Origin of the sequence: Arthrobacter sp. STN4 (assembly GCF_024539665.1) — a bacterium.
Lineage (GTDB): Bacteria > Actinomycetota > Actinomycetes > Actinomycetales > Micrococcaceae > Specibacter.
Genome location: NZ_JAKZGX010000008.1, coordinates 114,308 through 160,915, shown reverse-complemented (window position 1 = coordinate 160,915; position 46,608 = coordinate 114,308). Strand labels below are relative to the sequence as shown.

At 69.5% G+C, this 46,608-nt stretch carries 35 protein-coding genes and 1 pseudogene (1 of these 36 running past the window's edge); 19 read left to right on the top strand and 17 right to left on the bottom strand.

Annotation, left to right across the window (positions count from 1 at the left end; translation table 11 throughout):
• Positions 1 to 125, bottom strand: a pseudogene (locus MMF96_RS08650) (lipoyl synthase); the annotation flags it as partial.
• Positions 122 to 847, bottom strand: a complete 726-nt coding sequence (gene lipB / locus MMF96_RS08645) for a lipoyl(octanoyl) transferase LipB (protein WP_256883254.1) — start codon at positions 845 to 847, stop codon at positions 122 to 124. The gene lipB and the pseudogene MMF96_RS08650, both read right to left, overlap by 4 nt.
• Before the next feature lie 110 nt (positions 848 to 957).
• On the opposite strand from lipB, the gene MMF96_RS08640 reads away from it, so the two are divergent.
• Positions 958 to 2,742, top strand: coding sequence for a protein kinase (locus tag MMF96_RS08640; protein WP_256883253.1), 1,785 nt, complete (start codon positions 958 to 960; stop codon positions 2,740 to 2,742).
• A 9-nt stretch (positions 2,743 to 2,751) separates the two neighbouring features.
• Positions 2,752 to 6,339: a S41 family peptidase gene (locus MMF96_RS08635; RefSeq protein ID WP_256883252.1), complete on the top strand. Its 3,588-nt coding sequence runs from the start codon at positions 2,752 to 2,754 to the stop codon at positions 6,337 to 6,339.
• Positions 6,340 to 6,412: 73 nt separating this feature from the next.
• On the opposite strand, the gene MMF96_RS08630 is transcribed toward MMF96_RS08635, so the two are convergent.
• From MMF96_RS08630 to MMF96_RS08610, 5 genes are all read right to left on the bottom strand, one after another.
• Positions 6,413 to 6,841 carry an OsmC family peroxiredoxin gene (locus MMF96_RS08630; protein ID WP_256883251.1) on the bottom strand — a complete coding sequence of 143 codons (429 nt, stop codon included), beginning with the start codon at positions 6,839 to 6,841 and terminating at the stop codon, positions 6,413 to 6,415.
• Between the two features lie 184 nt (positions 6,842 to 7,025).
• On the bottom strand, positions 7,026 to 7,385 hold the full coding sequence (locus MMF96_RS08625; protein ID WP_176618241.1) for a hypothetical protein: 360 nt from the start codon (positions 7,383 to 7,385) through the stop codon (positions 7,026 to 7,028).
• A gap of 91 nt (positions 7,386 to 7,476) precedes the next feature.
• A complete protein-coding gene (sucB, locus tag MMF96_RS08620) occupies positions 7,477 to 9,267 on the bottom strand; it encodes a 2-oxoglutarate dehydrogenase, E2 component, dihydrolipoamide succinyltransferase (RefSeq protein ID WP_256883250.1) in 1,791 nt (596 codons plus the stop codon).
• A 129-nt stretch (positions 9,268 to 9,396) separates the two neighbouring features.
• On the bottom strand, positions 9,397 to 10,779 hold the full coding sequence (gene lpdA, locus MMF96_RS08615; RefSeq protein WP_176618239.1) for a dihydrolipoyl dehydrogenase: 1,383 nt from the start codon (positions 10,777 to 10,779) through the stop codon (positions 9,397 to 9,399).
• A 268-nt stretch (positions 10,780 to 11,047) separates the two neighbouring features.
• Positions 11,048 to 12,571, bottom strand: a complete 1,524-nt coding sequence (locus tag MMF96_RS08610; RefSeq protein ID WP_256883249.1) for a leucyl aminopeptidase — start codon at positions 12,569 to 12,571, stop codon at positions 11,048 to 11,050.
• 166 nt (positions 12,572 to 12,737) lie between these two features.
• Here MMF96_RS08610 and MMF96_RS08605 point away from each other — a divergent pair, with 166 nt between their 5' ends.
• The 4 genes from MMF96_RS08605 to MMF96_RS08590 all read left to right on the top strand — a co-directional run bounded on the left by MMF96_RS08605 (position 12,738) and on the right by MMF96_RS08590 (position 18,052).
• The gene (locus tag MMF96_RS08605) at positions 12,738 to 13,706 is read left to right on the top strand and encodes a proteasome assembly chaperone family protein (protein ID WP_176618237.1); all 969 of its coding nucleotides are present in this window, start codon (positions 12,738 to 12,740) and stop codon (positions 13,704 to 13,706) included.
• A 56-nt stretch (positions 13,707 to 13,762) separates the two neighbouring features.
• Positions 13,763 to 15,193: an MFS transporter gene (locus MMF96_RS08600; protein ID WP_256883248.1), complete on the top strand. Its 1,431-nt coding sequence runs from the start codon at positions 13,763 to 13,765 to the stop codon at positions 15,191 to 15,193.
• An 89-nt stretch (positions 15,194 to 15,282) separates the two neighbouring features.
• A complete protein-coding gene (locus MMF96_RS08595; RefSeq protein WP_256883247.1) occupies positions 15,283 to 16,542 on the top strand; it encodes a DUF4192 family protein in 1,260 nt (419 codons plus the stop codon).
• A gap of 259 nt (positions 16,543 to 16,801) precedes the next feature.
• Positions 16,802 to 18,052, top strand: a complete 1,251-nt coding sequence (locus MMF96_RS08590) for an RNA polymerase sigma factor (protein ID WP_375141414.1) — start codon at positions 16,802 to 16,804, stop codon at positions 18,050 to 18,052.
• Between the two features lie 64 nt (positions 18,053 to 18,116).
• Here MMF96_RS08590 and MMF96_RS19630 read toward each other — a convergent pair whose 3' ends face one another.
• The 3 genes from MMF96_RS19630 to MMF96_RS08570 all read right to left on the bottom strand — a co-directional run bounded on the left by MMF96_RS19630 (position 18,117) and on the right by MMF96_RS08570 (position 21,706).
• Positions 18,117 to 21,062: an AAA family ATPase gene (locus MMF96_RS19630; protein ID WP_309145224.1), complete on the bottom strand. Its 2,946-nt coding sequence runs from the start codon at positions 21,060 to 21,062 to the stop codon at positions 18,117 to 18,119.
• Complete coding sequence (locus MMF96_RS08575) at positions 21,059 to 21,274, bottom strand: hypothetical protein (protein ID WP_256883246.1); 216 nt, start codon at positions 21,272 to 21,274, stop codon at positions 21,059 to 21,061. Before MMF96_RS08575 ends, MMF96_RS19630 begins: the two co-directional genes overlap by 4 nt.
• A 207-nt stretch (positions 21,275 to 21,481) precedes the next feature.
• Positions 21,482 to 21,706: a hypothetical protein gene (locus tag MMF96_RS08570; protein ID WP_176618247.1), complete on the bottom strand. Its 225-nt coding sequence runs from the start codon at positions 21,704 to 21,706 to the stop codon at positions 21,482 to 21,484.
• Positions 21,707 to 21,946: 240 nt separating this feature from the next.
• Here MMF96_RS08570 and MMF96_RS08565 point away from each other — a divergent pair, with 240 nt between their 5' ends.
• On the top strand, positions 21,947 to 24,049 hold the full coding sequence (locus tag MMF96_RS08565; protein WP_176618246.1) for a type IIA DNA topoisomerase subunit B: 2,103 nt from the start codon (positions 21,947 to 21,949) through the stop codon (positions 24,047 to 24,049).
• Positions 24,050 to 24,257: 208 nt separating this feature from the next.
• Here the strand turns inward: MMF96_RS08565 and MMF96_RS08560 are convergent, their stop codons facing one another.
• Both MMF96_RS08560 and MMF96_RS08555 read right to left on the bottom strand, forming a co-directional pair.
• Positions 24,258 to 25,208, bottom strand: a complete 951-nt coding sequence (locus tag MMF96_RS08560; protein WP_256883245.1) for a M56 family metallopeptidase — start codon at positions 25,206 to 25,208, stop codon at positions 24,258 to 24,260.
• Positions 25,209 to 25,247: 39 nt separating this feature from the next.
• Positions 25,248 to 25,616 (bottom strand): BlaI/MecI/CopY family transcriptional regulator, encoded by a 369-nt coding sequence (locus MMF96_RS08555; protein WP_176618230.1) that lies wholly within the window; start codon positions 25,614 to 25,616, stop codon positions 25,248 to 25,250.
• A 156-nt stretch (positions 25,617 to 25,772) separates the two neighbouring features.
• Here MMF96_RS08555 and MMF96_RS08550 point away from each other — a divergent pair, with 156 nt between their 5' ends.
• From MMF96_RS08550 to MMF96_RS08535, 4 genes are all read left to right on the top strand, one after another.
• The gene (locus tag MMF96_RS08550; RefSeq protein ID WP_256883244.1) at positions 25,773 to 27,377 is read left to right on the top strand and encodes a cytochrome ubiquinol oxidase subunit I; all 1,605 of its coding nucleotides are present in this window, start codon (positions 25,773 to 25,775) and stop codon (positions 27,375 to 27,377) included.
• Between the two features lie 76 nt (positions 27,378 to 27,453).
• Positions 27,454 to 28,515 (top strand): cytochrome d ubiquinol oxidase subunit II, encoded by a 1,062-nt coding sequence (cydB, locus tag MMF96_RS08545; RefSeq protein WP_256883243.1) that lies wholly within the window; start codon positions 27,454 to 27,456, stop codon positions 28,513 to 28,515.
• Position 28,516: 1 nt separating this feature from the next.
• A complete protein-coding gene (gene cydC / locus MMF96_RS08540) occupies positions 28,517 to 31,915 on the top strand; it encodes a thiol reductant ABC exporter subunit CydC (protein ID WP_256883242.1) in 3,399 nt (1,132 codons plus the stop codon).
• 9 nt (positions 31,916 to 31,924) lie between these two features.
• Complete coding sequence (locus MMF96_RS08535; protein WP_256883241.1) at positions 31,925 to 32,923, top strand: N-acetyltransferase; 999 nt, start codon at positions 31,925 to 31,927, stop codon at positions 32,921 to 32,923.
• A gap of 45 nt (positions 32,924 to 32,968) precedes the next feature.
• Here MMF96_RS08535 and MMF96_RS08530 read toward each other — a convergent pair whose 3' ends face one another.
• Both MMF96_RS08530 and MMF96_RS08525 read right to left on the bottom strand, forming a co-directional pair.
• The gene (locus MMF96_RS08530; protein WP_176615837.1) at positions 32,969 to 33,487 is read right to left on the bottom strand and encodes a DinB family protein; all 519 of its coding nucleotides are present in this window, start codon (positions 33,485 to 33,487) and stop codon (positions 32,969 to 32,971) included.
• Positions 33,488 to 33,510: 23 nt separating this feature from the next.
• Entirely contained in the window at positions 33,511 to 36,159 is a 2,649-nt protein-coding gene (locus MMF96_RS08525; RefSeq protein WP_256883240.1) for a DNA topoisomerase (ATP-hydrolyzing) subunit A, read from the bottom strand.
• Between the two features lie 83 nt (positions 36,160 to 36,242).
• On the opposite strand from MMF96_RS08525, the gene MMF96_RS08520 reads away from it, so the two are divergent.
• Genes MMF96_RS08520 through MMF96_RS08510 form a run of 3 tightly spaced genes read left to right on the top strand, consistent with a single transcriptional unit; the run spans position 36,243 to position 40,884 of the window.
• A complete protein-coding gene (locus MMF96_RS08520) occupies positions 36,243 to 38,918 on the top strand; it encodes a GNAT family N-acetyltransferase (RefSeq protein ID WP_256883239.1) in 2,676 nt (891 codons plus the stop codon).
• A gap of 41 nt (positions 38,919 to 38,959) precedes the next feature.
• Positions 38,960 to 39,640, top strand: a complete 681-nt coding sequence (locus MMF96_RS08515; RefSeq protein WP_176615834.1) for a DUF5998 family protein — start codon at positions 38,960 to 38,962, stop codon at positions 39,638 to 39,640.
• Positions 39,641 to 39,645: 5 nt separating this feature from the next.
• Complete coding sequence (locus tag MMF96_RS08510; RefSeq protein ID WP_256883238.1) at positions 39,646 to 40,884, top strand: alkaline phosphatase family protein; 1,239 nt, start codon at positions 39,646 to 39,648, stop codon at positions 40,882 to 40,884.
• A 145-nt stretch (positions 40,885 to 41,029) separates the two neighbouring features.
• On the opposite strand, the gene sepH is transcribed toward MMF96_RS08510, so the two are convergent.
• Positions 41,030 to 42,493, bottom strand: a complete 1,464-nt coding sequence (gene sepH, locus MMF96_RS08505; protein WP_256883237.1) for a septation protein SepH — start codon at positions 42,491 to 42,493, stop codon at positions 41,030 to 41,032.
• Positions 42,494 to 42,799: 306 nt separating this feature from the next.
• Here sepH and MMF96_RS08500 point away from each other — a divergent pair, with 306 nt between their 5' ends.
• Positions 42,800 to 43,099: a DUF4193 domain-containing protein gene (locus MMF96_RS08500; RefSeq protein ID WP_176615832.1), complete on the top strand. Its 300-nt coding sequence runs from the start codon at positions 42,800 to 42,802 to the stop codon at positions 43,097 to 43,099.
• Between the two features lie 86 nt (positions 43,100 to 43,185).
• Here MMF96_RS08500 and MMF96_RS08495 read toward each other — a convergent pair whose 3' ends face one another.
• On the bottom strand, positions 43,186 to 43,671 hold the full coding sequence (locus MMF96_RS08495; RefSeq protein ID WP_176615831.1) for a DUF3093 domain-containing protein: 486 nt from the start codon (positions 43,669 to 43,671) through the stop codon (positions 43,186 to 43,188).
• A 106-nt stretch (positions 43,672 to 43,777) separates the two neighbouring features.
• Here MMF96_RS08495 and dut point away from each other — a divergent pair, with 106 nt between their 5' ends.
• Genes dut through MMF96_RS08475 form a run of 4 tightly spaced genes read left to right on the top strand, consistent with a single transcriptional unit; the run spans position 43,778 to position 46,146 of the window.
• Positions 43,778 to 44,287 carry a dUTP diphosphatase gene (gene dut, locus MMF96_RS08490; RefSeq protein WP_256883236.1) on the top strand — a complete coding sequence of 170 codons (510 nt, stop codon included), beginning with the start codon at positions 43,778 to 43,780 and terminating at the stop codon, positions 44,285 to 44,287.
• A gap of 40 nt (positions 44,288 to 44,327) precedes the next feature.
• On the top strand, positions 44,328 to 45,113 hold the full coding sequence (locus MMF96_RS08485; protein ID WP_176615829.1) for a DUF3710 domain-containing protein: 786 nt from the start codon (positions 44,328 to 44,330) through the stop codon (positions 45,111 to 45,113).
• Positions 45,114 to 45,117: 4 nt separating this feature from the next.
• A complete protein-coding gene (locus MMF96_RS08480) occupies positions 45,118 to 45,453 on the top strand; it encodes a hypothetical protein (RefSeq protein ID WP_256883235.1) in 336 nt (111 codons plus the stop codon).
• On the top strand, positions 45,454 to 46,146 hold the full coding sequence (locus MMF96_RS08475; RefSeq protein WP_256883234.1) for a DUF3159 domain-containing protein: 693 nt from the start codon (positions 45,454 to 45,456) through the stop codon (positions 46,144 to 46,146). It begins immediately after the preceding gene.
• Here MMF96_RS08475 and MMF96_RS08470 read toward each other — a convergent pair.
• On the bottom strand, positions 46,143 to 46,608 hold the 3' portion of the coding sequence (locus tag MMF96_RS08470; RefSeq protein WP_176615828.1) for a TrkA family potassium uptake protein. Its footprint extends 230 nt past the window's final position; only the last 466 of its 696 coding nucleotides appear in the window; its start codon lies beyond the right edge, outside the window; the stop codon is at positions 46,143 to 46,145. The two genes, MMF96_RS08475 and MMF96_RS08470, sit on opposite strands and share 4 nt — an antisense overlap.

The following is a 46,608-nucleotide window of genomic DNA, read 5'->3' as shown; positions in this document are numbered from 1 at the left end:
ATCGCAATGAACTCCGGCCCCATCTCCACCTTGGCCTTCATCCAGTCCGGCTTGCGCTCCACCGGCACCGCCGCATTGCGCTGCTCAATACGCAGCATCTTCCGTCCCTCAGGGGCCAGGCTCATGACAGTGCTCCTTCCACCGGCTTGGGCTCGGGGGAGCCGCCGGTAGCAGCCGGGGTGGGGCGGGCGGCGGCCGCGTCCACAACAAGGGGTGCCAAGTGGCGGGCCGCGGCTTCCCTCAGGACGGGAAGCAGTTCCGTGGGGCTGACATCGACGCCGGTTTCCGCGGCAATGGTGGTGGTGCCGGCGTCGGTAATGCCGCAGGCAATGATCTGGGCGTAGGGGGCGAGGTCGTTGTTGGCGTTGATGGCGATCCCGTGCATGGTCACGCCGTCGTGGACGCGGATGCCGATGGCGGCTATCTTGCGGTCGGGGCCTTTGTCGTCGGCCAGCAGCCAAATGCCGGCCCTGCCGTGGACGCGCACGCCGGCCACGCCGAAGGCGGCCAGCGTCTCGATGATGATCTCTTCGAGCGTGGTCACGTATTCGCGGATCCCGTGGGCGTCCTTGAGCCTGACGATCGGATAGGCGACCAGCTGGCCGGGGCCGTGCCAGGTAAGCTTTCCGCCGCGGTCCACGTTGATGACGGGGGTGCCGTCAAAGGGCCGTTCGTGATCTTCGGTGCGTTTTCCAGCCGTGTAGACAGCGGAATGTTCGAGCAGCAGTACCGTGTTTCCCGCAGTGCCGGCGACGACGGCGTCGTGCACTGTGCGTTGATGGTCCCAGGCACCGCTGTAGTCGACAAAATCCGGGGCAAAACCGACCTCTGTGAACTCAACAGTCATGCTGCCACTTTAGAGGACGAAGCAATTTCGCCTAAATCCGAAAAGGCCGCGGCCCGCCCGCCTGTGGATAACTTTCGGCGCGAACGGCGAAAAGGGGCTATCACTGACATATGGAAGAAAACAGGGTGGCCGGGCGGCCGGGCGGGGTTCCCGTCCTGGCCGGATTCGACGCCGTGCGCCGCCTCGGCGGCGGTGCGCAGGCGGAGGTGTGGCTGGTCCGCCCGCACGACGGCGGCACTGCGCTGGCCGCCAAGTGCTTCCCGGCAGCTGCCCGTGCCGACGGCGCGGCTGCCGGGGCGGTTCCGGGACCGCCGCGTCACAATGCAACCGAGATCACACAGGAATGGCGGATCCTGGCCCAATATGACCATGAGCACCTGCTCCGCCTGCACGGGCTGGTGGAGCTGGGCGGGGCATGGCAGGGCGGCTGCGCGCTCCTCATGGACCATGCGGCCGGGGGTTCCGTCCAGGACCTGGTGGGGGCCCGCGGGCCGCTGTCCGTGGGGGAGTGCGTCACCATCCTCACGCCGCTGGGCCAGGTGCTGTCCCACCTGCATGGCCGCGGTGCCGTCCACGGCGACGTGTCGCCTGGCAATGTGCTGCTGACGGTGCAGGGCAAGCCGGTCCTGGGCGATCCCGGCCTTGGCCGGCTGACAGGCCAGGCCGGCGGCCGCACCGCCGGCACCCCGGGCTTCTTCTGCCTGCAGGACGAGGGGGTGTGCCCGGAATCCGATGTTTACGGCATGGCGGCCGTGGGCTGGTTCGCGTTGACGGGGCATGTCCCGCCGGCCACCCGTGACAGGATGCCGCTGGGGGTGTATGCCCGCAACGTCCCCGACGAGCTTGCCGCGGCCCTGGAGGCGGGGTTGTCCGGGGAAGCGGCGCAACGCCCGACGGCGGCCGCGTTTGCCCAGGCGGTCTTCCGCAGCGCCCCGGCCGAACCCGTGGCACTGGCCCAATCCGTCCACGCCAGTGTGCTGCCGGACCTGGTCACACGGCGTGAAACACGCCGGCGTGCCCCCAAATTTCTCCGGCCGGTCCTGCGAGGGCTGCGGAACGGCCGCCCGCTTGGTGGGGGACGGGGTGAGCGGGGCCTTGGCCGACGGGTCCGGACGGACGGGCAGGGCTGGCACGCCCCTGCGCCGTTCCGCCGCACCCGCGGCCGCCGGTTGCTGACCACGGCCGCCCCGGCCCTCATCCTGGTCCTCATCCTGGCAGGCGCGGGATTCACCAGTTGGGGCCTGCTGGCCGCAATGAAAACCACGGAACCGGTCCCGGCGACAGCCGCCACGCCGGCCAACACCGCCGGGAAAACAGGGGCGGACCGGCCGCCCCGCACTCCGCCCGGCACTTCACCTGTCACGGCCACGGGCGCTGCGGCTGGCAGCCGGCCGGGGGGAGCCCCCCGGGAGGCGGCGGTCCGGGCCGCCCTCGGGCAGCAGGCTGCGAAGCTGCCGGCGCCGGTCCGGGACGGCCTGCTCGCCGCGGCACCGGAGAAGGCCCTTGCCGCCCTGGCGTGGGTGCGTTCCTACGCGCTCTCCACCGCTGACGTGGAGCTGTTGGAAACTGTCAATGCGCCAGGCTCCCCGGCCATGGCCGCCGATGCCGGGATCATCCGGGCCCTCGCCAGGGCGGGGCACTCCTACAACGGCCTGGAAACCAATGTGGCGGGGGCCGCCGTCACCAGGCAGCAGCTGGTGACGGGCGGCTCCGACGCGCCGTACGCCACCGCCACGGTGCTGGCAACGGTGACCACCAGTGCCTACGCCGAGCAGGACGCACACGGCGCTGTGGTGTTCACTTCGCCGCAGGAGCAGAAGCAGCGGCTGGCCATCGTCCTGGTCCAGGTCCGTTCGCGGTGGGTGGTCCAGCAGATCCTCCCGGGCGGTGGCTAAGATACGTAAATGACCTCCTCCAGTTATCTCCGCTACCCGCACCTGCACCAGGACCTGATCACCTTCACAGCCCAGGACGATGTATGGGTGGCCCCGGTGGCCGGGGGGCGGGCCTGGCGCGTCTCCGCCGAACAGTCCCCACCACGTAACCCCCGGTTCACCCCGGACGGCAGCACCCTGGTGTGGACCGTCACGCGCGGGGAGGCACCCGAGGTGGTTGCCGCGCCGGCCGGCGGCGGGGACGTCACCCAGCTGAGCTACTGGGGGCATGCGGGCACCAAGGTCAAGGGCTTCACCGCGGATGGCAGGGTGCTGGCGACCAGCGCCTTTGAACAGGCGGACTCGCGGCTGACGTGGGCCTACGCCGTCGACCTGGCGACGGGCCGCACCGAACGGCTCAACTACGGGCCCGTGGACAGCGTGGCCTACGGCGCCGAGGTGGGTGATGAACGCCCCGTGGTGGTCTCCTCCGTGCTCTCCCGCGAACCCGCGGCTTGGAAGCGCTACCGTGGCGGAACAGCCGGAAAGCTGTGGATCGACGCCGACGGCTCCGGTGAGTTCACCCGGCTCGTGCCGGAACTGGACGGCAACCTGTGCGATCCCATGTGGGTGTCCGGGCGCATCGCCTTCCTGTCCGACCACGAAGGCCACGGCAATCTGTACTCCGTGCTCCCGGACGGCTCCGGGCTGCGCCGCCACACCGACTTTGAAGGCTTCTATGTCCGCCACGCCAGCAGCGACGGCACCCGGATTGCCTTTGAATCCGCCGGAAACCTGTTCGTGCTGGCGGACCTGGACGCCAAGGCCGTGCAACTGGACATCACCCTCGGTGCCGTCAACGGTGCCCGCAGCCCGCGGCTCCTGCAGGCCGCCAAGCACCTGAACGACGTGGTGCCCACCATTGACGGCAGGGCCAGCGTGGTGGAGGCGCACGGCACCGTGCACCTGCTGACCCACAGGGGCGGGCCGGCGCGGGTCATTGCCGCCGATCCAGGCGTGCGGGCACGGCTGGGCCGGCCGCTGGGCACGGGCCACGTGCTGTACGTTGCGGACCAGGGAGGCGAAGAGGCGCTTTACATCCAGGTGCTGGCCGGTAATTCCCCGCAACGTCCCGGCGGCAGCGCTGCCGCTGCGGCCGAAACGGCCTCCGCGGAGGCAGCCGCGGCGGAGGGTCCGGACGACGCGGACCCAGGTGACGGCGCCGCGGACACCGTGCAGCTGCCCAAGCCCGTCTCGGCCCAGGCCGTCAATGTGGACACTTTCCATGTCGACGTCCCCCAGGGCGGCGCGGGCAAGCCCGCCGGCACTCATGGCGCGAACGCCGGCGCGAACGCCGGCGCAGACGGCAGCGCCGCTGACTCCGCCGCCGCGGACGGCCAGGCGGCCGTCCCGCCCACAACCGGGTCCGGCGCGGACGCCAATGGCACCGCCGCCCTGCGCCGCATCGACTACCCGTCGCGGACGCGTGCCGCGCAGGCCGTGGGCAGCCCCGACGGCGCCACCATCGCCGTCGGCACCGAATACGGCGAGGTCCTGCTGGTGGACGTTGCCACGGGCACCGTTGAGCAGCTCGCCCAGACGCCCGCCGGTGCCGTGGGCGAACTTGCCTTCAGCCCCGACTCTGCCTGGCTGCTGTGGAACGAACCGGTGGACACGGGGGAGAACCGCTCCAGGCTCCGCCTGGCAGCTGTGGCGCCCATGGCCGGCCGGGACCGGATCATTGAGCTCACCGACGGCCGCTTCCTGGACTTCAGCGCGGACTTCACGCGCGACGGGAAATACATTGCGTTCCTGTCGCGGCGCAGCTTCGACCCCGTCTATGACACGCACTCCTTCGACCTCAGCTTCCCCGCCGCCACGAAGCCGTTCCTGCTGGCCCTGGCCGCGGACACGCCCTCGCCCTTCGGGCCCGACGCGGACGGCATGCCACAGCCGGGAACCACTGAACCGGGGACCACCGCCACGGACACCCCTGCGGCCACCCGCGTGGATGTGGCCGGCCTGGCCGCGCGCATCATCGCCGTGCCCGCCATGCAGGACCGCTACACGGCGCTGAAGCCGGTCAACGGCGGCCTGCTGTGGCAGCTTGACCGCAGCGGCGGCACCACCGGCGAGGGCCTGGCCAGCACCACCGACAAGCCGGCCGCCGCCGTGCTGGAGCGGCTGGACCTGGCCACCCGCAAGGTGACCCGGGTGGTGGAGGAGCTGGACAGCTTCCGGGTCAGCGGCGACGGGCGCTGGGTGGCTGCCGTCCACGGCGAAAAGGTCACCGTGCTGTCCGCCACGGCGAAGGCGGGGGACGACGACGCCGAAGCCACCGAAGTGGACCTGGACCGGATCGTGCTGCGCCTGGACCCCGTCCAGGTGTGGGGCCAGGCCTTCGACGAAGCCTGGCGCCTGCAGCGCGACTTCTACTACACCCCGGACATGGCCGGAACCGACTGGGAGGCCGTCCATGCCCGGTACCGGCCCATCGTGGACCGGCTGGGCAGCCACGACGACCTCGTTGACCTGCTGTGGGAGCTGCACGGCGAACTGGGCACCTCCCACGCCTATGTGACGCCCTCGCCCGACGTCGAGGAGGGCGCCGGTGCCCAGGGCCACCTCGGTGCCGTGTTTGCGGCCACGGCCGACGGCTGTGCCATCGTCTCGATCATCGCCGGCGAGTCCTCGGACCCCGGCGCGTTTTCGCCCCTGGAGGCGCCGGGCGTCGCTGCCCGCCCCGGGGACATCCTGGAGGCAGTCAACGGCACCCCCGTGCCCGCCGGCGGGCCGGGTGCACTGCTGGCCGGGACCGCAGGGAAGATTGTCGAGCTCACCCTGCGCAGCGCCCGTGCGGGCGACGGGGAAGGCGGGGGGCCCGCACGCCGCAGGGTCGCCGTCGTGCCCCTGAAGAGCGAGGAACGCCTGCGCTACCAGCAGTGGGTGGCGGATAACCGGGCCATGGTCCGCAAGGCGTCCAACGGCAAGTTCGGCTACCTGCACGTGCCGGACATGATGCCGCGCGGATGGGCCCAGCTGCACCGCGACCTTGACACCGAGACGGCCGCCGATGCCCTGGTGGTGGACGTGCGGCGCAACCGCGGCGGGCACACCTCACCGCTCGTGGCCGAGGCGATCAGCAAGCGCATGGACGCCTGGGCAGTGGCGCGCGGGCACGGGCCGGAAATCTACCCTCCGCAGTCGCCCCGCGGGCCCGTGGTGCTGCTGACGGACGAATTTGCCGGTTCCGACGGCGACATCATCACCGCCGTGGCCAAGCTGCGCGGGATCGGCCCCGTGGTGGGCATGCGCACCTGGGGCGGCGTGGTGGGGATTGACGGGAAGTTCGCCCTGGCCGACGGCACGGGCGTCACCCAGCCCCGTTACGCCTTCTGGTTCCGGGACGGGCAGGGCTTCAACGTGGAAAACCACGGCGTTGAACCGGACATTGAGGTGCCGTTCCCGCCCCACGACCACCTGGCCGGCAACGACCCCCAGCTCGAGGCTGCGATCGGCGTGTTGCTGGAGATGCAGCGGGAGATCCCCACGGTCCGCCCGCCCGCGCTGGCCGGCTACCGCAAGCTGACCGTGGCGCCCCTGCCGCCGCGTCCATAACCGGCTGAGAGCGCAGACAAGGCGGCCCCCGCTCCGGGGAGCCGCCTTGTCTGTGCGCTTGGCGCGCGGGCGCTTAGGCGTCCAGCGTTGCGTCGAGCGTGATGGTGATGCCGGAGAGCGCGGCCGAGACGGGGCAGCCGGCCTTGGCTGCGTTCGCAATGCGGTCAAAGTCCTCCTGGCTGATGCCGGGGATCTTTGCTGCCAGGGTCAGGTGGCTGCCGGTGATGCCGGTGCCGGGCTCAAAGGTGACGGCGGCCGAGGTGTTGACGTAGTCGGCAGCGTGCCCGGCGCCGCTGAGCTCGTGGGAGAAGGCCATGGCGAAGCAGGCCGAGTGGGCGGCGGCAATCAGTTCTTCGGGGCTGGTCTTGCCCTCGGCGGCTTCGGCGCGGGCCTTCCAGGTGATGTCGAAGTTGCCGAGCCTGGAACTGTCGAGGGAGACCTTGCCGGCCCCGGTGGGGAGGTCGCCGACCCAGCCGGCATGTGCGTTGCGAATCGTAGCCATGTTCACTCCTTGTGTAGTGGGTGGTGCACGCAGCCCTGTGAAACAGCTGGACGTACACGGTGAAGCGCCGCCGAGGCAGCGCCTGCTTCCAGCCTATGCCCAAAACGTGAAACGGCGCCTTCGGCCGGCCTGCCGTCGGTCATAAACCGGCAGGTGGGGCGAAGGCGCCGTTGGGGGCGTGCTGCTAGACGGACCAGAGCGTGGCGACGGCAATGTTGATCAGGGCCATGCCGCCGACGGCGTGCGCCAGGCCGGTGGGCACTTCCTGCTTGGCGGCGGCCTTGCGGTAGCCGATGATGGCCGGCACCAGCACCGCGATCGCGATGATGATCTTGACGCCGATCTTGATGTGGAACGCGGCGGACGGGCTGCCGGTGGCTTCCAGGATGCCGACAAGGGCCAGTCCCGTCACCAGCTGGGCAATGGCGCCCCAGAGCTGGATCGGCAGGACGGTGGGCGTCTTGAAACGGGCAAACCAGCCGCCCACGATCGCCGCGGCGCCGAGGACGTGCAGGAAAACCAAAATGCTCGTTAGTACAGTCATGCCCCCAGTTTACCGACAAAGTGTCCGTAAAACGGCACCGGGGTTGCCTTCCTGTGAGGAAGGCAACCCCGGCGGCTGCTCGTGCTGCTGGTTACAGGCCCAGGTCGGCCTCAAACGCGCCGTCTTCCAGGCGGGCCTTGAGGGTCTGCAGGAAACGGCCGGCGTCCGCGCCGTCCACCAGGCGGTGGTCGTACGTCAGGCACAGGTACATCATGTGGCGGATCGCAATGGTGTCGTCGCCCTCGGCGTCGGTCACCACCACTGCGCGCTTGACGATGGCACCCGTGCCCAGGATGGCGACGTTGGGCTGGTTGATGATCGGGGTGTCGAACAGGGCGCCGACGCTGCCGATGTTGGTGATGGAGAACGTGCCGCCGGAGAGCTCGTCCGGACCGATCTTGCCGCTGCGGGTGCGGGCGGCGACATCGGCGATCTTACCGGCCAGGCCTGCGAGGTTGAGGTCGCCGGCGTTGGAGATGACGGGAACCAGCAGGCCCTTGTCCGTGTCGACCGCAATCGCCAGGTGCTCGGCGTTGTGGTAGGTGATCTCCTGGGTTTCCTCGTTGTACTCGCCGTTGACCTTGGGGTGCTGCTTGAGCGCCTCGGTCACCGCCTTGGCAATGAAGGGCAGGAAGGTCAGCTTGGTGCCGTTCACTGCCTGGAACTGGCCCTTGGCCTGGTTGCGCAGCTTCACGATGCGCGTCATGTCCACCTCGTGCACCTGCGTGAGCTGCGTGGAAATGTCCAGCGATTCGCGCATGCGGCGGGCAATGACCTGGCGGATGCGGGGCGCCTTGACCGTGGTGCCGCGCAGTGAGGACGGCACCACGGCGGGGGCGGCCTTGGGCGCGGATGCTGCGGGAGCGCCGGATGCCGGGGCGGCTGCGGCCTGTGCGGCTTCCGCCGCGGCCAGGACGTCCTGCTTGCGGATGCGTCCGCCGACGCCGGAGCCGGTCACCGTGGCGATGTCCACGCCCTGCTGGTTGGCCAGCTTGCGCACCAGCGGGGTCACGTAGCTGGAGTCGGTTGCGGACGCTGCGGGTGCAGTTGCGGGTGCGGGTGCAGCGGGGGCTGCAGGAGCAGCAGGCGCGGCGGCAGGGGCAGGTGCCGCGGGTGCCGGAGCGGCGGCGGCTGGAGCGGCGGCGGCTGGAGCGGCGGGTGCCGGAGCGGCGGCGGCTGGAGCGGCGGGTGCCGGAGCGGCGGCGGCTGGAGCGGCGGGTGCCGGAGCTGCGGCAGCGGGAGTTGCGGCTGCGCCGGAGCCGATCACGGCCAGGACGCCGCCAACTTCAGCGGTCTCGTCTTCGGGAACCCGGATTTCCAGGAGCTTGCCGGCAACAGGGGAGGGGATCTCGGTGTCGACCTTGTCGGTGGAGACTTCCAGCAGCGGCTCGTCAACGTCGACGGAATCGCCAACAGCCTTCAGCCACCGGGTGACGGTGCCTTCGGTGACGGACTCGCCGAGGGCCGGGAGCTTGACCTCGAAGGAGTCGCCGGACGGCGCAGCGGCGGGTGCTTCTGCAGCTTCAGCGGAAGCTTCTGCGGCGGCGGGAGCGGCGGGCTCTTCGGAGGGGGCGGCTTCTTCGGCGGGGGCAGCTTCTTCGGAGGGGGCAGCTTCCGTGGCGGGGGCCTCGGCAGCGGCGCCGTCGCCGGAACCGATCAGGGCCAGCGGTGCGCCCACTTCGGCGGTCTCGTCCTCGGGGACCAGGATCTGCTCCAGGATGCCGGCAAAGGGCGAGGGGATTTCGGTGTCGACCTTGTCGGTGGAGACCTCCAGCAGGGGCTCGTCCACTTCAACTCGTTCGCCGACCTGCTTGAGCCAGCGCGTGACGGTTCCTTCGGTGACGCTTTCGCCCAAGGCGGGCAAGTTCACGGATTCAGACATTTCGTCCCCGTTCTCCTTTTTGTGCGGCGCCCTCAAAGGCACCAAACATAAAATTCTTGAGTAATGATCGTTTGTATTTGAGCTTAGTGCACCCGGCGCGGGCGCCGGGTGCACTAAATAAAGGTCCTGCTAGCCGTGGAGCGGGCGGCCGGCCAAAGCCATGGCTGCCTCGCCGAGCGCCTCGTTTTGGGTGGGGTGGGCGTGGATCAGGCCCGCCACATCCTCGGGGTAGGCCTCCCAGTTCACGATGAGCTGTGCCTCGCCGATCTGCTCGCCGATGCGGGTGCCGATCATGTGCACGCCAACGACGGGGCCGTCCTTTTCACGGACGAACTTGATGATGCCGCCGGTGCCCAGGATGGCGCTCTTGCCGTTGCCGGCCAGGTTGTACTCGGTGGTCTCAACGTTGCCGTCGCCAAACTTGGCCTTGGCCTGCGGTTCGTTCAGGCCCACGGAGGCGATCTCGGGGTCGCAGAAGGTGACCTTGGGGACGTTGATGTCCTCGACCACCACGGGGTTCAGGCCGGCGATTTCCTCGGCCACGAAAATGCCCTGCTGGAAGCCGCGGTGGGCCAGCTGGACGCCCGGGACGATGTCGCCCACGGCGTAGATGTTGCCGACGCCGGTGTGCAGGCGCTCGTTGGTGATGACGAAGCCGCGGTCGATCGTGACGCCGGCCTCCTCATAGCCCAGGCCAGCCGTGGAGGGGCCACGGCCCACTGCGACCAGCATGAGGTCGGCCTCGAACGTCTTGCCGTCCACAAGGGTGGCCTTGACGCCGTCGGCCGTCTGCTCGACGCCCTGGAAGAAGGTGCCGGTGTTGAACTTGATGCCGCGCTTGCGGAAGGTGCGCTCGAGGACCTTGATGATGGCCGGGTCTTCGTTGGGGACCAGCGACGGCAGGCCCTCGATGATGGTGACGTCGACGCCGAAGGACTTCCAGACGGACGCGAATTCGACGCCGATGACGCCGCCGCCGAGGACGATGACACTCTTGGGCACGTAGTCCATGGTGAGTGCCTGGTCGGAGGTGATGACCTTGCCGCCAATTTCCAGGCCGGGGAGACTGCGCGAGTAGGAGCCGGTGGCCAGGACAATGTTCTTGCCCGTGTAGTTGACGCCGTCCACCGTGACGGTGTTGGGGGCGGTCAGCTTGCCTTCGCCGTCGATGACGGTGATGCCCTTGCCCTTGATGAGTCCCTGCAGGCCCTTGTACTTGCCGGCAATGATGCCGTCCTTGTACGCGTTGACGGCGTTCATGTCGATGCTGGTCAGCTCAACGTTCACACCGACCTTGGCGCCGTCGCGGGCGTGGTCGGCAACCTCTGCTGCGTGCAGCAGGGCCTTGGTGGGGATGCAGCCGTTGTGCAGGCAGGTGCCGCCCAGCTTGTTCTTTTCCACCAGTCCAACGGTCAGCCCCAATTGGACGGCGCGCAGGGCCGCGGCATATCCGCCGCTGCCGCCACCGAGAATCAGGATGTCGAATTCTTGCCCAGCTGCCTGTTCGGCCACTTAGACGCTCCCTCGCGTTCGGATGGCGCACGTGTACGCGCCATCTCACTTTTTGTTGGTGCAGGGCTGCGGCCGTGAGTCGGCCGCAGCCCTGCCATGTCCTGGAACTTATCTGGCCAAGGACAAATACATTCAGCAATCACCTTAGCTGCCCAATGTTCCATGCTCCACCTCGGCGGTGTCACAGTAAAGCCGTTTGTGGTCATACTCACTGTGTGGTTTGACACCGCCGGGGCACGGCTGCCGGGCGGCAGCGCCGCAGGCGGCGCTAAACGCTGCGGGCCACCACGTCTTCGACGTATGCCACGAGCGTGCGCACCGCCATGCCGGTGCCCTGCTTGGGGGTGTAGCCGTACGGGGCGCCTTCGTTGAAGGCCGGTCCGGCAATGTCCAGGTGGGCCCACGGGATGGTCTCCCCGGACTTGTCCTTGCCGATGAATTCCTGCAGGAACACAGCAGCCGTCATCATGCCGCCCATCCGTTCGCCAATGTTGGCCAGGTCCGCCACCGGGGAGTCGAGCGTGGGTCGCAGTTCCTCCGGCAGCGGCATCGGCCACACGAGCTCGCCCGCGCGGTCCGCCGCGGCCTTCAAGGCGGCGCTGACGCCGTCGTCGCCCATGACACCGGCCGTGCGGTGGCCCAGGGCCACCACCTGGGCGCCGGTCAGGGTGGCGACGTCGATGATGACGTCGGGGAACTCCTGCGAGGCGGCAACCAGGCCGTCGGCCATGACCAGGCGGCCCTCGGCGTCGGTGTTGAGCACCTCCACGGTCTTGCCGCCAAAGATGGTCAGCACGTCCGAGGGGCGGATCGCGGTGCCTGAGGGCATGTTTTCGGCGATGCACAGCCAGCCGGTGACGTTGACGGGCAGGCCCAGGCCGGCCACGGCCAGCACCGTGTTGAGGACGGCTGCCGCGCCGGCCATGTCGCACTTCATCGTGATCATGCCGGCGCCGGGCTTGATGGAGATGCCGCCGGAATCAAAGGTGATGCCCTTGCCCACCAGGGCGAGGTCGGCCACGGCCTTGTCCGACTTGTATTCCAGCTTGACCATGCGCGGCGGGCGGGAGGAGCCCTGGCCCACGCCCATGATGCCGCCGTAGCCGTCCTTGAGCAGGCGCTTTTCGTCCATGACGGTCACCTTGACCGGCAGGCCCTTGGCGAGGTCCCTGGCGGCCTCTGCGAACGTGGCCGGGAACAGGCGGCTCGGCGGCTCGTTGACCAGCGTGCGGGTCGCGTTGACGGCCTTGGCGACAACGGCGGCCCGGTCCAGTGCGGCCGCGAGGGCCGGGTCCTTCGCCAGGGAGGAGTAGATGGTCACCTTGGCCACCGGCTCCTTCGCGGCGTCCTTGCCCGAATGCAGGCTGGCGTACCGGTAGGCGCCCAGCGCGGCACCCTCGGCGAGGGCCGAAACCTGGGCCACCGCGGTCGTCGGCAGGGCCAGCACCACGTGCTTGAGGCCGGCCAGCTGGCGGACGGCCGAGCCGCCGGCCCGGCGCAGTGATTCCTCGGTGATCTCGGTGCCGGAGAGCTTGCCGACGCCGGCGAGCACCAGCACCTTGGCCCCGGAGTCCGGCAGGCCGGGCAGGCGGACCAGCTGGTCGGCTGCGCCGCTGACGCCCAGGGCGTCCAGGGACGCCTTCAGCGAAGCCACTGCGGAAGCGGAAAGGGGGGAATCCAGGATGACGGGTCCGTCGGCACCCTTGCCGACGCCAATGACAAGGGCATCCGCCGAGACCTTTTTGAGGTCCGAGTTGATGACGTTGAAGCTGATGGTGTGGCTCGCACTCACGTTGTATGTGTCCTCACGGTAGTGGTTGAAGTTTGTGCAGTGTGATACCCAACCGATCGTAGTCTCTTTACACGGGGGGATGGCGGCACCGGTTGCGGGGGTCCGGGATGATTCCGGGCGCCTGCGGCGTTGTGCCATTGATGGAGCTAAGCTGGTGAGGAAGACCATGAACAACATTGCATATACCCCCTTTCAAGATCCCGAGTCCCTGTTTGCCCTCAATGAGGCGCTGCTGGAGGCCGAGGACCTGCGCGGGCTTAACCTGCTGATGTCCTTTACCGGATTTTCCGACGCCGGCCACGTCATCCACCAGATCGCCGGCGAACTGATCGACCACCTGGCCGCGGAGCCGGTGGCGGTCTTCGACGTGGACCAGCTGATTGACTACCGCTCCCGCCGGCCCCGCATGACGTTCACCGAGGACCACATCAGCGACTACCGGGCACCGTCACTGGTGCTGTACCGGATGGTGGACGCGCTGGGCAAGCCGTTCCTGTACCTCAACGGCAGCGAACCGGACCTGCAGTGGGAGCGCTTCACGCTGGCCGTGCTGGGCCTGGTCCGCCGGCTGGACGTGAACCTGGTCGCGTGGGTGCACTCGGTGCCCATGCCGGTGCCGCACACGCGGCCCATCGGCGCCACCGTCCATGGCAACCGCCCCGAGCTCATCGAGGGCATCTCGGCCTGGAAGACCACCTTGGACATTCCCTCCGCCATCGGCCACCTGCTCGAATACCGGCTGGCCGCCGAAGGGCGCAACGTGGTGGGCTACGCCATCCACGTCCCGCACTACCTGGCCGAGGCGGAGTACCCGCCGGCCGCCGTCGCCGGGCTGGAATACCTGGGCGCGGCGGCGTCCCTGATGCTGCCCAGCGAACGGCTGCGCGAGGCGGGCCGCGCCGTGGAACGCCAGATCACCGAACAGGTTGAAGGCTCCGCCGAGGTGCAGGCCGTGGTGCGCAACCTGGAAAAGCAGTACGACGAGCACAGCGACGGCACGGAACGCCGGTCGCTGCTGGCCGGTGACAATGACGAACTGCCCGACGCCGACGAGCTTGGCGCCGCCGTTGAGGCGTACCTGGCCAGCCGGGACGCCGGCCCGTCGTCCGGCGCCGGTGATTCCGGCAACATCTAGGACATTCCGGAAGTCGCTGCCCCGGTCCGGCCCCGTGGCGGGCATAGTCTGTCCCTGTGGACAGTAAACGGGCATGGGCCATCTGGGGGATCGGCGTCTTGGCCTACCTCATCGCAGTGACGCAACGCACCTCCTTTGGCGTGGCGGGGCTCGAAGCGACGGCACGCTTCCACGCCACCGCCTCCGCCCTCTCCGCGTTCACCGTCATCCAGCTGCTGGTTTATGCAGTCCTGCAGGTGCCCGTCGGGGTCCTGGTTGACCGGTTCGGCCCCCGCGTGATGATTGCCGCCGGCGCAGCCCTGATGACCATCGGCCAGCTGCAGCTCGCCGCGGCCGGCTCCGTGCCCGCCGGGGTGGTGGGCCGCGTCTTCGTTGGCGCCGGCGATGCCATGACCTTCATTTCCGTGATCCGGTTGATCCCGGTGTGGTTCCCCTCGCGCCGGGTGCCCTTGCTGACCCAGCTCACCGGGCAGCTGGGCCAGTTCGGCCAGCTGATCTCCATTGCCCCGTTTGCCATTGTGCTCCATGGCTGGGGCTGGAGCCCGGCCTTCCTGGGCCTGGCCGCGCTCGGGCTGCTGGCCTGCGTGCTTTCCGCGGCCATTCTGCGCAACACCCCCGAAACCCCCTCCGGTCCCGTGGTCCAGCCGGGCATCAGGGAGAGCGCTGCGGACCTGGCGAAGGCCTGGAAACAGCCGGGCACGCAGCTGGGCATGTGGAGCCACTTTGCCACGCAGTTTGCCGGCAATGTCTTCGTCATGACCTGGGGCTATCCGTTCCTGGTCTCGGGACAAGGCCTCGACCCGGCCGAGGCCAGTGTCCTGCTGAGCCTGTTTGTGGTGGTCGGGATCATCTGCGGGCCGTTGCTCGGCGGTTGGGTGGGCCGCCACCCGATGCGCCGCTCCACCATGGTCCTGGCCGTGACGTTCACCATCACGGCGGCATGGCTGGCCGTGATCCTGTATCCGGGCGCGGCGCCGCTGTGGCTGCTGGTCCTGCTGGTGCTTGCCCTGGCACTGGGTGGCCCGGCGTCGATGATCGGCTTTGACTTTGCCCGCACCTTCAATCCATCCCACCGCATCGGCACGGCCTCCGGCATCGTGAACGTGGGCGGTTTCTGCGCCGCACTGGTCACCATGTACGTGGTCGGGCTGGTCCTGGACCTGCTGAACACCAACGGCTTTTCCGGCGGGCACCTGTATTCCCTGGACTCCTTCCGGATCGCACTGTCCTTCCAGTTCATCGTGCTGGCCATGGGCGCCCTCGCCGTCATGAGGGTGCGGGCCAAGGTGCGCCGCCGCATGGCCTTGTCCGGGGAACTGGTGCCGCCACTGCGGGAGGCGTTGGCTGACAACCGGCGCCGCCGGGCACAGTACCGGGCCGAGCTGCGGGCCGGGCGGATTTCCGCGGGCACCGGCGAGGGCGAGGGCGAGGGCGAGGGCGCGGATGCGGGCACGGGCACGGGCAAGGGCGGCAGTTCAAGGGAATAAACGGCCACGGGCCGCCTGTTATCCACAGATTCGCGCATTTCCCTGCCCGCCCCTTTTGCCGGGCCCGTTCCTTCGCCAGCCTTGAAGGCATGAGCAAACAAGAGAAAATCAAAGTCAGCGCCGGCGAGGACCTGCTCGCATTCATCCCGCACATTGTCGGGTACTGGCCGGAAAACAGCGTGGTGTGCATCGGCATGGCAGGAAAGGCGCTGCGCGCCACCATGCGCCTGGACCTGCCCAGGGCCGGGACCGTGAACCTGGACGGCTTTGCGGCCATTGCCGCCGGCCAGCTGGCCGGCGACGCACAGGCGGACGGTTCCCTGGTGGCCATCTTTGGCGGGGCCGACTGGACGGACCCCGAGGACCTTGCCGAGCGGGAGGTCTTCGACGCACTGCGCGGGGCCCTGGCCGCGGCAGGCCTGCCGGTGCGTGATGCCTGGTATGTGGGCCCGGACCACTGGCGGAGCATTGAGTGCCTCAATCCAGCCTGTTGTCCCTGGCCGGGACACAGCAACCGCAAGATCACCGGCAGCCTTGTCAGCGCCGAATTGGTGTACCGCGGCAGCAGCGTGGAGCAAAGCCCGCGGGAGCGGGTGCCCGCCCTGGCTGCCGTGCAGGATCCGGGGCACGCCGCCAAGGTGGCGGCCGCAGCGGAACCATTGCGGGACGCCCTCGGCAGGGATGGCGCGGCCGAAAACCAGCTGGTCGTCACACTGGGGGCCTGGGAAACGGCGTTGGCCCGCTGGCCTGAACGTCCGGACACCGGCATGTGCGGCTACCTCACGGCCAGCCTGTCCAACACTGCCGTGCGCGACGCCGTCATGGTTTCCCTGGCCACCACGCCCGAAGCCTCGCTGGCCGGCGTCCTTGGTGTTGGGTACCTCGAGGCGGATGTGCCCGGGCCGGCGGTGCCGCGCAACTGGTACGGCGGCAGCCAGGCGGCCGGCCGTGACGTTTCGATCCTGGACGAGTCCGACGGCGGGATCGTCGCAGCCGGGGAACTGTTTGCCGACATCCTGCTCGGCGGCAGCGCGGGCGGCGGCCGCCCCGTGCGGGGGCCTGACTGGGCCCGGATGGACCAGGCGGAGGAACTTTTGCTGTTCCTGGCCTCGAACGTTGACGGGGAGGGCAAGGCCCCGCTGCTGTGCGTCCTGGGATGGATCCAGTGGTGCCGTGGGAAGGGCACCTGGGCCGGGGCATATTTTGAGGAGTCCCTGAAGTACGTCCCCGGCTACAAGCTTGCCCACCTGCTTGACCGGCTCCTCCAGATGGGCTTTGTTGCGGCCTGGGCCAAGGACCGGCAGACAGCGTGGCCGGGCTACCGGAAGGGTGTGCCTGAGGCGGCCTGAGGCGTGCCTGCCGGTGGGGAAAACATGAGACAATGGATGCCTAGACCCGGCTGGGTCCGTGTTTGCGTTGAACTTTGTGTTGGCGGCTCTTTTCAAATAAACCTTGTGTGTGGCGGCGGGAACAATGCTGCGGCGCCGGGAGTTGTATGTAATGACCCTCCAAGTGCTTCGGTGATGCGTAAAGGCAACACGGACTTGACAGGGTCATAGTGGTGTTGCCCTAAGGTGACTCCACAGACCGCCGCAAGAAAGGTTTTCTGTGTCTGCTACTTCCAAGAGCAAAGACTCCACAACATTTGAGGTGACCGACCCTGCCGGGGCGTCGCTGACCCCGGCACAGAAGCGTGCTGCCACCCTGGCCGCGAAGAAGGCCTCCTCGGGTGCCGGCGGAGCCCCCGCCAAGGCTGCCTCGAAGGGCGCCCACCGCTCCAAGGCTGCCAAGGAGGACGAGGATGTCGCTGACGGCGCCGTTGAAGAGGATGAGGCCGAGGCAGGTGCCGAGAAGCGGGCACTTCCGGCCGCGACCGGCTCCGGCTTTGTCTACTCCGATTCCGATGACGACGACGCCCCTGTCCAGCAGGTCATGTCCGCCGGGGCCACGGCGGACCCGGTCAAGGATTACCTCAAGCAGATCGGCAAGGTTGCACTGCTCAATGCCGAGCAGGAAGTCGACCTGGCCCTGCGCATTGAAGCTGGCCTTTATGCCACCGAAAAGCTGAAGTCGCCCGAGGCTGACAAGATGGACGTCCAGCTCAAGCGCGACTTGCAGCGCATTGTGCACGACGGCAAGCGCGCCAAAAACCACCTGCTGGAAGCCAACCTGCGCCTGGTCGTATCCCTGGCCAAGCGCTACACCGGCCGCGGCATGCTTTTCCTGGACCTTATCCAGGAAGGCAACCTGGGCCTGATCCGCGCAGTCGAAAAGTTCGACTACACCAAGGGCTTCAAGTTCTCCACCTATGCCACCTGGTGGATCCGCCAGGCCATCACCCGCGCCATGGCCGACCAGGCCCGGACCATCCGCATCCCCGTGCACATGGTGGAGGTCATCAACAAGCTGGCCCGTGTCCAGCGCCAGATGCTCCAGGACCTGGGCCGCGAACCCACACCGGAGGAATTGGCCAAGGAACTGGACATGACGCCCGAGAAGGTCGTTGAGGTCCAGAAGTACGGCCGCGAGCCCATCTCGCTGCACACCCCGCTGGGTGAAGACGGCGACTCCGAATTCGGCGACCTCATTGAGGACTCCGAAGCAGTGGTCCCCGCCGACGCGGTGTCCTTCACGCTGCTCCAGGAGCAGTTGCACTCCGTGCTGGACACCCTGTCCGAACGTGAGGCCGGGGTCGTCGCCATGCGCTTTGGGCTCACCGACGGCCAGCCGAAGACTTTAGACGAAATCGGCAAGGTCTACGGCGTCACGCGCGAGCGCATCCGCCAGATAGAGTCCAAGACGATGTCCAAGCTGCGCCACCCCTCGCGTTCACAGGTGCTGCGAGACTACCTGGACTGACGACTCTTCGAAACAGGCCCACCTCGGGTGCCGGAAACCACAGGTTTCCGGCACCCGAGGTGGGTTATTTTTTGCCCGGACCCGGGGCCATGACGCGGGAGGCTGCCTCGGTGCGGCTGGAGGCGCCCAGCTTGCGCATGATCGCCGAGACGTGGACGCTGGCTGTCTTAGTGCTGATGAACAACTGCTCGCCAATTTGGCGGTTCGAAAGTCCATCAGCCACCAGGGCCAGGACCTGGCGTTCACGCCCGGTCAGTTCCCCGCTGTTGGGCCGCCGGCGCGGGCCGTCAAGCGGCAGTCCTGCCTGTGCGGCCAGCTTACGGCCCATGTCGGCGACCAGGCGGGCACCGAGGGCCTGGGCGCCGTCGATGGCGGCGCGGATCGAGGAGGCAGCTGCCGTCCGGCGGCCGGCGGCAAGTTCGGCCTGGCCGGTGCGCAGCGCAATGTAGTGGCGCAGGTGGGCCGGCAGTGCCGCCGCGGCCAAGCCGGCCGCGTGCCAGGCAGCGGGGTCGTCGCCGCTTCCCTGCCGCCCGCCCACTTCAGCGTCAAAGAGTGCCAGCCAGCCCGGGTGGGTCGGCCAGAAGGCGTCGCCGGCGAGCACGGCACGCAGGCGGGCCTCGTCGTCGGACAGCCGCCCGCCGTCCAGGCCAGCACCGGACGCGCCCGCGCCGGCCCGGCGCCTCGCCGCGAGCACCCTGGCTGCCAGCGCCAGCAACGGCAGGTCATAGCCGGGCAGCGGCCGGAACGCGGGGCCGAGGACGAAGGCAACTTCCTGCCAGGCACCGTCCAGGTCGCCGCAGGCCCATGCCAGTTCGGCGCTGAGCGTCGTCAGCTGGAGCCGGGACTGCATTTCCACGGCGGCGAGCCCCCGCAGCTGCGGCTCCCAACGGCGGAACAGCTTCCCGGCCCCCGCCACGTCGCCGCCCCACAGTGTGGACCAGATCTTCGAACGGATGAGGTACGCGTGGAACGAACCGGGCGGGGAAAGTTGCAGGTTGCGCTCAAGCAGCGTTGCCGCAGGAACCCAGTCGCCGCGGGCAAAGAGCGGGTCCACGGCATTGGAGGAGAGGATGGCGCCGGTGGTGCGTTCCACGCCAAGCTGCCGGGCACGCTCGATCCCGGCCTCGGCGACACGGATCGACTCGTCGTACAGGCCCAGCAGGTTCAGCGCGTCCGAATAGTTGACACGGAAGCGCAGCAGCGCCTGCACGTGTCCTTCGGCGAGCCCCTCGGCCGCCTCCAGGTCTGTGCGCCCGCCGGCGATGTCCCCGGCATTGATGCGGGAAACGCCGCGGAGGTTGGCGGCCACGGAGCGTTCCTCGGCATTGCCGGCTGCCGTGGCCAGTTCCAGCGCCTCCGTTGCCATCTCGATGGCATCCCCCTGCTTCCCGGCCAGCATGAGCCGGGCCGCCAGCCAGTTCAGCAGCCGCGCGCGCAGCCTTTCGTCCGAGCCCGCCGGCACCAGCTCCAGGGCTTCGCGGAGCAGGCCCTCGGAGCCCGGCCTGGCATTGAAGCCCAGGTACCGGGCCTGGCTGGCGAGCAGCCGGGCCCGGTCTTGGCCGGTTGCTGCAGGGTCGTCGACCGCCAGCGCGATCACGGCCAGTGACCGTTCGCCGTCGCCGGCGAGGTTGTGGGCCGCCGCGGTGCGCGCCAGGAGCCGGTAGCGCGGCATTCCCGCCACCTTTTCCGGTTCGCCGACGCCGTCCCAGAGCTCCAGGGCACGTTCGCCCATGCGGGCCGAGGTGGTGTAGGCAAAGCGCCGCCAGGCCTCGTCCATGGCGGCAACGGAGGCCTCGAACGTCTTGTCCGCTGCGTTGGCCGTGTCCCAGTGGTAGGCGATGGCGGCGGTGTCGCGGCGGGCCGGCTCTGCCGCTTCCAGGGCCTGCGCGTAGCGGGTGTGGAAGCGGGTGCGTTCCCCGGGCAGCAGGTCCGAATGCACGGCCTCCCGCAGCAGGGCATGCCGGAACGTGTAGCTGTCGCCGTCCACGTCGATCAGCCTTGCCTGCTGCGCCAGCCGGGCCGCGGGTTCGAAGGTGTCCCGGGGCCGGTCATAGGCGTTTTCCGCCAACGGGTGCGGCACGCAAGTCCCACCGGCGGCAATGACGCGCAGGAAATACTGCACAGGCTCAGCCATCCGCTCGTACCGTGCCAGCAGCAGTTGGCGCAGCGACGCCGGGAGCTCCGTGCCGGACGCGCAGCCGTCCAGCCCCACCAGTTCCTCCACAAAGAACGGGATGCCGTCGCTGCGGGAGAGGATGTTTTCGACGAGTTCGTAGTCGGCGGCGGTCCCTGTGATGGACTCCAGCTGCTGGCGGACCTGGTCCCGGTTGAGCCGGGCGAGCTGGATGGTCGTGGCAAAGCGGCCGCGCTCCGCCTCGGCCAGAAACGCCTGCAGCGGGTGGCCGCTGTGCACGTCGTCACTGCGGTACGTCATGACCAGCAGGAACTGACCGCCGTTGAAGGCGCGCAGGATGAACCCCAGGACGGCCAGCGTGGATTTGTCAGCCCAGTGCAGGTCTTCAACCACGACGACGGTCGGGCGTCCCTCCGCAGCCCGCTCGAGTACCGTGCTGACCGCCTCCAGGACCAGGTTGGCCGTGGGAAACCCCGGCCCTGCCGTGCCGGCCTCGGGCAGCAGGAGCGCCAGCGCGTCCCGGCCCGGACCGGCCAGCTCCATGAGTTGCGCCAGCCCGGTTTCACCGGCGAGGCCGCGCAGTATGGAGGTGATCGGGGCGTACGGTGCCGCCAGCGGGCCGAGGTCCACGCATTGGCCGGAGAGGATCCGGGTGGGTTCCGGCAGGCCGTGGAGGAATTCGCGCAGCAGCCGTGTTTTGCCCAGTCCCGCTTCGCCGGCGACGACCACGGCCTGGGGCTTGCTTTGCACGGCGAGCCCGTACGATTCCGCCAGGGAACGCAGTTCCTCCCCGCGCCCGATCAAGTGGCTGCTGGCCTGCGACGACTGCATGTATTCATCCTGCCACGCGCCGCCGCCGGGCAGCAGGGCGCTCACGCGTTGGAGCGGACTGCCCCGCCGCGGGCGGGGGTGTGGGAAACGCGGTGGCTCCCTGCCCGCCGTTGCAGCAGCCGCTGCCACAGGCGCTGCGTGGGGCTGGGATTGTGGTGGAACCGCGGATCCGCGCCGTCCGCGCCGCGCAGCAGCCGGCGTTGTTCCAGTGCGATTGCCAGTTCCCGTTCATTCTGCTGCCGGATCATCAAAGCCATGAAGTCGTTCATTGCCGTCCCCTTGTGTGAAAGATGTTGTGCCGATGGCTCCATCCTTCGCCGATGGAGGTGACGCAACATCGGGCAAATGCCTTATTTGGGGCTGCACCGGGGGACCTTAGGCAGCCTAAGGCGCCTTGGCGGGGCTGCGTCCGGGGGCACAAAAATGGGGCCCCGACAGAGTCGGGACCCCACGCAGCGGGTCGGTCAGTCGACGGACACTGGCGCCTTTTCGTGCAGGCGGGCGGTCTCGTCATGCCACTCTGACGAGAGCGGCTTGAGCGTCTCCTCGACGCCGCGGGCGTGGTGGCCGCAGAAGAGCAGCTCGCCCCCTGAAGATTGCAGGACAACCCGAACGTAGGCCTGTGCGCCACAACGGTCGCATCGGTCCATCGTGTTCAGCTCCCGGCTGGCAATGGCGGTGGTCGTCATCATGGCCTCCTTCTCTAGTTCCTGTACTTCATACAACCATCAAAAGTGCCCCGCCCATGCCAGCCACGGCCCACTTTCGCTTACCGCGTAGCGCGCAGCCGTGCGGCATGCCTGTGCACGACGGCGTCCGCCACGCGTTAACCTTGAGGGGGCGCACGTTCCCTACGGGGCGGCGATGCCCGCACGCACCAACCATCGTCACAAGCCATCGTCACAAGGAGCAAGCCACCCGTGGCACGAATGAATTCCGATTACAGCGCCCGCCACCTCTCCGTGCTGGAGGGGCTGGAAGCCGTTCGGAAGCGCCCCGGCATGTACATCGGTTCCACCGACTCCCGCGGCCTGATGCACTGCCTGTGGGAGATCATTGACAACTCCGTGGACGAGGCCCTGGCCGGCTACGGGCAGGACATCAAGGTGGTCCTGCACAAGGACAACTCCGTTGAGGTGCACGACGACGGCCGCGGCATCCCCGTGGACGTGGAACCCAAGACGGGGCTCACCGGCCTGGAAGTGGTGCTCACCAAGCTGCATGCCGGCGGCAAGTTCGGAGGCACCTCCTATGCCGCCTCCGGCGGGCTGCACGGGGTGGGCGCCAGCGTGGTGAACGCCTTGTCCGCCCGCATGGACGCCCAGGTGGACCGCGGCGGCAAGACCTACCAAATGAGCTTTAGGCGCGGCGAGCCGGGGCACTTCAACGATTCCGGCAAGTCCGTGGGCCCCGACGTCGGCTTCACGCCCTTTACCGACAAGTCCAGCCTGGACGTGGTGGGCACCACCAAGCGCGGGGTCACCGGCACCCGCATCCGGTACTGGGCCGACCGACAGATCTTCACCCCCGACGCCAAGTTCTCTTATGAGGAGCTCGTCTCCCGCGCCCGCCAGACCTCCTTCCTGGTCCCCGGGCTGAAAATCACCGTCCGGGACGAACGCCGCGTCCCCGGTTCGCCCGGCGAATTTGCCACCCACGAGGAGGTATTCCACCACGACGGCGGCATCTCCGAATTTGTTGACTTCCTGTCGGTGGGCGGCTCCGTCACCGACATCTGGCGCCTGCAGGGGCACGGCACGTTCACCGAAACCGTCCCGGTCCTCAATGCCGCCGGGCACCTGGAAAGCACCGCGGTGGAGCGCGACTGCGAGGTGGACATTGCCCTGCGCTGGGGTGTCGGCTACGAAACCACGATGCGCAGCTTTGTGAACATCATTGCCACGCCCAAGGGCGGCCGCCACCAGGAAGGCTTCGAACAGGCGCTCCTGAAGACGTTCCGCAAGGTCGTGGAGGCCAACGCCCGCAAGCTCAAGGCCGGCAACGACAAAATTGAAAAGGACGACGTCATGGCCGGGCTCACCGCCGTGCTGACCGTCCGCCTGGCCGAGCCCCAATTTGAGGGCCAGACCAAGGAAATCCTGGGCACCCCCGCCGTGAAGGCCATTGTGGCCAAGGTCGTGGAAAGGGAGCTGAAGGCAAAGCTGGAATCCACCGCCCGCGGCGAGAAAATCCAGGCCGCCACGCTCCTGGAAAAAGTGGTTTCCGAGATGAAGTCGCGCATCTCCGCCCGCGTGCACAAGGAGACACAGCGCCGCAAAAACGCGCTGGAAACCTCATCGCTGCCCACCAAGCTGGCGGACTGCCGCAGCAACGACGTCAAAAAGAGCGAACTGTTCATCGTGGAGGGCGACAGCGCCCTGGGCACGGCCAAGCTGGCCCGGTCCTCGGACTTCCAGGCGCTGCTGCCCATCCGCGGCAAGATCCTCAACGTCCAAAAGGCATCGGTGGGGGACATGCTGGCCAACGCCGAATGCGCCGCGCTCATCCAGGTGGTGGGGGCCGGGTCCGGGCGCAGCTTTGACCTGGAGTCGGCCCGGTACGGCAAGGTCATCCTCATGACCGATGCCGACGTCGACGGCGCCCACATCCGCACCCTGCTGCTGACCTTGTTCTTCCGCTACATGCGCCCCATGATCGACGCCGGAAACGTCTATGCGGCCGTGCCGCCCCTGCACCGGGTGGAGATCATCCACGCCGGATCCAAGGCCAACGAGATGGTCTACACCTACTCCGAAAAGGAACTGCACGCGCTGCTGGCCAAGCTGGAGAAGTCGGGCAAGGGCTACAAGAAGCCGATCCAGCGGTACAAGGGCCTGGGCGAGATGGATGCGGAGCAGCTGGCCGAGACCACCATGGACCCGCGCCACCGCATGCTGCGCCGGGTCACCAGCGCCGACGCTGACCGGGCCGAACACACCTTTGAACTGCTCATGGGCGCCGAGGTGGCGCCGCGCAAGGAATTCATCGTCGCCGGCAGCGAACACCTGGACGCAGACCGCATCGACGCCTGACACCCGTCAATCCCTCGGTTGCAACCGGGACTGTTTTCCCAGACCCTCCCGCGCAACCGGGGCTGTTTCCTTGGACGCCCGGTTGCAAACGGGCGGGTATCCGCCAACCCTCCCTCATAACAGTGCGGGAGGGTTGGGTGGAAGTGCCCCGGTTGTGCGGGAGGGTTGGGTGGAAACGCCCCGCTTGCAACCGAGGGATGGGGGGCTGTCAGGGGAGGATGCCCGGGACCAGGAGCAGTGCCGTGGGCGCCGCCAGCAGGAGGGCTGCGGCACCAACAACCAGGGCCTGCTGCGCGGCGCCCAGCGGGGGAGCCGGGGCGAGCAGCCTGCCCAGCCGGGCCGACGTCGTCGCCGGCGTGTCAATCTGCTCGGCGCCGCCGCCCACCAGGGACGTTGCGGGGAGCTGTGCCGGGCCGCTGGCCACCAGGGCGATGGCCTTGACCAGGGTGGACTTGTCCACGGCACGCAGGGCAACGTCGTCGGCCATGATTTCAATCAGGGAGGAGACGGCGCGCTGGGCCAGCCGGGATGTGGGCAGCCACGGCAGGGCCGAGCGCCAGGCCGCAAACGCCCACAGCAGCAGGTGGTGGCGCTGGGCCAGGTGCGTCTGCTCGTGCAGGAGCACCGCGTGGAGTTCATCGGGGGAGAGCAGCGTCATGAGCCCGTCGGAGAGCACGGTGACCGAGCGGGAGCCGCCGGGCAGGCAGTAGGCCACGGGCGCCTCATGATTGATGACCAGGGTGTCCGGGCGGTCGTCGGCGGGGGAGCTGAGCAGGTGGAGCAGGTCGCGGTGGCGGCGGCGCTGGCGGTTGATGCGGAAGTAGGTCAGCCACAGCGTGAAGACCAGGTGGGCGGAGAGGAGCGCGGCCGCGCTGAGCGCAAAGGCATGGACCAGGCCCAGCGTGTCCAGGGAGGCCCGGCCGGTGACAATGAGCAGGAGCCCGTGCAGGCCGGCGGCCAGGTTGCCGCCCAGCGGGACCAGGCCGTAGCACAGCATGGCGCCGATCATGGAGAGTCCGCCGGCGAGGGCGATGGACTGCCAGAGCACCATGGCCGCAAACGGCGCCCGGGCCGGCCAGTGCGCGCGCGACAAAAGGACGGGCGCCGGCCACGCGAGGGCGATGGCCAGGCCCGCCAGGAACCACGAGCTCCAGAACATGTCTTAACGCTACCGCCTGCGCGGCGGCGCAAGGTTCAGTCAGTCGCGGCCCAGGAGTTTGCGCAGGGTTTCTGCCTCGCCCTCGCTGACGGTGCCGATGAAGCGCGCCAGGACCGCCTCGCGGTCGGGGGCGGAGCCCAGCACTTCGAGCATGAGTTCGGCGGTGTGGTCCGCGCGGCTCGTCACGGCACGGTAGCGGTGCGGGCGGATGGAGCGCTCGCGCTCCACCAGGCCCTTCTTCTCCAGCCGTGACAGCACCGTCAGCACGGTGGTGACGGCCAGCGGGCGCGCGTCGGCCCCGGACGACCGCTGCGAGAGCAGGTCGCGGAGCGTGTTGGCCGTGATGGCCTCGGGATGCTCCCACAAAAGATCCATTACGGCCCGTTCCAGGTCCCCAAGAGTTGCCATGCATGATCCTTCATGTATTCGGTGTTCAAAGTAGTTCGTCAAGATCCAATGTACAGCTTTTGACAGCAATGTTCTACGCAGGGTAGAACTTGAACTTCTACAAGACGTAGAATTTATGCCGTTGGCACAGTGTGTTTCTTGGATTGAGGGAAGTTGATGGAAGCTCTGGACATTGCCAGGTGGCAGTTCGGGATCGTCACGGTGTACCACTTTTTGATGGTGCCCCTGACCATTGGCCTGGGCCTGCTCGTGGCCGTGCTGCAAACCCTGTGGCACCGGACGGGGCGTGAGGAATACCTGCGGGCCACGAAGTTCTGGGGCAAGCTGTTCCTCATCAACTTCATCATGGGCGTGGCCACCGGCCTCGTCCAGGAGTTCCAGTTCGGCATGGCCTGGAGCGAATACAGCCGCTTTGTGGGTGACGTGTTCGGCGCCCCGCTGGCCATGGAATCACTGCTGGCCTTCTTCGTCGAATCCACCTTCCTGGGGCTGTGGATTTTCGGCTGGAAAAAGCTGCCGGCCAGGATCCACCTGGCGTGCCTGTGGATTGCGGTGTGCGGGTCCATCGTTTCGGCCTATTTCATCCTGGTGGCCAACTCCTGGATGCAGCACCCCGTGGGAGTGAAGATGGTGGACGGCTACCCCCACATGGTGGACGCCTGGGCCGTCTTCACCAACAACACCGCACTCGTGGCGTTCTTCCACACCATCACCGGCGCCCTGGCCGTGGCCGGCGCCTTCCTGTTGGGCATCTCCTGGTACCATCTGTGGCGGCGGCGCCGCGACGGCATCGACACCGTGGACGCCGAGGGCCGCGTGGTGGTCGGCGAATCGGCCACCATCCCCGGCCGCGACCGGCGGGACCACTCCGTGTGGCTCAAGTCCCTGCGCATCGGCGCAGTGGTGGCCATGATCGCCTTTGCGGGTTCCGCCGTGTCCGGCGACTTGTCCGGCAAGCTCATGTTCGAGCAGCAGCCCATGAAGATGGCCGCCGCCGAGGCCGCCTGCCACGACGGCACCAGCTTCTCCATTCTGTCCGTCGGCGACCTCAGCAGCCGTGACTGCTCCAAGGTGGTGGCCGTCATGGAGGTCCCGGGCCTGCTCTCCTTCCTGGCCCACAGCGACTTCTCCACGGACATCAAGGGCGTGAACACGCTGGTGCCGGAGTACCAGGCCAAGTATGGTGCGACGCTGCCGGACAACCCCATCTACGGAAGCCGGGCCGGCCAGCCGATCAACTACGTGCCCGTCATGCCGGTCACGTACTGGGGCTTCCGCATGATGATCGGCTTTGGCGGGCTCGCCGCGCTTGCCTCCGCCGTGGCGCTCTTTGCCACCCGCAAGGGCACCGTCCCGCGGCCCAAATGGATCATGCGCCTGGCACTGCTGGGCATCCTGGCCCCGTTCGGAGCCAACGCCGCCGGCTGGATCTTCACGGAGATGGGCCGCCAGCCGTTCGTGGTGGCACCCAACCCTTCCATGTCCGGCGTCGACCAGGTGTTCATGTTCACGGCAGCCGCGGTGTCCCCGGGCGTCTCGGCGGGGGAGCTGATCTTCTCGCTCGTGGCCCTGGGCACCGTCTACGCCGTGCTGTTGGTGGTTGAGGTGGCGCTGCTGACAAAGTACATCCGCGGCGGCGTGCCCTCCGCCATGCCGGAGCTGGGGCATGCCCCAGGCGGCGGAAACAGCAAGGGGGACGACGACGGCGGCACCCGTCCGGGCGGGGAGGGCGGCGACGATGTGCTGGCCTTTGCCTACTGACCCCCGGGCCGCCACGGCCGCCCCGCCCGCCGGCGTCCGGCCGGAACCCGCCTTGCCTGGATCTAAGGACTGACTGATGGACTTCCTCCCCACCCTGTGGTTTATTCTCATTGCCGTGCTGTGGACCGGTTACCTCTTCCTGGAGGGCTTCGACCTTGGCGTGGGCATGCTCATGAAGGTCTTTGCCCGCGATGAAAAGGAACGGCGACTGCTGCTGAACACCGTGGGCCCGGTCTGGGACGGCAACGAGGTGTGGTTGATCACCGCCGGCGGAGCCACTTTTGCGGCCTTCCCGTTCTGGTACGCCTCGCTGTTTTCCAGCCTGTACATTCCGCTGGTGTTCGTGCTGCTGGCGCTGATCTTCCGGGCCGTGGCCTTTGAATACCGCGGCAAGGTCCACCACGACACGTGGCGCCGGACCTGGGACTGGGCCATCGCGATCGGCTCGTTCGTGGCCGCGTTCGGCATCGGCGCCATGCTGGCCCTGACCACCACGGGGCTGCCGCTGGACGCCAACGGCGACCGCGTGGGCGGGCCCTTTGCCTGGTTCACCGGGTACGCCGTCCTTGGCGGGGTGGCACTCGTGGCCTTCTGCCTGATCCAGGCCGCCGCGTTCCTGGCCCTGAAGACCGACGGCGCCGTCCGCCACCGTGCCCGCCGTCTGGTGGGGCGCTGGCTTCCCCTGGGCCTGGTCCCGCTCGCCGCCTGGGCCGCCGCCGTGTCCGTGATGAACGGCAAGGCGTTCAGCTGGCTGCTGCTGGCGCTGGCCGCGGTTGCCGCCGTCCTGGCCTGGGTGGCCAACCGCAGTGGCCGAGAAGGCCGCAGCTTCCTGGCCTTGGGCGTGTTCCTGCTGCTGGGCAGCGCCACGATCTTCAGCGCCGTGTTCCCCGTGGTGCTCCCGTCCACGCTCAACGCCGCCTGGAACCTGACGGTGGCCAATGCGTCCTCGTCGCCCTATACGCTGGGCCTGATGTCCGTCGTGGCGGCCGTGGGCGTGCCCCTGGTGCTGGCCTACCAGGCCTGGACCTACTGGATCTTCCGCAAGCGCATCAGCACCATCCACCTGCCCGAACCGCACGACTTCGCCCCCGCCGTCGGTGTGCAGGCTGCGGCCCCGGCCGTGTCCGGGACGAACTGACGTGGCACGCCCCTCGCTGCCCCCGGGCAGGCACACGCGCACGGCCCTGGCCGGTCTTGCCGGACTGGCCGCCCTGAAGGCCGTGGCACTGGTGCTGCTCATGTCCGCGCTGGCACACGCCCTGGCTGTCTGGGCGGGTGGCACGCAGCCGCCATTCGGGCGGCTGGCCCTGCAGGGAAGCGGGGGAGCGGTGCTGATGGCCGCAGCCGCGTGGGGCCAGCAGGTGCTTGCCCGGCGTGCCGCCCTGGGCGCCAAGGAGGAGCTGCGTGCCCGGCTGGTGGCCCACCGGCTCGGGGGCGGGCCGGCCGGCGGTGCAGCAAACAACAGTGCAGCCGGTGCCGGCACGGGGGCCGAGGGGATGCTGGCCAGCCGCGGCCTGGACGGCCTGGACGGCTACTTCACCGCCTACCTCCCGGCCCTCGTCTCCTGCGCCGTGCTGCCGGCCGCCGTGGGGCTGCAAATCCTGGTGACCGACTGGGTGAGCGCGCTGGTCGTGGTCCTGACGCTGCCGCTGGTCCCCGTGTTCATGGTCCTGATCGGCTTCCACACCCAGGACCGCGTGGAACGGGCCGCCCGCGGCCTGGACCGGCTGTCCAACCACCTGCTGGAACTGGCCCGCGGCCTGCCCGTGCTGGTGGGACTGCGCCGTGCCGGGGCGCAACGCCGGGCGCTCGCCGACGTGTCCGAGGATTACCGCAAGTCCACCATGGCCACCCTGCGCACGGCATTCCTGTCCTCCATGGCGCTGGAACTGATCAGCACCATCTCCGTGGCCATCGTGGCCGTTTTCATCGGCGTACGCCTGGTGGCCGGCGACATGGGCCTGGAAGCCGGCCTGCTGGCCCTCATGCTGGCCCCCGAATGCTTCCGCCCGCTGCGCGACGTCGGCGCCGCCCACCACGGCAGCGAGGACGGCGTGGAGGCCCTGCGCCGGGTGAACAAGATCCTCAACGCCGGCCAGGGCGCCGGCGGCGGCAGCGGTTCCGGGCTGCGTGGCGCCGCCCGCGACGACGACGGGGACTTTGTGGTGCGTGCCGATGCACTGGCCGTTGCCTACCCCGGGCGGACGGAGCCGGCGCTGTCCGGTTTCACGGCCGACCTTGCGCACGGCGGGGTGCTGGTGCTCGACGGCCCCAGCGGGACGGGCAAGACCACGGCCCTGGCCGTCCTGGCCGGGCCCCTGCCGGGCGCCGAGGTCCGCGGACGGTTGCTGCGTCCGGCTGCGGGCGCGGTGGTGTGGGTCCCGCAGCACCCCCTGTTCACGGAGGACACCGTGGCCGCGGACGTGGCCCTCTACGCCGGCGGGCCCCACGGCGTCCCGGTTCCCGCCGCAGCCGTGGCCGCGGCGCTGGCCCGGGCCAATGCCGGGCACCTGGCCGGGCGGTCACCGCTGGAATGCAGCCCCGGCGAGCTGCGCCGCGTGGCCGTGGCCCGTGCCCTGGCCCGCATCGCAGGCGACCCGGCCGTGGAGCTGGCACTTTTTGACGAGCCGACCGCCCACCTGGACCCGGTGTCGGCCCAGGCCGTGCGGCAGGCGGTTGCCTCCTTGCGGGGGACCGTGGCCCTGGCCGTCGCCACCCATGACCCCCTGCTGGCGGGGCTTTTGCGCGGTGGCGGCGCTGCCCGTACCTGCGCTGCCCGGACCTGCGCTGCCCGGATCGGCGGTGTGGTCCCGTCCGCGGCGCCCGTGGTCGCGGTTGCCGCCCCGGCAGGCGCCCCGGAACCGGCTCCCGCGGGGTTCCGCCGGCAGTGGCTGCGGCAGTTGCCGTGGCGCTCGCCCCGTTTCGTGGCCGGCGTGCTGGTGTCCGCCCTGGCCACGCTGAGCGCGGCCGCGCTGTCCGGCATCTCCGGGTGGCTCATTGTGTGGGCCGCAGCGCGGCCGCCGATCATGTACCTGATGGTGCTGATCGTGGGGGTGCGCGCCTTTGGCGTGGGCCGCTCCGTGCTGCGCTACAGCGAGCGCCTCCTCACCCACGACGCCGTGTTGCGCTGGGCGGCCGGCCTGCGCCTGAAGCTGTGGGACGCACTCGGCTCCAACGTCCGGCACTGGGGCCGGCTGACGCGGTCCGGTGGGGCGCTGGGCACGCTCATTGCCGACGTCGACGAGCTGCGCGACGCCGTTCCCCGCGCCGTGGTGCCGATTCCGGCCGCCGTGGTGTCCTACCTGTCCGTCCTGGCGGCCGTCTGGTGGCTGGTGCCGCAGGCCGCCGCCACCGTGGCCGTGTTGGGCGTGCTGGCGCTTCTGGTGCTGCCCGTGGGGGTCCATGCGGTGCAGCGCAGGGCCGCCGCCGCAGCGGCCGTCCACCGTTCCTGGCTGGCCAGCCGGGCCACCACCTTGTTGGCCGCCGCCGGGGGCTTGCACGCCAACGGCGTAGGCGGACCGGCGGCCCGCGCTTTCGCCGCCCGCGACCTCACCGTTTCCGCACCGCTGCGCCGGCTGGCCTGGGCCGGCGGCCTGGGGCAGGCGGGCGTGGCGCTGCTGACCTCCCTGGCCGCCGTGGCCGTGGCGGCAGCGGCCATCGGCGGCGGCGCCGACCCCCGCGCCGCCGCCGTGGCCGCGCTGCTCATGCTGGCCCTGGCCGAACCGCTGGGGCAGTACCTGGAAGCCGTGGAGCAGCTGCCCGTGCTTGGTGCCATGATGGCGCGCACCCTGCCGTTGCTGGAGGCCGGCCGCGCCACGGTGGTGGCCGGCCCGGCCGCCGGCCGGGATGACACGGCCCAACCGGTCACCTCCCTGCGCCTGGACGATGTCGCGGCACGCTACCCCGAGGCCGCCTTGCCCGTTTTTTCAGGTGTCGGCGGCGGCACCGAAAAGGGCCGCTGGTGGACTGTCAGCGGGCCGTCCGGCTCCGGCAAGTCCACGCTGCTGGCCGTACTGCTGGGCTTCCTCACGCCCGAACGCGGCAGCTACACGCTCAACGGGGAACCGGCCGCCGCGGGAACCCTGCGCCAGGTTGCCTGGTGCCCGCAGGAGGCCTACCTGTTCAACTCCACGCTCCGTTCCAACTTGGCCCTGGCCCGCCCCGCCGGCGCGCCCACGGACGGCGAACTCGAACAGGCCCTGGAAACGGCCGGGCTGGGGCCCTGGTACCGCGGGCTGCCGGACGGCCTGGACACGCGCGTTGGCCCCGGCGGCCACCACCTCTCCGGCGGCCAGCGGACCCGCGTGTCGGTGGCGCGCACGCTCGTGGCCGGGGCCGGCGTCGTGCTTCTTGACGAACCGACCGCGCACCTGGGCGGGGACGAGGCGGGGGAGCTCGTGGCGGGGCTGCGCACGGCGCTCACCGGTGCGGCCGTGGTCATGGTGACGCACGACGGCGAACTTGCCGCCGGCGGCGACACCCACCTGGCGCTGGGGGAGGGCGGGGCGCCCGTGGTGCTGGAGGGCGCCAGCGCCTAGGGTGGGGTCATGGCGATCCCCGGCAGCACACCGTGTCCCGCAGTGCCCCTTCCCGCAGCCGGCGGGCTGTCCTTCCGCCCGCTGGCCGCAACGGACCTCGACGCCTGGCTGGCCCTGACCCTGCGGATCGCCGCGGCCGAGGACGCCCCCTGGCATGACACGCGCTCCGAGCTGGCCACCTGCTTTGAGGACACCGACAACCCCGCCGCAGGGAACACGGCCGGGGGCTTTGACGCCCCGGGCGTGCTGCGGGCCTTTGGCCGGGTCACCAAGCACCCGGGCGGCGCGGCCGGGTACGCGTTTGGCGGGGTCGACCCGCAGTGGCAGCGCCGGGGCATCGGTGCGGCCGTGCTCGCGTGGCAGGAGGACCTCCTGCGGGCCCGCTTTGCCGCGGACGGGCAGCCGCCGGGCACGGTGCGCGTGTACACGCCGGAGGCCAACCCGGCGCACACGTCCCTGCTGTCCGGGGCCGGGTACTCCACCGTCCGGTACTTTTCCGAAATGCTCCGGCCCCTGGCCGGCGCCCCCGCGGTGCCGGTGCCCGCGGGGATCCGCATCGTGGCGTTCGCACCGGGGCTTTCCGAGGCCGTGCGGCTGGCCCACAACGAGACCTTTGCCGACCACTGGGGGTCCGAGTCCCGCAGCATCCAGCGCTGGGGTTTCCTGCTCGCCAACGAGGATTTCCGGCCCGACTGGTCCGCCGTGGCCTTGGATGCGGCAAGCGGCGAGGTGGCCGGCTACCAGCTTTCCATGTATGACCCCGAACGTTTTCCGAAGGAGGGCCGCGAGGAAGGCTACACGGAGGTGTTGGGCGTGCGGCGGCCCTGGCGGCACCGCGGCATTGCCCAGGCATTGCTGTCCGACGCCATGGCACGGTACAAGGCCGCAGGCATGGACCATGCCTGCCTGGACGTCGACACCGAAAATCCCACCGGCGCCCTGGGGCTCTACGAAAAGATGGGCTACCGGCCCCTGCGGCGCACGCTGGCGTGGGACAAGGCCCTCTAGCCCGGGCGGCGCCGGCCCGGGCAATGTGCCGGCGACGCGGCCGGCCTAGGCGTTGACGTCGTGCAGGTGGTGGATGAGGTCGTGCATGAAGTAGCCGGACAGGGTCAGGACCGTGAATTCCGAGCCGTTGCTGCGCAGCCCGCGGCGGTTCCACTGGCCGGGTGCCACCGCCGCAAACGCCGCTGCGGCATCCTCGCCATTTTGGACCAGCTCGCGCGCCACGTCGTCGGGGTCCAGGGACGCGTAGTTCCCGTCCAGCGCCGCCCGGTCCTGGTCCCAGTTGGGAAAGGTGGGGTCGTCGTTGGCGAGCATCAGCTCCAGGCGGCCGGTGAAGACGTCGAACACGTCCCGCACATGGGCGGCGTACTCCAGCACCGACCAGGTGGAATCGTCCGGGCGGACGTCAACCCCGGCGCGCCGCAGGGCCTGCTGCCAGCGGGGCAGCAGGGCCGGAATGGTGGTGGCAGCCGTGGCGGGCGTGACGCTCGCGGCGTTGAATCCGCACTCGGGGCACGGCCGGGACAGCACCCACGTCCAGTCCTTGTCGTCAGGAATGATTGGCATGGGGCCAGTCTATGCCGCCGCCCTCAGTCCGTGGGCAGTTCGAACGCCTCCTGGGTGGACTCCGGGATGGGGGAGGCGTCCCGCGCCGGCACAGGCAAGGACTCCGGCGCCGGACCTCCCGCGGCGGAATCCTGCATCCCGGGCCCGCCCGCCCCTCCGGATCCGCCGCCGGCCACGCCGTGGGTCCCGTCCAGGCTGGGGCCCACCAGCTCGATGGCGGCCGAAAGCGCCACGCCGGAGCCGTCGCGGTGGCCGTGTTCCACCGGCAGCGCACGCACCACGCCGGAGACGGTGGAGGCCTTGGCGGGCCCGTGCCCGGCCCATGAAACCGTCAGCCGGTCCTCGCCCTTGAGGAAGCGGTGTGCACGGACGCCGCCGGTGGCCCGCCCCTTGGCCGGGTATTCGGACAGTGCCGTGACCTTGGCGCTGCCCGACGCGGTGCCCGGCAGTGCGTCCTGCCCGCCCGCCACGGTGACCACCACGGCGTCGGGATCGGCGGGGGAGGCCACGGAGAAGCTGAGCACGGCGTCGCCGGCACCGAGCTTGATGCCCGCCATGCCGCCGGCTGTGCGGCCCTGCGGGCGGACGTTGGCGGCACTGTACCGAAGCAGCTGGGCGCCCTGCGTGATGAAGACGAGGTCGTCGTCGTCCGTGGCCACGGCGGCCCCGACCACGAAGTCCTTGGGCTTGAGCGAGATGTACTCCCACTCGTCCCGGTTCAGGGGGTAGTCGGGGGTGACGCGCTTGACCACGCCCTGGGCGGTCCCCAGGGCGAAGGTGCCGTTGAGCGGCACAAAGCCCACCAGGACCTCACCCTTGGTCAGCGTGATGAACTCCTTGGCGGCCACGCCGCCGGCCAGGTTGGGCAGTGCGTTGGTGGGCGGCAGGACCGGCATGTCCACCACCTGCAGCCGCAGCATCCGGCCCAGCGAGGTCAGCGCGCCGATTTCGGCACGTGCGGTGGTTTTCAGCACGGAGGTGAAGACGTCGTGCCGGCCCCGTGCACCGGTGTCGGCCAGGGGATCGGCGTTGGAGGTGCGTGCAATCTGCCCCGACGCGCTGAGCAGCACCCAGCAGGGGTCGTCGGCAATTTCCAGGGCCAGCGGGGACGGCTTGCCCTTGCCCGCGGCCCCGGCGGCCAGCGCCTTCGCCACCGAGGGGGCCATGGCCTCGGATTCCAACAACACGGTGCGGCGCGGCGTGGCGTACTTGGCCGCCACCTCGCCAAGTTCGTCGGAAACCAGCTGGTGCAGTAGTTCCCTGGACGCCAGGATCGCCTCGAGGGCCTCGATCTCACGGCGGAGCCCGTCGCGCTCGGCTTCCAGCTCCACCACGGAAAACTTGGTCAGGCGGCGCAGCTGCAGGTCCAGGATGTAGTTGGCCTGGATTTCGGAGAGGTCGTAGATGGCCATGAGGCGTTCGCGGGCCGCCGCCACCTCGTCCGAGCTGCGGATGACCTGGATGACCTCGTCGATGTCCACGATGGCCAGCAGCATGCCCTCCACCAGGTGCAGGCGGTCCTGCTTTTTGCCCAGGCGGAACGTGGTGCGCCGGCGCACCACGTCGATGCGGTGGGCCAGGAACACGCGCAGCAGCTCCACCAGGCCCAGGGTCTGCGGCTGCCCCTCCACGAGGCAGACGTTGTTGATGCCGAAGGAGTCCTCCATGGGCGTGTAGCGGTACAGCTGGGCCATGACGGCGGCCGGGTTGAAGCCGTTCTTGATCTCGATGACCAGCCGCAGCCCGTGCTTGCGGTCGGTGAGGTCCACCAGGTCGGAGATGCCCACCAGCTTTTTGGCGTTGATGGCATCCTTGATCTTTTCAATGACCTTTTCCGGACCCACCAGGTATGGCAGTTCCGTGACCACCAGGCCCACCCTGCGCGGGGAGAGCTGTTCGACGGCGATCTTGGCGCGCGTCTTGAAGGAGCCCCTGCCCGTGGCGTAGGCGTCGCGGATGCCGGCCAGGCCCACAATGCGCCCGCCCGAGGGCAGGTCGGGGCCGGGCACGTACGCCATCAGGTCCTCCAGCGTGGCGTCCGGGTTGGCGACCAGGTGCCGGGTGGCGGTGATGACCTCGCCCAGGTTGTGCGGGGCCATGTTGGTGGCCATGCCCACCGCAATCCCGCTGGCCCCGTTGACCAAAAGGTTCGGGAAGGCGGCCGGCAGCACCGAGGGCTGCATCATCTCGTTGTCGTAGCTGGGCACAAAGTCCACCACGTCTTCGCCCAGGTTGCCCGTCAGCTCCAGGGCCGGGGCCGCCATCCGGGCCTCCGTGTAGCGCGGGGCGGCGGGGCCGTCGTCGAGCGAGCCGAAGTTGCCGTGCCCGTCAATGAGCGGCAGGCGCAGGGAGAAGTCCTGGGCCATGCGCACCATGGTGTCGTAGATGGCGGTGTCGCCGTGCGGGTGGAGCTTGCCCATGACCTCGCCCACGACGCGGGCGCTCTTGACATGGCCCTTCTCGGGGCGCAGCCCCATCTCGCTCATCATGTACAGGATGCGCCGCTGCACCGGTTTCAACCCGTCCCGGGCGTCCGGCAGGGCGCGCGAGTAAATCACCGAATAGGCGTACTCCAGGAAGGAGCCTTCCATTTCACTGGAAACGTCTATTTCAACAATGTTCTCGGTGAAGTCAGTGAAGTCATCGGCTGCGGGAGGTTGGCGCTTGGCCATGGCGGCGGGGGTTCCTATCAGTGTGGCGGGTGTTGCAGTCCGGCGGGGCCCTGCGAAGGCAAACGAGTCGGTACAGTGATTCTATGGTGAACCCAGGACAGGCACCCGTTTATCCGGCACATTGGGAGGCCGATGTCGTACTGCGCGACGGGGCCACGGGGCATTTGCGGCCCATGACCGCGGCCGATGCCGACGCCGTCCAGGCCTTCCACATGGCGCAGTCGCAGAACTCCGTCTACCTGCGCTTCTTTACCTACAAGTCCAGGCTGACGCCCAAGGAGCTGCGCCGCTTTACCGAACTGGACTACCGGGACCGTGTGGCGTTCGTCATCACGCACCGGGACCGCATCATCGGCATTGGCCGCTTCGACCGCCTCGACAACCCCGCCGAGGCCGAGGTGGCGTTCAACGTCTCCGACTCCCAGCAGGGCCGGGGCCTGGGGTCGATCCTGTTGGAGCACCTGGCGGCCGCCGCCCGCGAAAACGGGATCGACAAGTTCACGGCGGAGGTCCTGCCGGAAAACCGCAAGATGCTCCAGGTGTTCGCCGACGCCGGCTACGAGGTGCACCGCCACTTTGACGACGGCGTGGTGTCCCTGGCGTTCGACATTGACCCCACCGAGAAGTCCCGCGCCGTCATGGCCGCACGCGAACACCGCGCCGATGCCCGCAGCGTCGCGGGGCTTGTGGCACCGCGCTCCGTGGCCGTCGTCGGGGCCGGCCGGGCGTGGGGGGGCCTGGGGCGGGTGCTGCTGGAAAATATTGTGGAAGGCGGGTACCGCGGCGGGGTCCACGCGGTCAATCCGGAGGCGTTGGAGGTGTCCGGCATGATGCCGTACGCCACGATCGCTGAGGTGCCCGGCCCCGTGGACCTGGCCGTCATTGCCGTGCCCCAGGGGCAGGTCCCCGCCGTCGTGGACCAGTGCGGGGCCGCCGGCGTCAAGGGCCTGGTCATCGCCACCTCGGGATACGCCGACGACGGCGCGGCCGGCCTCGCGCGCCAGCGCGCCCTGGTGCGCCAGGCCCGGGCGAACGGCATGCGGCTGGTGGGCCCGGCCTCGCTGGGCCTGGCCAACACCGACCCGGCCGTTTCACTCAACGCCTCCCTGGCACCGTCCCTGCCCCTGCGCGGGGGGCTGGGCGTCTTCAGCCAGTCCGCCGCCTTGGGGGCGTCCCTGTACGCGTCGCTGAGCCGGCGGGAGGTGGGCCTGTCCACGGTGCTGTCCGCCGGGAACCGGGCGGACATCTCCGGCAACGACCTCATGCAGTTCTGGGAGGACGACCCCCACACCACCGCCTGCGCGCTATACCTGGAATCCATTGGCAACCCCCGCAAGTTTTCCCGCATCTCCCGCCGCCTGGCGCGCACCAAGCCGGTGATTGTGGCCAAGTCGGACACCATGGGGCTGCGCCTGCCCCCGGGCCACGCCGTGCGCACCACGCAGGCGCCCGCGGGCGCGCTGGACGCCATGCTGCGCCAGTCCGGCGTCATCCGTGTCAACACCATCGAGGAACTTGCCGACGTGGCACAAATCGTCACCGGCCAGGCCCTGCCCGCCGGCCCCGGGCTGGCCATCTTCAGCAATTCCCTCGCGATGGGGTCGGTGGTGGCGGATTCCGCGGAGCAGCACGGCCTGACCGTGGCGGAGGTCTCGGCGGACCTGGTGCTGGACACCGGGCAGTCCAGGGCCCTGCCCCTGCTGCGGCGGGCGGTCGGCGAGGCGCTGGCCCGGCCCGGCACGGACTCGGCCATCGTGACGCTGCTGCCGGTGCCGGGGCTGACGGTGGAGCACATTGCCGCCACACTCCAGGAGTGCGCCGAGGCGGCAGGCAAGCCCGTGGTGGCGGCGTTCACCGGGATTGTCGACACCCGCATCCTGGTGGACCGCCAGCTGGCCGGCGGGCTGCCGTGCTACTCCAGCCCCGGCGCCGCGGTGGCCGCCCTGGCCGCCGTGACGCAGTACGCGCAGTGGCTGACCCTCGATGCCCCCGCCTTCGACCCGCCGTCCGGCGTGGACACCGAAGCGGCGGCCGAACTGCTGGAGGAATGGCTCGACGGCGTCACCGGCGACGGCCTGCTGACCCTGGACGCCGCCCGGACACGCCAACTGCTGGCCCATTACGGCATCCGCGTCCTGGAGTCCGCCGCGTTCAGCACCGACGACGACGCCGTGGCGGCCGCCGACCGGCTCGGCTGGCCCGTGGCCATCAAGACCCTGGACCCGGCTCTGCGGCACCGCCTGGACCTGGGCGGGGTGCGGATCAACATTGAAAACGCCGCGTCACTGCGCCGCAACCTGGGCCAAATGCGCAAGCTGCTTGAACCGTACGGGGCAGGCGGCCTGGAGGTGCAGAGCATGGCCGAGGTGGGCCAGTCCTGCACCCTGCGCGCCATCGAGGACCCGCTGCTGGGCCCCGTGGTCTCCTTCGGCCTCTCCGGCGACGCCGTGAACCTGCTGGGCGACTGGGCGCACCGCGTGCCCCCGCTGTCCGCCCGGGACGCGGCGGAACTGGTCAGGTCCCCCCGCGCCGCCGTGAAGCTGTTTGGCTACGCAGGCCTGCCCGCCGGCAACGTGGCCGCGCTGGAGGACCTGGTGGCCCGGGTGGGCCTGATGAAGGATGAACACCCGGAGATCGCCTGGGTGGAATTCAACCCCGTGCTGGTGGGGCCCACCGAGGTGACGGTGCTCGCCGTCGAGCTGCGGATCGGCAACCCGGCCCAGCGCACCGACAGTGCGCGGCGGGCCATGAACTCCTAGCCGGTTCGCGTTCGGCCGCACGCGGGTGCGAAAATGGGTCCATGAACACCTTCGGCGCCGGTGCCCCGGCGAACACCACCGGCCGCGACCTTGAATCCGCACTCCAACGGGCCGGCTTTTACCCGCGCCTGGTCCAGGACGTTGTCAACGACGCGCTGGACGGGCAGGAGAGCCTGTCCCACCTGGTCCACCTGGAAACGCATTTTGACCGCACCGAGGTGCACCGCCACATCACCGTGCTGGTCCTGACGGAGGAGATGCTGGTCATCACCCACGTGGACGACCAGCAGCTGGATGAAGCCGGCGAACAGGTCGTGGCGCAGGTCTCCACCGAGTCCGTGCCCGTGGCGCAGATCCGCTCCGTGGTGCTCAGCTACACCTACGCCCAGCCGCAGGACTACAAGCCCTCCGACCCCGCCCGCGAGCTCACGGTGGCCATCGCCTGGTCCGGCGGGCAGCGCGTGGACCTGGGCCCGGCGTCGTGCGGGGACCCGAACTGCGACGCCGACCACGGCTACACCGGAACCATCGCCCAGGAAGACATCGCCCTGCGCATCAGCGCCGAGGCCGAGGGGCTGCAGGCCGTGGCCGACGCGAAGTCCTTTGCCCGGGCCCTGCGGGCTGTCAGCACCGCGGCAGCCACCCCCGCCCACGCGCCGGCGCAAGGCCCGAAATTCCCGGTGCTGGGCCAGCGCCTGGGCCGCAACCACTACCGGCGCTGACCGGCGTGGAGCAGACCTCGGAGACTGCGGCGCCCCCGGCCCGGCAGGCCCGCCAGGAGCCGCTGCCCGCGGCACCCGCCTACGGCAGCAACACCATTGCCGACGTTCTCACGAGCGCCGCCGCCGCCATGGGCGACGGGCGGTTCACCAACGCGTTGCGGCTGCCGGCTGCCCGCCGGGTCGTGGTGGTGCTGGTGGACGGCCTGGGAAAGGCGCTGCTGAAGCAAAAGTCCGGGCACGCACCCTTCCTGCGCGGCGTCATGGCCACGGATAGCGGGGGAGAGCACCCGCACACCCTCCACGCAGCCTTCCCCAGCACCACGGCGACCTCCCTGTCCAGCCTGGGCACCGGCGTCGTGCCCGGGCAGCACGGCATGCTCGGCTACGACGTCCTGGACCCGGACCAGGACAAGGTGGTGAACCTGCTGGGCAACTGGGACCCCGGCGTTGACCCGAGGCGGTGGCAGCCGTTCCCCACGGTGTTTGAACAGCTGGCGGGGCACCACCCGACGGCCACCGTCAGCCTGCCCAAGTTCGAACAGTCGCCCATGACGCTGGCGGCCCTGCGCGGCAGCACGTTCCTGGGGGCCACCTCCCCGCAGGCCCGCGTGGAACTGGCCGCAGGGGCCCTGGCGGCGCACCCGTCCATGCTCCTGTACCTGTACTGGGGCGAACTGGACAAGGCCGGGCACAGGTACGGGGCGGACTCGGCCCAGTGGGAGCACCAGCTGGAGGAGCTCGACGCCGGCATGAAGCGCCTGGCCGCCACCGTCCCCGCGGACACGCTGATCCTTTTGACGGCCGACCACGGCATGGTGGACGTGCCGCGTGCGGCCCGCATCGACTACTCCCGGTACCCGGAACTCGTGGCCGGGGCCCGCCATACGGCGGGGGAGCCGCGCATGGTCCACCTCTACCTGGAGCGCGGCGCCGGCACCGAGGTCCGCGATGCCCTGGTGGCCGCATGGCTGGAGCGCTTCGGGACAAAGGCGTGGGTGCTCACCCGCGACGAAGCCGTGGCGGCGGGGCTTTTTGGCGAGGTGCGTGCCGAAGCAGCCGGGCGGATTGGCGACGTCCTGGTGGCGGCCCGCGAAAGCATCGCGTTTTACGACCTCCGGCGCGTGCGCCCGCAGGCCGTCGAGGTGGTGGGCCAGCATGGCTCCCTCACGAAGGCCGAACGCGAGGTCCCGCTGCTGCGCATTCCCGTGACGCCGCGTGCGCCGAAGGGCAAGCGCCGCCGCTGAGTTCGGTCCGGTCCGGGAATTCGGTGGTGCAGCTTCGGTGGCCTGGGAGCGTCCCGGCCCGCATTATCTGCACCATCGAATGGGCCGGTTTCCGGGGCAGACTCAGGGACAGCCCTCGGTATTCAGGGGGCACGACGGAGCGGTTTTAGTCGCCCTTGGTGCCGAACACGATCTCGTCCCAGCTGGGGACGCTGGAGCGCTTGGGCTTGCCTGCCGCCTTGCGTTCCAGCCTGGCGGCCACCTCACTGTCAGAGGGCCCGTCTTCGGCGTCAGCCGGCTGCCGGGCAGATTCCGGGGCGGGTGCTGCCTGCGCGGCCCCGTCCTGGCCTGAGCCGGTGTCAATGGCGTTGTCGGCGGCGCTGCGGCGCAGGGAAGGCGCCCCCGAAAGCGTGATTTCACGCGTGTCGGTGCTGACCTCGCCCACGCCGACGGCGTGATGGTGGTCCTCGTCGCCGTGGAGCCTGGGGGCCAGGGAGAGGAACGGGATGGCACGGAGGCGCTTCTTGCCGTGGCCGCCGGCAGGATGCCCGTCCCCGGCCTGCCCGCCGTCCGAACCGGCGCCGGCCAGGCCTGTGTTGTCTAAATCAGGGGCCTCAGTGTCTGTGCCCGCGCCAGCCGCCGGGGCCTCCACGTCCGCAGGGTTGTCCATGGTGTCCGGGGTGTCCGCGCCGTCGGCTGCGGGCGCGGTGGCGTCCTGGTCCTCATGCCCGTCGCGGGGGTGCGCGGCCGGCACGTGGGTGCCCAACATGGCAGCCAGTTCATCGTCGCCGTCCTCGTCGAGGCCCAGGCGCTGGCCGCGGCGGGAACGGAGCATGTCGAGCAGGCCGGAGCCGGCGTCGTCCTCACTGCCCGTGTCCTGGCCCTCGGCCCCGCCCGGACCGGCCGCCGTCAGCGTGTCCGCCGTACCGTCGTCGGGCGCGTCGGTTTCAAAATCAAAGGGGCGGTCCGCAACCGCGCTCAGCCGGCGCTCGGGCACGGGACCGTCCAACGGTTCCATTTCGCTCAGCTGCTGCGCCCACCGGTTGGCGTTGTTCAGGGACTTGCGGCCGGGATGGAAGGTCCACCGGGCGGGTGCGGGCTCGCCGATGCTCGCTGCAGCCCACTCGCTGCCGGGCTCAAAGTCTGCCGTGACCGTCCAGGCGCCGTCGCGGACGCGCCAGGCATCCCAGCGCACCGTGCGGGGGTCGATGCCAAAGGCGGAGACGCGGTGCATGACCATCTCATCCAGCGTTGCCGGGTTGTCGCCGAAGGCGGAACGGTAGCTGTCATTGCCGGCCGCCGGGCCGGAAACCTCCACCTTGCGCGCCAGCCGGGCCACGTGTTCGCGCTCGGCCAGAACCGGGCCTTCATAGCGGCGGACCTGCTCCAGGGACATGCCGGAGTGTTCGGCCACATCGGCGGCCGTGGCGCCTGCACGGATCTGCGCCTGGATTTCCCGTGGCGACATCTTGGCCGGGCCGGCGTTGCCGGACGGGGCCTTGCGCGGTGCCCGCGTGGTAGCCATGCGCAATGCTTCATCAATGGGCAGCAGGAATATTTCGCCGCCGGTTCCACTGAGTAGCAGGTGCTTGCCATCGTCATGCACACCCACCAAACGTAGATCCGCCATGCTGCCCTCCAAAGTCGACTGCTTTCACTTCGAAACTTTGCCACCCAACGCCGTATTTTCCTACTACCACGGCAGGCGTGGCGTGAATGGTTCACAAAATCACGTGCCTATTTTCAGCTGCGGACGGGCCCCTGCGGTCCGTGGGTGTCCCACCGCTACGCCCACCGCGAACGCGGGCATTTTTGTCGCCGGCTGCAACGTTCCAGTTCTAAGGTGATTGGCAGGATTTGCCGCAGGGAATCCCCTACGGGCCCTGCCGATGCCGGTGCTGTGGCAAGAGATACAAGGAAAATGGTGAAGTAGGCAATGGCAACGGATTATGACGCGCCGCGCAAGAACGACGACGAACGGGACGGCAACGTCCTGGCATCCCTTGCGGTCCGCCCCTCCGGAGCGTCCGGGGCGGTCATCGACCTGGACGAGGCCGATCTGGCCGACAGCTACGAGCTGCCCGGCGGCGACCTGTCGGGGGAGGAGCTGGCGGTGGAGGTCCTCCCGGCCCAGGCGGACGAATTCACCTGTTCATCCTGCTTCCTGGTGCGGCACCGCTCCCAGCTGGCCCGGGAAAAGGACGGGCTGATGTACTGCAAGGACTGCGAAGGCTAGCCGGATCCGGCTGGACAGCGCAGGAAACAGGCGCGCAGGACACAGGCGCGCAGGACACAGGCGCGCAGGAAACAGCAGCGCAGGCGTCAGCCGCGGCCCTGTCCGAGGGCCGCGGCCAGGCGCTCGGGGTTGCGGGTGGACGTGAGCCAGTACGGCGTTTTGTCATGCGGGTCGGTGATTTCCACCTTGACCACGGGCTTGATCCAGCCGCGGATGCACAGGTAGGCCAGCCCGTTGAGCCGGGTGCCGCGCTGGGCCGTGGCGTCGTCGGCCAGGTAATAGGTGACGTCGCCGATGTATTCACGCTCGATCACGGCCCGGCCCACCTGCAGCGTCCCCGCCGTGACCTCGATCTTGGGCGTCGAGAAGACCAGGACCAGTGTCTGCAGGACCAGCAGCCCCACAAAGGCCAGGTACCCGGCGAGCGGGCTGATGGGGATCAGGATCAGGATGCCGGCCGCGGACAGGCCCAGCACAACCACCCACACACCCAGGCCGGGCCACAGTTTTTCGGTGTACGTGGCTGTTGACAGGGGGGCGGCGCTGGCGGCCGGCACGGAAGACGAAGACATGGGAACAGTTTTTCATCTTTTGTCCGGTAAATCATCTTTGCCCCCGGCCCGGGCAGCCCGCGGCGGTGGGGGGTCGCCGCCGCGGTTCGGGATAGAGTGGGCTGCTGTGACCAACCAGACTTTCAATGTCCCCGCAGATGGTGCGTTCCCGCTGACGGTGCAGCTGCAAATGCTCGACGACGGCATCGCCGCGCCCTCCTACGCCCACCCCGGCGACGCCGGTGCCGACCTCCGTGCCAGGATCGACGTCGTGCTGGCGCCGGGCGAGCGCGCCCTGGTCCCCACCGGCGTGGCCATCGCGCTCCCGTTCGGCTACGTGGCCCTGGTGCACCCGCGCTCGGGCCTGGCCACCAAGCACGGCCTGACGATCGTCAACAGCCCCGGCACCGTGGACGCCGGGTACCGCGGGGAAATCTCCGTCACCCTGCTCAACACCGATGCGCACCACTCCATTGCCCTGTCCCGGGGCGATAGAATTGCACAAATGGTCATCCAGCGCGTCGAGCATGCCGCCTTCGAGGTGGTGGAGCAGCTGCCGGACTCCGCACGCGGCACCGGCGGCTTCGGTTCCACGGGCGGCTTTGGACCGGCCGGCGCCGGTACCGCCGGACACTGACAGACGTTCGGTTCCAACATTTACAAGGAGTTTGCGCCCCATGGCTTTTGGGTTTGGCAAGAAAAAGAAGAATGACGCCGACGGCGCGGTTGCGCCCGAGGGCACTTCCCGGGAGGCCGCCACGGACGGCGGATCCCAAGGCGGGAACGGCCTGCTCGCCCTGCCGCCGGACCCCGCAGACACCGCCTACGACCGTTCCGTCCACGGGCCGCTGGACGCCGACGAAATCGCCAATGCGGACGGCTATGTGGATCTGGGCGCCCTGCTGATCACCCCGCGCGAGGGCCTGGCGCTGCGCCTGGAAGTGGAGGAAAGCACCAACCGGGTCATCGCCGTCACCCTGGACCTCAACGGCTCCAGCCTGCAGCTGCAGGCGTTCGCCGCCCCCCGCTCCGAAGAACTCTGGCGCGACATCCGCGAGCAGATCGGCCTGTCCGTCGGTTCGCAGGGCGGCGAGATTGAGATTCTCGACGGAACGTTCGGCAAGGAAGTGCTGGCCAAGGTGCCCGCCCAGGCCACCGACGGCAGCAGCGGTTTCCGCGTGGCCCGCTTCATCGGCGTCGACGGCCCCCGCTGGTTCCTGCGCGGCGTGCTGGGCGGCGAGGCGGCCGTGAACCCCGACGCAGCCCAGGAACTGGAAGACCTGTTCAGGGGCGTGGTGGTGGTCCGCGGGGAAACCCCGCTGCCGCCCCGCGACCTGCTGGTGCTGCGCCTGCCCCGCGATGCCGCAGCCAGCCCGGACGGCTCGGTCCCCGCCGACCACGCCGCCCCCGCCCAGGGCGGGGAACCGTTCCGCCGCGGCCCGGAAATCACGGCGATCGGCTGACCCCGTGCCTACCAACCAGGGTGACTGGCCCGCGCCGGTCCCCATCGACGCGCTGCCCCTGCGCGGGCGTGCGGTCAGTGCCGGGGTCATCGACGCCGTGACCATCCTGCCGGCGTCGTCCGCCCAGGAGTTCAGCGCCATTGTCACGGACCGGGAATTCCTCCGCGTGCCCACCGACGGCGGCAGCCACCGGCTCCGCCTCGTGTGGCTGGGCAGGCGCCGCGTCCCCGGGATCGAGGTTGGCACGCGGCTGCGCGTTGAGGGCATGGTCTCCCGCCGGGACGGACTGCCCACCATCTTCAACCCACGCTACGAGATCATAGGAATCCAGGAGGGCTAGTTGGCCAGGACCACACCCGAAGACGACGGCGCCCGCCCCGCGGACGCGCTGGCCGGCCTGGAACAGGCGATGGCGGCGCGTTCGGCGCTGGTGCGCAAGGACAACGGCGAGCTCGACCTGCTGGCGGCCGCGGGAGGCGTCCGCGGCATCGCCGAAAGCGTCCTGCCCGGGCTCGTGTTCCTGGTGGTCTTCACCCTGACCGGGAACCTCACCTGGTCGCTGGGCGGCTCCGTGGTCGTTGCGGCCGCCTTCCTGGCCGCCCGGCTCGTGCAGCGTTCCCCGCTCACCATGACCCTTGCCGGGATTGCCGGCGTGGCCCTTTCGGCCTTTCTGGCGCTGAAGACCGGCAAGGCGGAGAACTATTATGCCGTCGGGTTCTTCACCAACGCCGGCTACATCGCAGCCATGGTGGTCTCCATTGCCGTGCGCTGGCCGGTGCTGGGCCTGCTGTTTGGCTACGCCCGCAACGAGGGCGTCCAGTGGCGCAAAAAACCGGCCCGCCTGCGAGCCTACCGGGCGGCCACCTGGATCATCGTGGGTGTCATGGCCGCCCGGCTGGCCGTCCAGCTGCCCCTCTACTACGCCGGAGCCGTCGACGCCCTGGGCGCCATGCGCCTGCTCATGGGCGTGCCGCTGTACGCCTTCGGCCTCTGGATTGCCTGGCTCGTGAGCCGGCCCGTGAAGGCCGGCTAGCTTTCACCCTCCGGCCGGTCCCCGTCAGCCCCGGCGTCGTTGGACAGCAGCTTCCGCAGCCCGTCCTCGGCGGCGATCGTGGAGATGAAGAACAGCTCGTCGCCGGCTTCAAGGACGTCGTCGTTGCTGGGCGTGATGGGCGCCTCGTCACGCAGGATCGCCACGAGCGTCGCGTCCTGCGGCCAGTCGACGGCCCCCACCATCAGGCCGATGATGTGCGATTGTCCCGGCACGGTGAACTCCACGAGCGACGCCACGCCGGTCTGAAGCGTCAGCAGGCGCACCAGGTCGCCGATTTCCACCGCTTCCTCCACGAGCGCCGTCATGAGCCGCGGGGTGTTGACGGCGACGTCCACGCCCCAGGAATCGTCGAACATCCAATCGTTCTTGGGGTTGTTCACCCGGCCCACGGTGCGGCCCACGCCGAATTCGGTCTTGGCCAGCAGCGAGACGACCAGGTTG

Bases quoted from the DNA above. Each gene is read 5' to 3' on its own strand.
- MMF96_RS08625 (WP_176618241.1), bottom strand. From the start codon at position 7,385: ATGACTGTACTAACGAGCATTTTGGTTTTCCTGCACGTCCTCGGCGCC.
- MMF96_RS08485 (WP_176615829.1), top strand. From the start codon at position 44,328: ATGGCTTTTGGGTTTGGCAAGAAAAAGAAGAATGACGCCGACGGCGCG.
- MMF96_RS08595 (WP_256883247.1), top strand. From the start codon at position 15,283: ATGAGCAAACAAGAGAAAATCAAAGTCAGCGCCGGCGAGGACCTGCTC.
- MMF96_RS08550 (WP_256883244.1), top strand. From the start codon at position 25,773: ATGGAAGCTCTGGACATTGCCAGGTGGCAGTTCGGGATCGTCACGGTG.
- MMF96_RS08535 (WP_256883241.1), top strand. From the start codon at position 31,925: ATGGCGATCCCCGGCAGCACACCGTGTCCCGCAGTGCCCCTTCCCGCA.
- MMF96_RS08630 (WP_256883251.1), bottom strand. From the start codon at position 6,841: ATGGCTACGATTCGCAACGCACATGCCGGCTGGGTCGGCGACCTCCCC.
- MMF96_RS08520 (WP_256883239.1), top strand. From the start codon at position 36,243: ATGGTGAACCCAGGACAGGCACCCGTTTATCCGGCACATTGGGAGGCC.
- sepH (WP_256883237.1), bottom strand. From the start codon at position 42,493: ATGGCGGATCTACGTTTGGTGGGTGTGCATGACGATGGCAAGCACCTG.
- MMF96_RS08570 (WP_176618247.1), bottom strand. From the start codon at position 21,706: ATGACGACCACCGCCATTGCCAGCCGGGAGCTGAACACGATGGACCGA.
- MMF96_RS08635 (WP_256883252.1), top strand. From the start codon at position 2,752: ATGACCTCCTCCAGTTATCTCCGCTACCCGCACCTGCACCAGGACCTG.
- MMF96_RS08640 (WP_256883253.1), top strand. From the start codon at position 958: ATGGAAGAAAACAGGGTGGCCGGGCGGCCGGGCGGGGTTCCCGTCCTG.
- MMF96_RS08525 (WP_256883240.1), bottom strand. From the start codon at position 36,159: ATGGCCAAGCGCCAACCTCCCGCAGCCGATGACTTCACTGACTTCACC.
- sucB (WP_256883250.1), bottom strand. From the start codon at position 9,267: ATGTCTGAATCCGTGAACTTGCCCGCCTTGGGCGAAAGCGTCACCGAA.
- MMF96_RS08495 (WP_176615831.1), bottom strand. From the start codon at position 43,671: ATGTCTTCGTCTTCCGTGCCGGCCGCCAGCGCCGCCCCCCTGTCAACA.
- MMF96_RS08530 (WP_176615837.1), bottom strand. From the start codon at position 33,487: ATGCCAATCATTCCTGACGACAAGGACTGGACGTGGGTGCTGTCCCGG.
- MMF96_RS08605 (WP_176618237.1), top strand. From the start codon at position 12,738: ATGAACAACATTGCATATACCCCCTTTCAAGATCCCGAGTCCCTGTTT.
- MMF96_RS08555 (WP_176618230.1), bottom strand. From the start codon at position 25,616: ATGGCAACTCTTGGGGACCTGGAACGGGCCGTAATGGATCTTTTGTGG.
- lipB (WP_256883254.1), bottom strand. From the start codon at position 847: ATGACTGTTGAGTTCACAGAGGTCGGTTTTGCCCCGGATTTTGTCGAC.
- MMF96_RS08500 (WP_176615832.1), top strand. From the start codon at position 42,800: ATGGCAACGGATTATGACGCGCCGCGCAAGAACGACGACGAACGGGAC.
- MMF96_RS08560 (WP_256883245.1), bottom strand. From the start codon at position 25,208: ATGTTCTGGAGCTCGTGGTTCCTGGCGGGCCTGGCCATCGCCCTCGCG.
- MMF96_RS08565 (WP_176618246.1), top strand. From the start codon at position 21,947: ATGAATTCCGATTACAGCGCCCGCCACCTCTCCGTGCTGGAGGGGCTG.
- cydB (WP_256883243.1), top strand. From the start codon at position 27,454: ATGGACTTCCTCCCCACCCTGTGGTTTATTCTCATTGCCGTGCTGTGG.
- MMF96_RS08515 (WP_176615834.1), top strand. From the start codon at position 38,960: ATGAACACCTTCGGCGCCGGTGCCCCGGCGAACACCACCGGCCGCGAC.
- MMF96_RS08575 (WP_256883246.1), bottom strand. From the start codon at position 21,274: ATGGCTTTGATGATCCGGCAGCAGAATGAACGGGAACTGGCAATCGCA.